A 57,554-nucleotide genomic window follows, 5' to 3' on the forward strand; every position below is an offset into this window, starting at 1 on the left:
TGTGCATCGCGATAGACGCCTACGCCCAGGTCGACCTTCTGTGGATTGGGGTCCTGGTTGAAGGCTTCGATCAACCCGAGAATGGCATCCCCGGGCACCCGCGCAATCTGCTCGAACATGTTACTTCGCTACCTCGTCGGTTCTGGCGGCCATGATGAAATCGTTCTTGTGCAGGCCCTTGAGCTTATGGGTCCACCAGGTCACGGTGACCTTGCCCCATTCGGTGAGCAGTGCCGGATGATGGCCTTCATCCTCGGCAATTTCACCCACCCGGTTGGTAAACGCCAGAGCCTGCCGGAAACTGCGGAACGCATAGACACGTTCCAGTTGCATGATGCCATCGCGCTCGACGAACTGCCAATCGGGAAGCTGGGCTTTCAGCTCGCCGAGTTCTTCTTCGCCAAGGGGAGGCGCATCGGTCCGGCAAGGTGTGCAGGCGAGTAAGCGAAGCGTGTTCATGGGTATCTCCTGCGTGGCAGCTTGCGTCATGATGTGTCCGTTCGAATCATGGCACGCCTGTTGGACTAGACTGAAGGTACGAGGCCTGAAGCACGCACGCTAGCCGGTCGATAGGAGAATCGATCGTAGCGGTCCACTTATAGTGGCCAGACGGGCGACGAGTGTCATGACCGGCAGGTGATCTCCAGGCCATCCGCTGTCCGGAGGCGTTATTGATCAGCCTAGCCGTTTGACCGCACAGTCTGTAGCCCACTTGATGCATTTAAGGAGCACATCATGATCAAGGAGTTGTTCGTTTCAGCGGCGGTGACGACCGTGCTTGTCGCTGCCCCCGCCATTGCCCAACAGGACGACAGGAATGCCGAGCCTCAAGATCCCCATCAGGAAAACTATCATCAGGACGAACCGCATCGGGACTACGTGACCGTCAACGATCAGAATGACAATGAGTACCAACATGGTTATGGCAATCAGCAAGTCATAAAACAGCCGGATGAGGAGGGGCAGGGCGGTCAGAGTGAAGGCAACGCTGGTGGCAACGAACCACAGGGCAGCCAGGGCGGAGAAGGGGAAAGTTCCGGCGGGCAAGGCGCTGAAGAAAGCAATCAGGGCGGTTCCGGTGGCCCTTACAACAGCCAAGGCAGCTAAAATATCATTGATGCCTTGCCAGTTGATGGCATTCAGCTAGTCATGTAATCAGGTCTCGTGCAGCCGGTCCTGCCGACTGCACGCGGCTACAAGCGATACGCCGTAAGCATTGGCCTGTCTTTCTCGGTTGTCGATTAACCTCTAGGTTGTGCGAATTTATACCGACGTTGCGTAACATTATTGTTTGTCGATACATGCTGTTGTTGCTTGATCCGGAGGACAGTAAAGCCTTGGGTAATTTGTCACCATCCATTTGGTATATTTTCTTGAAGAAAATTTAAATTTTCTTGTGCTTGAGTCTCGGCTTGTTTGGCGTGGAACGGTAACTTTCTGATATTTCGAAATGAATGTTTATTGGCTTGATCTTTAATGACAAGGCGATACAGGAAAGGCTTTATCTTGCATCGTCAGCTTCTAAGTTGATTGTACGTGGCTAGTTTACGGTGAACAGCTAGCCTACGACAATGCGAGATTTCATTGGCTAAAGGAGAGAGCCATGTTCAAGCAACTACTCATCACGGCTGCAGTCTCATCCGCACTTGCCACTTCCGGCGCCGCCATGGCGCAGCAGAGCGGGAGTAACCGAGGCTACGATAGCCAAGATTATGGTAACCAGAGCGGCTATCAGCAGGGCAGCCAGAACAGTTCTGGAAGTCAATGGAGCAATAATAACGGCGGCGGCCGAAACTACGGTAACCAGGATAGTTATGGGGGCTATAACAATCAGGGCAGCCAGAACTACGGCAATCAGAGCGGTTATGGCAACCAAGGCTACAATAACCAAGGTAGCCAGGGCTACGGCAATCAGAGCGGTTATGGCAATCAGGGTTACAATAATCAGGATCGTCAGAACTACGGCAACCAGAGCGGTTACGGCAACCAAGGCTACAACCAGGATCGCCAGAACTACGGCAACCAGGGCTACAACCAGGATCGCCGGAACTACGGCAACCAGAGCGGTTACGACAACCAGGGCTACAACCAGGATCGCCGGAACTACGGCAACCAGAGCGGTTACGACAACCAGGGCTACAATCAGGATCGCCGGAACTACGGCAACCAGAGCGGTTACGGCAACCAGGGCTACAATCAGGACCGCCAGAACTACGGCAACCAGAGCGGTTACGGCAACCAGGGCTACAATCAGGATCGCCAGAACTACGGCAACCAGGGCTACAACCAGGGCAGCCAGAACGATAGTGGCAACCGCGGTGGTGGCTCCGACAGTTTCAACCGGGGCGGTTCAGGGGGCTCCAATAACAGTCAGGGTAGTTAAATAGGACGAGCACTACGTGAAAGCACACGAATGACCAGGGCAGCCGGGAGACTGGCTGCCTTTTGTCATGTCTCTTCGATAGCCTCCTCGCGTTTCGATGATCATGTGATCCGATGATCCGCATGACCCGCCCCCACCGGACTTGGCATAATGCGTCTTTTGCCCTTCTTCTTCTAGGGATGACGCATGACCGCCTGGAGCAAGCTTCTCGTCGCCACCACGCGGCTGATCGATCTTCACGACAGTGCCCATGAGCCGGGTTCTTCCTTCGTGCAGGTCAGCCAGGAGCAGCGTCGCGGTCTGCGCGACGGTTACTGGCTGGACCTCGGCTGTCTGTTGCTCGACTTCCTGCTCGACGTCGACTTCGCCACCAATAGTGCCTTTGTCTCGCAAACGCGCTGTCTGGCGCACCTGCGCGAGCACTATCCCGACCTGCCTCTGGACGACCTGAGTTTCGTGATCAATCTGTTGGCCACGCCCAGCGAGATTCATTTTCGCGCTATGCCGGCGGCCCGAGGACTCGGCGAGACGCGGGGTATGGTCAGCACCAAGCGCACCGCGTTGATTGAGAAACAGGGCCAGACAGGCCAGGTCCGCCTGACGCCCAGCGGTCGGCAGGCAGTGACCCTGGCCAGTCAGGTCGAGGATCTTCTGTACTCCGAGTACGATGCCGCCAAGATACTGGCCGCACTGGCCAGAGGCGACTTCGCACGCATTCCCGATATCACCAACCAGATATTGATGGCGATTCGCGCCCTGACGCAGGAGTTGCGCCGGGTACGCGAGAATCCGACGCGCGAGGGCAAGCTCCGCGCCTTTCTCGATAATGAACGCCACTACCATAACGCGCTGTCGACGATTCAGAGCACCTTGCTCAGTGCACGCGCGCAGCTGGCCACGCCCGACGTCATGCAGCGTTTTGAAGCCTGGGATGAGGCCGTGGAGGAGGAGTGGGATCTGCGTATGCTCTCGGGGGCCATCGGACGAGTACTGACCGCTATCGAGAACCTGTCGCGCCGGCTCTCCGAGTTGCTTGCGGATATTGCCGAGGGGCGTATCCAGTCGATGGGCGTGGTCGACTTCGCCGACCTGGCGCGACGAGCACTTCATGCATCGCTGCCGGCCGCGCTACGCGATGTCCTGGTCATGCGCATGATGCCGTTCGGGCTCAGGGTGGCCATGCCTCGTGTCGAGCCGCTGATTCCTCTGCTCGAGAGCCGACGGGCCGAGAGGAGCGAAACCGCCCTGGTCTTTGACGAACACGCCGATGCTCGCCCCGAGGCTCCATTGCTGGCACGTTTTCTCGAAGCGCGCGGCCCGGCTCTGCGCCAGCGCCTGGATAAGGCCCCGCTATCGCTGCCCGAGGCGCTGGAGGAGGGGTGGCATCGTTTCGAGGGTCAGGACTGCCTGGCCCAGTTGCTCAATACCTTCGTGGACACGCAGCTCTTGGACAGCCACCTGGCGGTGGGCGTCGAGGCCCGGCCCTTCGCGATCACCCTGCCGGATGGCCGGCGCATCGAGGGGCCGGTCACACCGTCGCTCGGGTTTTTTCAGACAGCCGACGCCGAGCCATCCTCCCGCAACGAACCATCAACGGCGCCGCCGCGCGTCGTCGAGCAGGACGAACCCCTATGAACATGACCGAGATGGGCGAAGTCGTCGCCTACCTGTTGCGCTATCGCACCGCCGAGCGCCAGCCCGGCAACGGGCGCAAGCGCCGTGCGGCGCGTGAAGGGCAGTTGGCCGAGCGCGACGTCTGCGCGCTGATCGACGATGCGCTGGAGTCCGAGCGCGAGGCGTTGCGTGATTTCCTGGCCGGGCAAGGGCTGCGCCTCAAGGTGTTCGAGTCCGGCGACTACCCCGGCATCGCCCCCGGTTCGCGACTCTACGCGCTGCTGCCCGACCCGGAGCTGGAGCAGCCGCCGCTGTATACCCGTGAGCCGATCTTCGATGCTCTGCGCTTACGTCAGGAGAGCCGCGCCGAACTCGCCCAGTGGTATCTGCAGCTATGGCTGCTGATGCAGGCACTGCTCTATACCCGGATCAACCGCGCCCTGTCGGACGTCAGCCGTTATCAGGAAGCGACTTTCGCCACGTCCGAACTGGTCGAGCTGATGCGCGAACAGCTCGAGACTCTGCGTGCCCAGGGCGACAATGCCCCCGAGACCAGTCGCGTACTGCTCGAGGAGCGTGGCGAGGATATTGCCCGGCGGGTCAAGGCCTTCATCGATCTGCATATCCAGGCCGGCCATCTCGAAGCCATTCGCGACAGCCGGCATGACGCCGAGGGTGACGACATCTGGCAGCAAACTCTGCTGGGGGCTCTGGAAGCCGAGCAGGTCGGGGTGCATCACCTGTCGCATCTGGTCGACCTGCTATCGGGTGAACGATGCCTCGATACGCAAGCCGAGAAGAATGGCGACGAATCGACAGGCAGTGAGGAAAACGGCCGGGATGAGGCCGGCCTCGTGACCGAGGCTCAGGGCGACATGCTCGACATGGCCGAGGATGGCGGCAGAAAAGACGTGCCGGTGCAGGATACGGCCACCGCAGGCCAGGAACCGGAGGAGCGGGCATGAGTGTCATCAATCGCATCGAGGTCGCCAATCTGCTCAACAAGCACGGCGACATCGCCTCTCCCTGGGACGCCAAGATGCGTCACCTGCTGCTCGACCTGCGCGGCCAGTCCAGCGCCATCAGCATGGAGAACGGTTTCGGCAAGACCACCCTCGCCGAGGCGCTGATCGGTCTGCTATCGCGCGATCGGACCCTGCTCGCACGTACCCGACGCAAATGTTCGCCATCCACCGTGACGGGCCATGGGCGCAGCTGGTCGCATCTACGTGTCGAATTTCGTGCGGGAGAGCGCGGCGGGCAGGGCGACATGCTCTCCGCTGCCGGCGAGGAAGTCGCCGGCGAGACGTTCGTGTTCGGCATGTACGGCTACAGCGACGGCAGCGGGCTCGCCTTCTACCACTATGGCGGGCGACTCGAGGACGTGCCGGTCCACCACATCACCCGTGATGTCAAGCTGGCGCTATATGCCAACACCGATGTACAAGCCGCCATGCGTCGCCATGGCGTGACGCGCAGCGCCAACCGCGAAGAGTGGCTGGACGCCGTCGGCGCGCATATTTCGCGGCGCGAACTGGCCCAGCTCGCTGCCTTCCAGAAGGAGGGCGGCGCCGACAAGAGCCAGATCTTCAACGCCATCAAGCCTCGCGCCGGTGAAAAGGCTGACCAGGCGTTCTTCTTCGAGGTGCTGGCACCGCAGATCCTCTCCGGCGCGACCCGCGGTGAGACCGACGAAGGTGAAGAGCTGATCGAGGACGTGATCCTCAATTCGGGCACCAAGGTCACCGAGCTTCGTCATCGCCTGAACGAGGCCGAGAAGGACCAGCGTCGTACCGAAGACAAGGTCACGCGGCTGGCCGAGCTCAACGCGCAGGGCGAAACCCTGCTTGATGCACGCCGCCAATTAGGCGCACTCGATGAGGAGCTCGCGGCCAGCGAACGTATGGTGGGTGGCCAGGCCCTGCTGGCCCTGCCGGGACTGCCGCGGCAGCCCGATGCCGATGCCGATGAACTGATCGCGGGCTTTGCCTGGGCGGCTGGCGATACCGAACGGCCCAGGGTTTCCACCTGGCTGCTCGCCCGGCTGACCGGCCAGGCCGAGCGTGCCGTGCGCCAGGCGTTGTCCGAGCGCGGCGTGCGCGTCGACGCACACCGCCGGCTGGTGCATCTGCCCGAGGCGGCATGGCCGCAGGCACGCGAGGTGCATCACGTCACTTTCGCTGCCGCGCGTGCGTGGCTCGCAGAGAGTCTTGCCTTCAGGGACGACTCCGCACGTTCCCGAGCTCTGGGCCGGCTGGATGAAGCGGCAGAAATCTTCGAGAGCCTCGATGGCAACCGCTTCCGCGAGGAGGTGATCGCCGACCGTCGATATCTCAAGGAGCTCAAGGCCGACATCGAAGCCGACGATACGCAATGGGAGCGGCTCGATCACGAACGCGAACAGCTCGAGTCGCGTCAGCGCGAGTTCACCGACAACCAGAGCTTCTATACTCAGGCCTTGTCGCAAGGGCTGTTCGGCGAAGAAGAACTGGAGGCGCCGGAAGCCACCCGGGATGCTGCCATGGCCAGAGCCGACGAGGCACGTCAGGCATTGAATAGCCATCTCGGTCGGATCGGCGAGCTGCGCCAGCCTGCCCAGTGGCATGCGGAGTTCAAGGCCGCCCACCCACAAGCTTCGCCGAGTGAGCTGCTGGCACTGAAGAGCGAGCAGCAGGAGACATTGCGCGAAGAACTGGAGCAGGTCGACAGCGAGCGGGGCGAAGCGACTGCCCGGCATGCTGCCATGCGTGAAGAGCGCCATCGACTGGACGGCGAGCGCCAGCGCCTGGAGGGCGAGCAGGGGCCGCTGCAGCAAGGGCGCGAGGCCTGGCAAGCCTTCATCGAGGGCTGGCCGGAAGCCGACGTTCACGAATTCTGGTCGCGGCGCAAGGCCGAACTCTCCGAGTGGCATCAGGTTCTGCGCGAGCAGCGCCGACGCCAGGACGAGGCCAGATCCCTGCAGGCCCGGTTGACGCCGCTGGCCGAGGCGGCGCGGCGCTATGCGCAGATTCATGGCACCGACGAGCCGGTTCATCTGCGCGACCGCCTCTATCGCCGATTCCGCGAGATCGAGGACGAGGGCCATCGCCTGGCTCGGGAAGAGCAACGCCTGCGTGAACTGCATCAGGCCCGGCTACGCTTTGGCGAGTTCAGCGAGTCGACACCGGCACAGTGGCTCAAGGATGCGAAGGGCCGCTATCCGCGTCTGCTGCGAGAGGCGGAAGGGCTGGACGCGCATATCGTATCCCGCGAGCGTTATCTGGAAAGCCTGGCCGGCGACCCCCTGGCCCGTCAGGTTGCCGAGAGTGAGGCGCACCGAATCCTCGACGATGCCGGAATTGCCTTCGTGGCGCTGCATGAAGCGCTGACGGCCAGCGGTGCCGACGAGACGCAGCAGCGTGGCTGGCTGTCCCAGGCGGCCGGGCAGCTGTTCGCTCCGGTGGTCGCGGGTGAGGCAGCGGCCAGTGAGGCGGCGGCTCTCATGATCGAACACGGGCTGGGCGTGCCCGTATTCGAAACCGGCAGGCTGGCCGATTGTCTGGCTCAGGGCTGGCCGCCATTGGGCGCCGTGCAGGGCACGGAGACGCTGGCGGTCAAGGCCGCTCTCGATCCACAGCATCTCACGGCGCTGCGCGATGAGATTCAGAGTCGGTTATCGATCGATCGGGAGCGTCGTATCGCTCTCGGCGATGAGATTGGACGCCTCGACCCGCATGGTGAGCGTTTTGCACTGGCTCTGCAGGCACAAGCGGCCGATGGCGAGAACGTCGAGGCGGCCCTCGAGGCCATCACGGCAGAGCAGGCGGCGCTCTCCATGCATCGTGAGCAACTGGCGCCGCGTCTGAGCGATGCCGCGCTGGCGGTGATCGACGATTACCAGCGCTATCTGCTCGAGGGAGGCGACAGGACCCTGGAAGCGGCCGCTGAAGATCTGCTCGATACCGAAACCCGGCTGGCCGAGCTGACATCGAAGATCCGCGAGGCCGAGAGTGCACTGGAAACTCACGGCGCGACCTGGCTGGCGGCGGAGAAGTTCGCCGATGCCGGTGGGGTCGAACGCTTGGCGGGGATCGAGTCGCGCCTGGAGGAGATTCGTGAACAGGGCGAAATCGTCGGCGAGCGCGAGAATGACGCGGCCGAGCGGGTGGCGTCGCTGCATCAGCGTGGCGATGATCTGGCGGCCCGGCTGCGCAACCTGTTCACCGACGGTGAACGCGATCGGCTGCGCGCGCTGGCGGCATTCGAGGATGCGGGGGGTGAGGCCTTCATGGCCGCTGCCGAGACGGTAAAGGTCGAGTTGGAACAGGCCGCGACTACCGCCGGCCGGCGCGCCGACTTCGATTTCGCGCGTATTCGCTCCTATCTCGACATGCGTGACGAGAGGGGAGGCAGCCAGAAACTCGAACGCGAAGTGGCTCGGCTCAAGCGTGAGCTCGGTATGGCTCGTGAGTCGCGCAAGGCCAAGGCCGGCGAGCTGCAGGCGGTCGAACGACGTCTCGATGCCAACCAGCAAGCAATGACGCTGAGCGACCAACTGGGCATTGCCTGGCTGGCAGTGGTGCGTGAGCTGCCCGCCGATTGGGCTCGCCGTCTGGCAACGCTCGACAACCTTCCCCAGGCCAGCCGCTGGCCCTTCGATCATCCGCAGGCCGAGGCACTGGACAGGGCGCTCGCCGACTGGTGCCATCTGGCAGGCAGCGACGCAGGCGATGACGAACGTATCGATCTTGCTGCGCTGGAAGTCTGTCAACAGACCCTGATCGATGCGCTGGATGGGCTCAATCTCGGCGAACGTTCACGCAACCGCGAGCGTCTGGCGCGCGATGTCGAGCTGCGGGCTCAGGCGCTGGACGAGTCGCTTCGGGACGTCCGGGACAGCCGCCTGTTCAACGATACGGAGCGGGCGCGGCTGACCACACTGGGAGGGGTGAGCCCGGCAGCGCTTCTTGAGCTGCAGGCGCTCTATACCCAGCTCGAGGGTCAACTCGCCGAGCACCATGACCGGGTGGCCAAGCTGCACGCGTCGCGCGAGCACATCGAGGGGACGCTGGTCGAACGCCTTGGCTCGATCATCGTCGACGCCGCTGGCAATCTGGATATCCTGAAACGCGTGGCGCGCCGCAGCGGGGACGGTGGCGCCTATTTCGAGGTCAAGGCATCGCTGATCGAGGATGAGGCCGTGCGCGAGTTGATCCAGCAGCTACTGGCCGACATCGATGAGCATCAGGTGGCCATGCGCCGCCGCCAGCAGCAGGAGAGTGGCGAGGCCGGCACCGATCGGCGTCGCCTCCCGTACGATAAACAGCAGGAGGAGCTTGGACGGCAGATCCGGCGTCGCATCTATCGTGGCCTGTTCCGCGACGTGTCGATCCGTATCAAGCATGAGGCCATCCGACCTCACGGGCGGCTGTTCTCGCTCAATGAGGACATGTCCGAGGGCCAGCGCGAGGCGGTGTCGCTCATGTGGCTGGTCAAGCTGTCGGAATTCGCCATCGAGCGCGAGCTGCGCGATCTGCCGGGTCATCACAAACGTCGTGCCCGTGCCGGTCGCGAGAGTGTGATTCTGCTCGACGGGCTGTTCTCCAAGCTCTCGCATCGCCGTCTGATTCAGGATTCTCTGGAGTCGCTGCGCAATACGCGCGGCCGCTTCCAGATGATCGGCCTGATTCACAATCCGAACTATGAGAACGACGCGACGATCTTCCCCACCTACCTGATCGGCAGCGTGATCGGCGGTACTCAGGGGCAGGGCGGTCATGTCATCGTGCGTGATGGCCGCATCGTCGATTCTCACAGCCAGGCCCGCAGCGTGGGCGAGGCCAGCCTGTTCGGAATCCATGTCACGGAACCGACATCATGAGTCATTTAAGCGAGCGTGCCGAAGCGGTGCAAGCTTGGTTGGAAGGCGACTGGACACTGCACCGGCGGCAACCCACCGAAAAAGGACGCCGGCAGGAAGACAAGCGCTGGCGCAGCCAAGCCTTGGTGGCGCAGCTCTGGCGCGAGGGTATTTGCCCCACCGGGCCGGATGGCTGGGAAGCGCTGCACGAACTGGCCGGGGCCGGGGTGATCGAGACCGAAGCCTTGACTTCCCTCCGGCAGCGCCCTGATGTGTTGGTGTGTCTTTCCGAGGCGCTGCGTCATCGTCTGGAATCGGAATTCGCCGAACCGGACGGTTCGCTGGGACTGGATGTCGCCCAGGCTGCGGTCTGGCGTCATGTCCTGGATGGCGTGCTGCAGGACTGGTCCCTGCAGGACCAGCAGCGTCTCGCCGATGGGCTGCGTGCGCTGGCGGCTAATCTGCCTGCTGCGTACGCCCTCAGTACGTTCGGGGCCAGCGCACGGTATCTGCTGGGCAGCAGCAGGCTGCTCACGGCGCTGCCCCGTGAACTGGTGCGCAGCTTCGGTATCGACACGATGGTCTTTCGCGGGCCGATGGCCTGGGTATTGACGGCGATGCCCGCCAAGCCCGAGGGAGTGTTGTGGATCGAGCATCCGCAAAGTTTCGATCGGGCCTGCCGAGTGGGACTCGACAAGCGCCTGGCGCTGGTGTGCAGCTTCGATCATGGTGCGTCGTTGGACGAGGCACTGCAGGCACCGGAGCGGGTGAGGCTGATGGGCGGCGGTGCCTCGTGGCAGACGCTTGACGAACTGCTCGCCTTGCCTAATGTCACGTTCTGGGGCGATCTCGATTCCGAGCGTTTGGGCTTCTTCCAGCGCCTGCGCCAAACCGTGCCGGGGATTCGCCTGTCCGCACTCTACGCGCCGATGATCGAACGTCTGGAAGCTGGAGGTGGGTATCCGCTGCATGCGCTGACCGGCAAGACCAACCGGCGCCATGTCGGCGCGCGTTCTCCAGGCCACGTGTCGCGGGGGTTGGATCAGGAGGTGCTTGACGATGCCAGCCTGATCGAACTGGCCGGCCAGCCCCTCGACGAAACGTTGGCACAGAGATGGCTATCGACTCTGTCCGAATACGATGAGGTGAATGACTGATGCCTGTCTACGGTGTCGGTGACAGTACCCTGCGCGCCCTGGGTGGCGAAGCGGCGGTGCGTGAGCTGGTCGATCGCTTCTATGATGCCATGCAGCGTCTGCCCGAGGCGCGGGGAATCCTGGCGCTGCATCCCCGGGACCTGAGCCAGTCACGGGACAAGCTGACCACCTTCCTGATCGGCTGGATGGGGGGCCCCAGCCGTTACCGCGAGCGTTTCGGGCCCATCGCCATTCCCGCCGCACATCGTCACCTGCCCATCGGCCCCGAGGAGCGCGACGCCTGGTTGTCGTGCATGCGTACGGCGCTCGACGAGATGGGGGTCGACAGCGAGCTCGAGAACTACTTGCTTTCGCAGTTACGTCATCCCGCCGAGATGTGCCGCAACCGCTGATCATTCTTGCCGCCGCGTCGCATTGCTTCTGCCACTTCGCGGAGGGGGTTGGCGTGTCGGTATAGATACTTGCTTAGCTAAGTAATTCTTTGCTATTCTGATTAGCATGCTAAAAGAATATCCCTCCTCCCTGGATAGCCTCGGGCTGCGCCTGGGTCATGTCCACCGTTTATGGCGCATGGTGGTGGATCACACCGTGGCGCCTCTTGGCCTGACGCAACCGCGCTGGACGGCATTGATCGTGCTGCGTCATCTGGGAGAGGGTGCGACCCAGAAGCGACTGGCCGACTCGCTAGGCATCGAGCTGTCATCCCTGTCGCGTACGCTGGAACAACTCGAACGACAGGGTCTGGTGCATCGCTGCACCAGCGCCGGGGACCGGCGGGCGCGCGAAGTGTGGTTCACACCAGAAGGCCGGCACGTACTGGCGGAGCTCGATGCCCGTGCCAACGAGGCTCGTGCGCGCCTGCTCGAGGGCATCCCGGAGCAGGAGCGTGACGCGTTGCTGCGGGTATTGTCGCGTATCGAAAGCAATGCCGATGAAGTGCTGGGCTTTTCCTGAGCCTGTCGCTGGATTTCCGTAACGAGAGAGAACTATGACCCCGGACCAACGTTTTGCCCGCTGGGTGCGTTTGGCGATTGCGCTGTTTGCCGTGCTGTTTGCGTACTTCGTCGTGGCGGATCTGTTCATGCCGCTGACACCTCAGGCTCGGGCGATGCGCCAAGTGACCCAGGTGGCTCCCGAACTGAGCGGCCGCGTGGTGGAAGTGGATGTCAGCAGCAATGCCCATGTCGAGGCGGGTGACGTGCTATTCCGGCTGGATCCCGAACCTTACCGGATCGCGGTCGAGAAGGCCGACCTGGCGCTTGAAGAAGCGGCGCAGCAGAACGCGCGGCTCGATGCCTCTCTGGCGGCGGCGCGGGCAGACCTGACAGCGGCGCGTGCCGATGCCGAGGAGCTGGCGCAGGAGCAGCGCCGTGTGAAGCGTCTGTTGCAGAACAACAGCATCTCGCGCCAGAAGTACGATCAGGTGGTTGCCGATTACCGTGCCGCCGAAGCTGCGGTGGAGGCGGCCGAGGCCAGCATTCATGAACTGGAAGTCCAGCGCGGCGAGAGCGGCGAGGATAATCTGCTGGTGCGCCAGGCGCGCAATGCCCTGGCCAATGCCCAGCTCAACCTGCGCCGGACCACGGTACGTGCCGAGCATGCCGGCAAGGTCGGCAACCTGCAACTTGAGGAGGGGGCCTATGCTCAGGCGGGCGTGCCGGTGATGGCGCTGGTTGGCGAGGCACTGGACATCGTCGCCGATTTTCGCGAGAAGAGCCTGCGTCATGTGGATGCCGGCGACTCGGTACGCGTCTCCTTCGATGCTCTGCCGGGAGCGGTGTTCGAGGCCCGGGTCGTCTCGATAGATGCCGGGGTACGCGAAGGCCAGCAGTTGGCCAATGGTCAACTCACCGATATCCCCACTTCGGATCGCTGGGTGCGTGACGCCCAACGTCTGCGCCTGCATGCCGCACTGGAGGAGACGCTGCCCACCTCGCCGGCCTCTGGGGCGCGCGCCACGGTGCAACTGCTTCCGGAGGACCATCCGCTGATTGGATGGTTTGCCCGCCTGCAGATTCGTCTGGTGAGTCTGATGCACTACATCTACTGAAAACATGTCTATTGATAAAAACACGACTGCTGATACGAACTCGGCGTCTACTGAGCCGTCACCCGAGTCTGCAGGGGAAGAGATGAGCGATCGGCGCCCCGCCGAATCGTTCCCGGCTGCCGGACCGCGAGGCGCGAGACCGCGTGGATTCCGGCGCTCACGCCGCGTCCCGGACCATCTGCGCAGCGCGCTGGGGTGGCTGTTGCAACCACTGAGCGGTCGCTCGCAGGGGGGAGCGGAACTCGATACCAACGGGCTGAGGCAATGCCTGCGTGTTGCCGGAGGGGGAGCGCTGGGGTTCTTGATCAGCCATCTGATGAACTGGAATTACGGTGTCTTTTTCACCATCTTTCCGATGTTCCTGCTGGCTATCCTGCCGACCATCAATGCGCATATCATTCGCCAGTTTCTCGGTGGGGCGGCTATCAACTGTGTCGAGGTGAGTCTGGTCGTCGGACTGTTGAGCCACATGCCGGCCATCATGACGGGTGTGGTCTTCGTGCTGTTCTATACGCGCTTTGCCCTGATGGCGCGGGGGCCGATGTTCCTGTTCGGCGCCAACGGCGTGCTGAGCCTGAGCATCATGTTCCACTTCGCCAGCTATCCCAGCGTGGATCTGTACGACCTGCTGACCAGCAACTTCGTCGCGTCGCTGCTGGCGGTGGCGATTGCCCTGCTGATGTATCAGCTGTTTCCCGATGTGACGCCGCGCCAGCCGCCGGCGCGCCCGCCCAAGTCGTCACGGCAGATACGCCATGAAACGCTGCTCGGCGCGATCATGGCGACGCTGTCCTTCGTGGTGTTTCAGGTCTTCGATCTGCGCGACTCGCTGTCGGCCCAGATGGCGACGATCCTGATCCTGTTCGCGCTGAACTATCCGGGCATGCGCATCTCGGCCCGCAAGCGCATCATCGGCACGCTGCTGGGGTGCAACATGGGGCTGATCATGCAATCGCTGCTGTTCACCTACGCCGACAATCTGTTGCTGGTGCTGATCATGTACTGGATCGGACTGATGCTGTTTGCGCGGGCGCATGTGCTGGAAGGCGGCGCCTCGGGCATCGGTTTTGGCGGGATCTCCACCCTGGGTATCCTGTTCGGCCAGTATCTGGCGCCCAATCAGGATCTCGTCTACAGCGCGCTGTATCGCTTCTCGTCGATGGTCGTCGCCATGGCGGTCGGCCTGGTGGTAATGGCCGGCGTCCATGCGCTGCTCAATCGCTTCGAAGCGACGCGCAGCGATCTCGTCACGAATTGAGGCGATAGATGAGGCGGCGCCTAGCCCAGCTGGGCTGGCGTGTCTGTCGCTCCCATGGCAGTTGCCAGCTCCTGGGCCGTCATGCCGCGGGCGTCGCGGACCTGCTTGTCGGCGCCCTGGGCGAGCAGATGGTCGACGATCTCGGTGCGATTGAACATGGCGGCGAACATCAGCGCCGTCTTGCCGTCGGGCGAGGTACCCTCGATATTCGCACCGTGCTCCAGCAGCAACTGGATCATGGGCAGATTGCCCTTGAAGGCCGCCCCCTCGAGAGGGCTCTGCCCATTGTCGTTGCGCAGTTCGGGATCGGCACCATGCTCAAGAAGGACGCGTGAGGTCTCGAGATGGCCGTGATAGCTGGCCAGCATCAGCAGGCTGTCGCCCTTGTGGTTGCGCAGGTTGGCGGGCAGGCCCTGCTCCAGCAGTTCGCCGATCTGCGGAGTTTCACCGCGGCGGACACTATCGAACACCGCATTGGCAAAGCTGATCATGTCCTCATCGAGTTCCGGCTTTGCCGTTGCAGTTTCGGTATGCGATTGATCCGTCATTGAGTGACTCCTTTGAATGGGGCGGCAGAGGACTTCATGGCTTGCCGGGCGAATCCGGGGCAGCCTCGAACCAGACCGACCTCAAGCCAGACAGCTTTTCAAGCCGGGCAGATTCTCACGCCGGACAGATTCTCAAGATAGACGAGAAGCCGCCTGCCTACCTGCGGCAGTCAGATGGCTGGAGGCTGCCGATATGGCATTGTCTCGGCACGTTTCGATGTCTTCACCTTGGCGGCTGACAGGTACCGGGTCAATTAGGCATTGCCTATAGGCGCGATAAGCCGTTCGACAGGGGCCGAGATGCTACGCTTAGCCATGAGCAAAGGACGCCACGCTGAAGGTGTCATCAGCAGAGCAAAGCAACCGGGAGAATTGGCCATGCATGTCATCATCGATCTGTGCGTCGTTCCGCTGGGCGTCGGCGCCTCCGTTTCACCCTACGTCGCCGAATGCGCAAGGATCATCGACGCTTCGGGGCTCGAACACCGACTGCATGCTTTCGGTACCAATATCGAAGGCCCCTGGGACGAGGTCATGTCGGTCGTCAGACAATGCCATGAGGCGGTACATGCCATGGGGGCACCGCGGATCACTACCACATTGCATGTCGGCACCCGTACGGACGCCGAGTCTTCCATTGCGGGACGTATCGACCGCGTGGAATCGCTGCTCGGCAAGGGCTGACCCGGCCTGCGGGGTCGTCAACCCGCAGGCCAGGCTCGACGGCCGTTAGGCGTAAGGTCGCAGCCGGGGTGAGACTTGCCTGTTAATGTTTCAACGACACTGAATGGTCCAGACGGCCTTGTAGGCTTCACCCTCTTGGGAAAGAGTGCTGAGTTCCGTGTCTTCGTCGATCGTGGCCCCCTCCAATTGCTGTTCGGCGTCTTGTGCGTTGGACGAATCGGGGCGGTACAGATGTTGCTCAGTGATTTCGAACGTGTCCTGATCCTGTTCCTCGCATTGCTCAAGCGCGCGCTCTTTGGCGGCGGCAAGCGCTTCATCACGATCGTCGCCGAGACCGGTGACGACATAGTCCGTCGGGCGTTTTTCCATTGAGCTACTGTCGCTGGCACAACCGGCCAGGGTCAGCGAAGCGATGGCGGCCAGGCCGAAAACCAGTGGCCGACAGCTACGGTGGGGTGACATCATTGCAAGACTCCTTTCCGGGGGTAAGTGGGCGTCCGCAGGGGGACGTCATCTCAATGGCGGTATCGTCCTGATAGCGCAAGATGCATGCTACCGAGCTGAAATGCAGTTATTCGATCAGCCGGAGCGTAGTATGCACTCCTTCTTATAGTCCTCTCTGTTTGGCTCCGCAAGTGCGTTGGCCGGGTGACAATGCTGTCCATTATTGGAGTTATTGGAGCAAGGCTGGAGCATGGCCGATGCCATCCACTTCAGGTGGCGTTCAGGTATCGTGGCCGGGCTGGTGTCGGCAGGCAAAGCTGCGCATACTCGCGAAAAACCCTAGGCAGAGGTGCCCATGGCAACATTGACGAGACATCAGCAGCGGGACGCTCGCGCCTGGCTGGAAACACTGGTGGCGATGCCGACCGTCTCGCAGGATTCCAACCTGACGATGATCGACGAGATGCAAGGCTGGCTGGAAGCTCAGGGCGTGCGCTGCTGGCGGATTTCCGACGACGGCGGGACCAAGGCCAACCTGATGGCGGCGATCGGACCGGAGGTGCCGGGCGGCGTGGTGCTGTCGGGACATACCGATGTGGTTCCGGTGACAGGGCAGCCCTGGACGAGCGATCCGTTTCGGTTGGTCGAGCGCGACGGACGGCTCTATGGCCGCGGCAGTGCCGACATGAAGGGGTTCATCGCCTGCGCGCTGGCGGCGGTGCCGGACATGCTGGCGGCCAGGCTCTCGCGCCCGATCATGCTGGCCTTCTCCTATGACGAGGAGATCGGCTGCCTCGGTGCGCCACGGCTGATCGAAAGGCTGCGTACCACCTTGCCGACACCCAGCGCCGTGATCGTCGGCGAGCCAACCATGATGCAGGTGGTGAATGCCCACAAGGGGATCACCGACATGCGGACCACGGTCACCGGGCGCGCGGCTCATTCCAGCCAGGTCGACCAGGGGGTCAGCGCCATTCATGTCGCCGCGCGGCTGATCACCTTCATCGAGAGCCGCATGCAGGAGCGGATTCGTCATGCAATGCTTGACCACCGCTTCGACGTGCCGCATGCCAGCTACCATGTCGGCAGCGTACACGGCGGTATCGCCACCAACGTCACGGCGCGGGAGTGCCATTTCGAGTGGGAGATACGCCATCTTCCCGGCGAGGATGTCGAGGCCATGCTCGCCGAAGTCGATGCCTTCGCAGAGGAGCTGATCGCGCCGTATCGTCAACGGGCGCCCGAGGCGTGCATCGTCACCGAGCGCCTGATGAACACCGTGCCGGCGCTGGGCGACGGGGAGCGCGAGCCGGCGCTGGCGCTGTGTCGTGAGCTGCTGGGCGAACAGGTGCCCCAGGCCGTGGCCTATACCACCGAGGCGGGACAGTTCCAGGCCGAAGGCTGGCCAACCGTGGTATGCGGCCCGGGCTCGATCCGCGTGGCCCACCAGCCCGACGAATATCTCGAGCTCGAGCAACTGGCAGCCTGCGAGGCCTTCATGCAGCGTCTGGTGGTGCATCTTGCGCACTAGATCATCGTGTCTGGCGTCATCCAGGTCCGGCTGGCCACCAGCAGATGAGCGGTCAACGCCTCGAGGGTGTCGCCACCGTGACGCCAGTGGTGCCAGTAGAGCGGAACGTCGATGTAACTGCTCGAGTCCAGGTCGACCAGGCGCCCCTCGGCGAGTTCGCGGGTAACCTGACGCTCGGGAATCAGGCCGTAGCCCATGCCCGCCAGTGCGAGATGCACGAAGCCCTCCGATGACGGACACAAGTGATGCGGGAAGGGCTCGCGAAAGCCGCGCATCTCCAGATAGCGGTGCTGCAGCCGATCATCCGGGCCGAAGACGATGGCCGGCGCCTGGCGCAGGGCCTGATGATTCAGACCGTCGGGGAAATGCCGCGCCACATAGGCGGGGCTGGCCAGCGCGCGATAGCGCATGCTGCCCAGGGCGTGGGCGCGAGCGCCCTGTACCGGGCGCGAGGTGGCGCAGATGCAGCCGGCCACTTCTCCGTCGCGCATGCGCTTGAGCGCGACGTCCTGATCCTCTACCACCAGATCCAGCAGCACGCCATGGCGCTGGCAGAATTCTCCCGTCGTCTGGGACCACCAGGTCGCCAGGCTGTCGGCATTCAGTGCCAGGCGCAGACGCTGCTCGCGCGTTCCCAGCGCGGGGATCTGATCCAGCAGGTCGTATTCCAGCAGCTTGACCTGCTGGGCGTGGTTGAGTAGGCGTCGGCCCAGCGGCGTCGGGGCGAGCTTGGGGGTGCGAACGAGTACCGGCTGGCCAAGTCGGGCTTCGAGCAGCTTGATGCGCTGGGAGACGGCGGACTGGGTGAGGCCGATATGTTTCGCGCCCCGCTCGAATCCTCCCTGATCGATTACCGCGGCGAGCGCCTCGAGGAGTTTGTAGTCAAGCATCAGTTTCGGTAATTACCCATCTCTTCAATTAATTTCCTTTATACCTTAGGCGAGCTTACGCTGCTTCTCCTTGCCACTCTGGCACCACGGAACGGGGGAAAGTATGTGGAGTTCGGCCATTCAGGGCGTAGTGACCGGGGCAGGGCTGATTATCGCCATCGGTGCGCAGAACGCCTTCGTGCTGGGGCAGGGGCTACGCCGGGAATATCCCTGGACGGTGGCGGCACTCTGCGCGCTCTGCGACTGGCTGCTGATCGGCCTGGGCGTGCTGGGGCTGGGACGGCTGATCGCCAGCCACGAGGGGTTGATGCTGTTGGCCCGACTGGGGGGAGCGGCGTTTCTGCTGTGGCAGGCAGGCCAGGCGCTGCGCCGACTGACTCGTCGCGGCGGTCTGGCCGCCAGCCAGGTGCGCTCGGGGTCGCGTTACCGAGTCGTGCTGGCCACGCTGGGGGTGACGCTGCTCAACCCGCAGGTCTACCTCGACACGCTGATCATGCTGGGCGCGATCGGGGCGGCCCAGGCCAGTCCGCTGGGTTTCTATCTTGGTGCGGCCAGTGCCTCTTTCGGCTGGTTCTTCGGGCTCGTCGCGGCCGCCGGCTGGCTGGCATCGCGCCTGGCCAATCCTTGGGTATGGCGAATCATCGATGCCTGCATCGCAACGCTGCTGATTCTGGTCGCCTGGCGTCTGCTGGCGGGGGATATCACCGCCTCCCCGGCATGATCAGCCGATATGCACCTGGCCTTCGGCATAGCGAATGCCGCGCTGACGTCGCGTGGCGATGAAATAGCCCAGCGTGATCGGGCCGGCGCGGCCCAGTAGCATGGTGACGATCAGCACCAGTTGGCCGGGCAGGGACATCTCTCCGGTAATGCCGCGTGACAGCCCCACTGTACCGAAGGCGGAGACCGTCTCGAAGGCGAGATCGAGAAACGCCTTGTCGGGTTCGGTAAGGGTCAGGGCGAACAGACTGGTGAAAATCAGCAGCATGCCGGCCAGCGCCACGGCCACCGCCTTGAGGACCGTTTCCTCGGGTATTGCACGGCCTAGTGCGGCGGGCTGGGCACTGCCGCGCAGAAAGGCGCGGGCCACCAGAAACAGGATCACGAAGGTGGTGACCTTGATACCGCTGGCCGTCGAACCTGGGCCGGCACCGATGAACATCAACAACATGGTCAGTAGTGTCGAGGGTGCCGTCAATGCGCCGGTATCCACGGTATTGAAGCCGGCAGAACGTGGCGTCACCGCTTGGAACCAGGCAGCCTGTAGCCGCGCACCGATGCCGTCCAGCCCGCCTAGGGTGGCGGGATTACGCCATTCGAGCAGCAACAGGGCGATCATTGACACCCCGATCAGAGCCAGCGTCGTGAGCAGCACGAGGCGGGCATGCAGCGAGAGGCCTGCTTGCCTGCGCCGCCCGATGAGTTCGGCGATCACCACGAATCCCAGGCCGCCGGTGATGAACAGTACACTGATCACGCCATTGACCAATGGATTGGCGACGTCGGATGCCAGGCTGTCGGGCCAGGTCGAGAACCCGGCATTGTTGAACGCCGAAATGGCATGGAACACGCTGAACCAGGCTCCTTTCAGTGGCCCGTATTCGGGTACCCAACTGATGGCCAGTAGCAGTGCGCCGCATGTCTCGGCGATCAGAGCGAAAAGAATGATCAGGCGCACCAGATGGACCAGATCCTTGAAGGAAGTGTGGCTCAGGCTTTCGCGCAGTAGTTTCTGCTGCTGAAGTGGCAGGCGCATGCCCAGCAGCAGCAAAGTCAGGGCGGTGAAGGTCATGAAGCCGAGGCCGCCAAGCTGGATGAGGCTCAGCACCACGATTTGCCCGAACAGGGTGAGCCCCGAGGTGTCGACGATGGTCAGGCCGGTGACGGTCACGGCGGAGGTGGCCGTAAAAAGCGCCTCGTTCCAGGCCAAGGGGGTGTAGGCGGCAATAGGCAGATGCAGCAGCAAAGTACCGACAGCGCTAAGCAGAGCAAAGCCGAGCAGCAGCAGTTCGGGGGGCGAAAAGCGAATCACGCCTCCATGGGGAAAGTGCCGGAAGGGGCGGGCAAGACGTTGGCGGAGCCTCATGGTGACGGGAGATCTCTCTTGGCTGGGCTTGAGTGACTGGACTTAAAGTTTCTTTCCCAACGAGCGTAGGTCGTCCAGGTCGCCGATCAGGATCAGGTTGTCCTGTTCCTGTAGCCGGGTATCCGCATCGGGGGATGACAGCAGCTCATGGCCGCGCTTGATGGCGATCAGCGACATGTGGTTGTCGTCCAGATCGAGGTCGCCTACCGTCGTGCACTGCTCGCAGAGGCGGTGGCTGACCTGCAGGTCCACGACGAACTGGCGATCGCCCAGATCGATGAAATCCACCAGCGCGTGGTAGTGCAGGCTTTCCGCCACGCGGATGCCCGCGTCGTGCTCGGGATAGATGACACGATCGGCGCCCAGATGATCGAGCAGACGATAATGCGTATCCGAATGGGCCTTGACCCAGATTTCGCGGGCCCCTTGCTCACGCGCCAGCAGGGTGCAGGTCAGGCTGGCCTCGAGATTGTCGTCCACGGCAATGATGACGGCGTCGTATTCTCCCAGGGAAAGTTCGGCAAGCGCCTGCTCATTGGTAATATCGGCGACCAGCGCATGGCTGAGCTGGTCGGCCAGCGTGTTGACCCGTTCTTCGTCGTGATCGACACCCAGTACCTGATTGCCGCGACGCCGGAGTTCCTGGGCGACGGTCACCCCGAAGTAGCCTAGCCCCAGAATGGCGAACTGACGTGACATCTGCGTTCCTCCTGTCCGTGTCCTTGCGCCCGCATCCCGCCGTTTGGGAGCGGCTCGGCGAGCCGTGGTCCTGTTACCATACGGTTCGGCTGCGCTGCTGTCACGCTGGGTGTATCGAGCCTGCACCACGCGACGCAGCGCGCGCCATACCGGAGCGTCCGGCACGCATTCGCGAACCATTGCCGGAAACGGGTAGAATCGCCGCGTGGGCAATGCTGCGTATTGCGTTGCATGAACCACCCTCATCCTTCGTTAGGTGCACCATGACAGCAAGACAGCAACCCAAGAATCTGTGGATCGGCCGCTGGGGGTTCATCCTCGCCGCCACCGGCTCGGCCGTGGGGCTGGGCAACATCTGGAAGTTTCCCTACATGACCGGCGAGTATGGTGGCGGCGCCTTCGTGCTGGTCTATCTGGCCTGTATTCTCGCCATCGGTATCCCGATCATGATGACCGAGATCGCCTTCGGCCGGCGCGGTCGGGGCAGCCCGATCGACGCCGTGCGGCGGGTGGCCCTGGAGTCCGGCAGTAGCCGCGTCTGGTCGCTGATCGGCTGGATGTCGATGCTGGCGGGTTTCATGATCCTGTCGTTCTACGTGGTCGTGGCCGGTTGGGCGGTTTCCTATCTATGGAAGGCGATCAGTGGCGGGCTCGACGGCAGCAGCGTCGAGGAGATGGCGGCGATCTTTGGCGCCAACAACGCCAACCCGTGGAACCTGGGCTTCTGGAGCACGCTGGTGACCATCGTGACCATGGTTATCGTCGGTAAAGGTGTGCAGGAGGGCATCGAGAAGAATGTACGCTGGATGATGCCGGGGATGGTCATCATGCTGGCGATCATGATCGTTTACGCCATGTTCTCGGGCGGCTTCGGCGCGGCGGTCGATTTCCTGTTCTCCTTCGAGATCGGCAAGCTCTCCAGTGAAGGGCTGCTCGCTGCCATGGGACACGCCTTTTTCACCCTGTCGCTAGCGGCGGGGGCGATCATGGCGTATGGCGCCTATCTGCCCGACGACAAGTCCATCGCGCGAACCACCTTTACCGTGGCGATCTGCGATACGCTCATCGCGCTGATGGCCGGGCTGGCAATCTTCCCGATCATCTTCGCCAACGGCATGGACCCCGCCAGCGGGCCGGGGCTGATCTTCATGAGTCTACCGCTGGCCTTTCAGCAGATGCCGATGGGCACGCTGCTCGAAGCGATCTTCTTCATCATGCTCACCGTGGCGGCGCTGACCTCGGCGATCTCCATGATCGAGGCCACCGTGGCCTGGCTGACAGAAAGCAAGGGCATGACGCGCACAAGCGCCTCCTGGGCGACCGGTATCGTGCTATGGCTGGTCAGTACCCTGGCGATGCTCTCCTTCAACCTCGGTGCCGACTGGACGCTGGCCGGCAAGACCTTCTTCGACTGGCTGGATTACCTGACGTCGCGCTGGATGATGCCGCTGGGTGGGCTGGGCATGGCGATCATGGCCGGTTTCGTGCTCAACAACGAGATCTTCCGCTCGGAGCTGGGACTATCTCACAAGTCGTATGCGCTGTGGCTGTTCATGGTGCGCTACGTGAGCCCGCTGGGTATCGTGCTGATCTTCATCGACGCGCTGGGCCTGATGACGCTCGACATGGCGACACAATGGCCCTGGTTCGTGGCCTTGCTCATCGTCATTACCCTGCTTGGCGAGTGGTTCAGTCCGCGCCTGCGGCGTTCGCCGGCGAGCTGATCGGCTGACTCCGGTCCTGGCCGGGCCGCTTGCCGAAGTGCTACAACAAGAAGTGCCACAAGAAGCCCCGCATCGTCGATGCGGGGCTTTCGCCGTTTAAGCCTGCGGTTGTGCCATAGACAGTTAAGGCGGCGTCCTCGCTACTCGATTTCCCAGCTCACGTTGACTCCGGCATCGATGCTGATCTCGCCGGGACGATATTCCGGTACGGACCGGGAGTCCGCGGCTTCGCTGCGCATCGACATCATCTTGGGCATGAAGATGGGCGCATTGGTTTCCTGGATGCTGCTGACCTGACCGAGCTTCACGTTCATGGTGCGGGCCATCAGTCGGGCCTTGTGTGTAGCGCGTTCGAGCGCCCGGGTCAGGGCCTGATCGGTCGCGGCGTCGCGGTCCTGAAGGTCGTACTCTACGCCGTCCAGCGCATTGACCCCGGCCTCGGTCAGCGCATCGAGAATGGTGGGCAGCTGGGTGAGGTCGCGGATCGTCAGCGTCAGAGGACGCTCGATCTGGGTGCGCACCCAAGGCTCCGAGTTCTGGGTCTGCTGCCCCGGACGCTGCACATATTCGGGACGAATAGTGAGCGAGCCGGCACGAATCGCGTCCGCTTCCAGACCATTGCTTTCGAGGGTGCGGATCAGCTCTCCGGTACGCTGTTCGAGGCGCTCACGAGCCTCACGCAGCGCCTGCGGATCAGTCGTCTCTTCTTCGCGCTGGGCAATGGCCGGCGTCCGTTCCCAGAGGCGGGCGCTGAGGGTCGCCATGTCCGGTACCACGTCGAGGGTCGCCTGTGCCTGGACCGTCAGGCGTGGCGGCTCCGCAGTGGACGACTGCTGGGCCATGAGCGGCGAGCCATACAGGCCGGCGCTCAGGCACAGCAGTGCCAGCAAGGATCGCGAACGCGGCAGGGCGCGAGAGGGCATGTTCGGCATAACGGTCTCCTTGTGATTCGGCGGGCGCGGGGCAATGTCCAGCGCCCTGAAACGCCATGCTATCCTGTCGGCTTTCTCCGCGGCGAGGCGATTTCGCGTGTGGCACATTGTTTCCTCATTCCGCAGGGTCGCAATCCGTCTGACATGGACCATGCTGCTGATTCAATTGCCGGGCCTGACCATGGCAATGACGGTAGTCGACGACAGCGGACGCACGGTTCATCTCGAAACTCCGGCGCAGCGCGTGGTGGCGCTGGCACCGCATGTCGCGGAGATGCTGTTTGCGGTGGGGGCCGGTGACACGCTGGTCGGGGTCATCGAGGGCAGCGATTTCCCCCAGGCCGCAGAAGCCCTGCCCCGAGTGGGCAGCTACCGGGGGATACCCTTGGAAGCGATAGTGATTCGCGAGCCGGATCTCGTCATCACCTGGGCCAGCGGTACGCCACGGGAGCTGGTCGAGCGTCTCAGGGCGCTGGGGATCGCCGTCTATGAAAGCGAGCCCCGCCAGCTTGTCCAGGTTGCCGAAGACATGCGTGAACTGGGCCGGCTGACCGGCCATGCCGTCGAAGGGAAAGCCGCCGCCGAGACGTTTCGCCAACGCCTCGAGGCGCTACGACAGGTACTGAGCCCCGCACCGCGGGTATTTTTCCAACTGGGGCACGATCCGCTCACGACGCTGGCTGGCGGCCATATCGTCACCGAGGTGATCCGCCATTGCGGGGGTGAGCCGCTGTTTGCCGACAGTCCGGTGCTGGTACCGCAGATCGGGCGCGAAGCGCTGATCGAGGCCCGCCCCGAGGTGATTCTCGCCGTTGCCGATAACGACGCCTGGAAACGGCAGTGGCAGGCACTCGACGTATTGCCGGCAGTCCGCCATCATCGACTGTACACGCTCGATCCCGATGCCATCAGCCGCCCCGGGCCGCGCATTCTTCAGGCGGTGGAGGCGGTCTGCCGGGACCTGGCGCAGCCATGAGTCGCGGCGGTTGTCGATACATTTCGCCAGCCTGTCGGTCCCGGGCATATCGATGTCGAATGGGGGAAGCTCGTGATCTTTCCCCCGGTGTCCAATGGCGGATCTAGGATTTATACGAAAAGTGCCTGCGCTCGCCGACTTTTCGGACAACCCTAAGTCATTGCCTGCTCGGTGAGGTATGCCATGTCCATCAGTGTGTTCGATCTGTTCAAGATCGGTGTCGGTCCATCCAGTTCTCATACGGTCGGGCCCATGCGCGCCGCCTACGACTTCGTCACGGCACTGCGCGAGCAGGACCTGCTCGAAGGGGTGACACGCGTCGAAGTGCAATTATTCGGTTCCCTGGCGGCAACGGGTGTCGGTCACGGTACCGATCGGGCGGTGGTCATGGGGCTGATGGGCGAGCGCCCCGACCGGATCGATCCGGCAGTCATCTCGCCGTGCCTCGAGGAGCTCCACGAGGCGCAGGTGTTGCGGTTGGCCGGTCATCTGTCGATCTCCTTCGTCTGGAAGCGCGACATGCAGTGGCACGAGGAGAGTCTGCCGCATCATCCCAACGCCCTGCGCCTGACCGCCTACGCCCAAGGCGATGAACTTTACCAAAACACCTATTACTCGGTGGGGGGCGGTTTCGTCGTCGACGAGGCGCAGGCGCGGGAGGGTTCCGTGGATACCGATACCACGCCGCTGCCCTATGATTTCTCCAGCGCCGTCGAACTGCTGGCGCTGTGCCGCCGGCACCGATTGCGCATCAGCCAGCTCATGATGGAAAACGAAAAGGCGTGGCGCGACGAGACCACTATCCGCGACGAGCTCTGGCGCATCTGGCAGGCCATGCGCGAGTGTGTCGCGAACGGTCTGGAGCACGAGGGCATATTGCCCGGCGGCCTCAACGTCCGCCGCCGTGCCAGGCGCTGGCATCAACGGCTGCTGGCCGCCGAGGGAAATCCGGGGCTGATCGCCTCGACGTTCTCGGCGATGGACTGGGTCAATCTCTTTGCGCTGGCGGTCAACGAGGAGAATGCCGCCGGTGGGCGTATGGTCACGGCACCCACCAACGGGGCGGCGGGCATCATTCCCGCCGTGCTGCACTACTACATGAAATTCCAGCCCGGCGCTTGCGAGCGCGACGTGGTCGACTTCCTGTTGACCGCAGGGGCGGTGGGGATACTCTGCAAGAAGAACGCCTCGATCTCCGGCGCCGAGGTCGGTTGCCAGGGAGAGGTCGGTTCGGCCTGCGCGATGGCTGCGGCGGGACTTGCCGAGGTGATGGGGGGCACGCCCGATCAGGTCGAGAATGCGGCGGAAATCGGCCTGGAACACAATCTCGGCCTGACCTGCGATCCCATCGGGGGACTGGTCCAGATTCCCTGCATCGAGCGCAACGCGATGGCCGCGATGAAGGCGATCAATGCGGCCCAGATGGCGCTATGCGGCGACGGCGAGCACTTCGTGTCGCTGGACAAGGCCATCCGCACCATGCGGGAGACGGGGCGTGACATGCAGGACAAGTACAAGGAAACCTCGCGCGGCGGCCTGGCGGTCAACGCCATCGAGTGCTGAGGATGACCCGAGCGAGACGGTACCGAATGCGACATCCGGGTAGCCGTGAGCGACACGGGTGGGGTCTGAACCCGCTTTCTGGCGGTCGATGAACAAATTATTACTGTCTTGCTTCGACATGGAGATTACATTGGCGGTGGACATGGTTGCCGTTCTTCCTGTTTATCAGCGATCAGGTGACATGCCATAACAAAGATAAAACCGAAAACCCGTGAGGGCGCCTGGAAGCGTTCCAGGAAGGAGATGACCTGAATGGCCTCGTCCCATAACATGACGAATGTCCCCTCGGCGGCTTCCTCGGCTGCCTCCCCTCAGACCCTCGGCTTTCTGCTGCTGGACAACTTCACCCTGATTTCGCTTGCCTCGGCCATAGAGCCGTTGCGGATGGCGAACCAGTTGGCGGGCCGTGAACTCTATCGCTGGTATACCCTGTCACTGGATGGCGCACCGGTACGAGCCAGCGACGGACTTCAGGTCACGCCCGATGCCGCCACCACCATTCCACTATCGCTGGACTGGGTGGTCGTGTGCGGTGGCGTCGGCCCGCAGCATAGCGTCACGCGTGAACACGTCCACTGGCTTCAGGCGCAGTCGCGTCAGTTGCGGCGGCTGGGTGCGGTGTGCACCGGAAGCTGGGCCCTGGCCAAGGCAGGGCTCCTCGACCACTACGAGACCAGTATCCATTGGGAGTGTCTGGCATCCATGCAGGAAGCCTTCCCCAAGGTCGCCCTGACCATGCGGCTATTCTCCATCGACCGGGACCGCTTCACGGCGTCTGGCGGAACGGCACCGCTCGACATGATGCTGAACCTGATCGGGCGCGACCACGGCCGCGAGCTTGCGGCGGGTATCTCCGAAATGTTCATCTACGAGCGTGTACGCAACGAGCAGGATCAGCAGCGTGTACCGCTCAAGCATGTACTGGGGACGACCCAGCCCAAGCTGCTGGAAATCGTCGCGCTGATGGAATCCAATCTCGAAGAGCCGATCGAGCTCGACGAACTGGCCAGTTACGTCGATGTCTCGCGTCGTCAATTGGAGCGCTTGTTCCAGAAGTATCTGCGCTGCTCGCCTTCGCGTTATTACCTCAAGTTGCGCCTGGTACGGGCACGCCAGTTGCTGAAACAGACCTCCCTGTCGATCATCGAGGTCGCGTCCGTGTGCGGCTTCGTCTCGACGCCGCATTTCTCGAAGTGCTATCGCGAGTATTTCGGGGTGCCGCCGCGGGATGAGCGCTCGGGTGTCCAGAGCCGACAAGGCCGCGGTAGCGGTTCCCCATGCGTGGCCCAGGCATGGGCGGCCGAGCCATCTGCCAACGAACCTGTCTCCAGAGCTCTGCTGGCGCTGGCAAATGCAAAGGGCGAGCCGACCTTCGCCAGCGTGCCGCTGCTGAACTGACCCTACCAAGCCTGCATCATTGAGGTGATACGAGCTGCCCGTGCCAAGGGCAGCTCGGCTTTCTGCTGCGAATAATCCTCCTCCCTGGCGTTCTGTCGACCTACGGTTTCGTGCGCGGGCGTCGTATTCAAGAAGCCATGACGTTTTTGGAATTTTCATCGTCGCTTCCAAGCGTCGAGCGACGTCGAGGCAAGGCTATGCTCCTCGCATAAGTCACCGCTTGGAGCCTCGCCATGACCCCTGCCGAACTGCACGACGACGCCATCGTCATCGATGGTCTGATCATTGCCAAATGGAACCGTGAATTGCTCGAGGACATGCGCCGGGGCGGCCTGACCGCGGCCAATTGCACCGTGTCGGTATGGGAAGGCTTCCAGGCCACGGTCAACAACATCGTGGCCTCCAACAGGCTGATGGCCGAGTGCAGCGATCTGGTGCGCCCGGTGCGCACCACGGCGGATATCACCCGGGCCAAGGAAGAGGGCAAGACCGGCATCATCTACGGTTTCCAGAACGCTCATGCCTTCGAGGACCAGATCGGCTACGTCGAGGTCTTCAAGCAGCTCGGCGTGGGCATCGTGCAGATGTGCTACAACACCCAGAATCTGGTCGGCACCGGTTGCTACGAGCGCGACGGCGGGTTGTCCGGCTTCGGTCGCGAGATCGTCGCCGAGATGAATCGCGTCGGCATCATGTGTGACCTGTCGCATGTCGGCGCCACGACCTCCGAGGAGGTCATTCTCGAGTCGCAGAAGCCGGTCTGCTACTCGCACTGCCTGCCCTCCGGCCTCAAGGAACACCCGCGCAACAAGTCCGACGAGGAACTCAAGTTCATTGCCGATCACGGCGGTTTCGTCGGCGTGACCATGTTCGCGCCATTTCTCAAGAAAGGCATCGATTCGACCATCGACGACTACTGCGAGGCCATCGAGTACGTGATGAACCTCGTCGGTGAGGATGCCATCGGTATCGGTACCGACTTCACGCAAGGGCATGGCCATGACTTCTTCGAGTGGCTGACCCACGACAAGGGTTACGCCCGCCGTCTCACCAATTTCGGCAAAATCGTCAACCCGGAAGGCATCCGCACCATCGGCGAGTTTCCCAACCTGACCGAGGCGCTGCTGCGTCGCGGCATGAGCGAAGCTCAGGTACGCAAGATCATGGGCGAGAACTGGGTAAGGGTGCTCAGGGACGTCTGGGGAAGCTAGAGCGAAGAAGGAAGAGAAAAGAGGGAAGAAGGCGGTCGCCGTGCCCTCTGTCTCCCCTCTCTTCGCTCTTCTCCCTTACCTCTTCTTTCTTCTATATAACGACAATTCGAGGAACCCGACGTGACCAAGCTGGCCCCTGAACTGCCTATCGAAGTGGACTCGGAAAGCGGCGTATGGACCACCGATGCGCTGCCGATGCTCTATGTGCCGCGCCACTTCTTCATCAACAATCACGTCGCCGTGGAAGAGGCGCTGGGTGCCGAGAAGTACGCCGAAATTCTCTACGACGCTGGCTACAAGAGCGCCTGGCACTGGTGCGAGAAGGAGGCCGAGCTGCACGGCCTGAGCGGCGTGGCGGTGTTCGAGCACTACATGACGCGCCTGTCGCAGCGTGGCTGGGGTCGATTCATCACCGAAGAGATCGATCTCGACGCGGGCACTGCGCGGGTGCGCCTGGAGCACAGCGCCTTCGTCTACCAGCTCGGCAAGGTGAATCGCAAGGTCGAGTACATGTTCACCGGCTGGTTCGCCGGGGCCATGGACCAGATCCTCAGCGCCCGGGGCAGCGAGTTGCGCACCGTCGCCGAGCAGGTCCAGAGCGCCGCCGAAGAAGGCCACGATCATGGCCTGTTTGTTGTCACGCCCGCGAACTGAGGACTGTCGAGATGGCTTTCGAGGCATTGTTTCAGCCGATCCAGATCGGCAACCAGACCATTCGCAACCGCGTGGTCAGCACCGCACACGCCGAGGTCTATGCCACCGACGGCGGCATGACCACCGAGCGTTACGTCAAGTATTACGAAGAGAAGGCCAAGGGCGGCTGCGGTCTGTGCATCTGCGGCGGCTCGTCGATCGTTTCCATCGACAGCCCGCAGGCCTGGTGGAGTTCGGTCAACCTGTCGACCGACCGGATCATTCCGCATTTCCAGAATCTTGCGGGAGCGGTGCACAAGCACGGCGGCAAGATCATGATTCAGATCACCCACATGGGGCGTCGTTCGCGCTGGGACGGCTTCAACTGGTCGACCCTGGTGTCGCCGTCGGGCATCCGCGAGCCGGTCCACCGCTCGACCTGCAAGACCATCGAGGAAGAGGAGATCTGGCGCATCATCCAGGATTTTGCCCAGGCAGCACGCCGCGCCAAGGAGGGCGGACTGGATGGCGTCGAGCTGTCCGCCGTGCACCAGCACCTGATCGACCAGTTCTGGAGCCCGCGCGTCAACAAGCGTACCGACGAGTGGGGCGGCAGCTTCGAAAACCGTATGCGTTTCGGCATGGAAGTGCTCAAGGCGGTACGTGCCGAGGTCGGCGACGACTTCGTGGTCGGCATGCGCATCACCGGTGACGAGTTCCATCCCGACGGCCTGACCCACGACGACATGAAGCAGATTGCCGCCTACTTTGACGCGACCGGGATGGTCGATTTCTTCGGCGTGGTCGGCTCGGGCTGCGACACCCACAACACCCTGGCCAACGTGATTCCCAACATGGCCTATCCGCCGGAGCCCTTCCTGCATCTGGCGGCCGGCATCAAGGAAGTGGTCAGCGTACCGGTGATCCATGCCCAGAACATCAAGGATCCCAACCAGGCAAGCCGCATTCTCGAGGGCGGCTACGTCGATCTGGTGGGCATGACTCGCGCCCATATTGCCGATCCGCACTTCATCGCCAAGATCAAGATGGATCAGGTCGACCAGATCAAGCAGTGCGTGGGGGCTAACTACTGCATCGATCGCCAGTATCAGGGGCTCGACGTGCTGTGCATCCAGAACGCCGCGACCTCGCGCGAATACATGGGCGTGCCGCACATCGTCGAGAAGAGCGAAGGGTCCAGGCGCAAGGTGGTGGTGGTCGGCGGTGGCCCCGGTGGCATGGAGGCGGCGCGCGTCAGTGCCGAACGCGGCCACGACGTCACCCTGTTCGAAGCGGCCGAGCAGCTCGGCGGCCAGATCACTCTGGCCTCGAAGGCACCGCAGCGTGACCAGATCGCCGGGATCACCCGCTGGTATCAGTTGGAGCTGGCGCGCCTTGGCGTCGATCAGCGCCTGGGTACCCGGGCCGACGAGGCGACGATCGCCGACCTGCGTCCGGATATCGTGATCCTGGCGACCGGCGGGCAGCCGTTCCTGTCGCAGGTGCCCGAGTGGGGGTACGCCGAGTCGCGTGACGAAAGCCTGGTGGTCAGCACCTGGGACATCCTCAGCGGCGCCGTGGCGCCGGGCAAGAACGTGCTGATCTACGACACCATCTGCGAGTTCGCCGGTGTGTCGGCAGCCGACTACCTGGCCGACAAGGGCGCCAAGGTCGAGATCGTGACCGACGACATCAAACCCGGTGCAGCGGTGGGTGGCACCACGTTCCCGACCTACTACCGCAGCCTCTATGAGAAGGAGGTGATCATGACCTCCGACCTGGCGCTGCACAAGGTGTATCGCGAGGGCGACTCGCTGGTGGCGGTATTGGAGAACGAATACACCGGTGCCCAGGAAGAGCGCGTCGTCGACCAGATCGTCGTCGAGAATGGCGTGCGTCCCGACGAGTCGCTGTATTACGCCCTCAAGGGACAGTCGCGCAACAAGGGGCAGATCGACATCGAGGCGCTGTACGCGATCCAGCCGCAGCCGTGTCTGTCCGAGAGTGGCGAAGGTTTCCTGCTGTTCCGGCTGGGCGACTGCACGGCGCCGCGCAATACGCACGCTGCAATCTACGATGCCCTGCGGTTATGCAAAGACTTTTGAAGAAGAGGGAAGAGGGAAGAGGGAAGAGGGAAGAGGGAAGAACCATGACTTTCTTCCTTCTTCTAGCCGCGAAGCGGCGCTGACTTCTTCCTTCTTTTGTGAGCCATGAAGCGACACTATCAACTTACGATTGTAGGGGGCGCACGGAATGCTTAACACGCTTCTACCGATCCTGATCTTTTCCGCCCTGGCGCTGGCGGCGATCGGTGCCGTACGCCGCGTTCGCCTGTGGCGCCAGGGGCGGCCTTCACCGGTGCCCATCATGCAGGGTCTGGCCGCGATGCCGCGGCGCTATCTGGTCGATCTGCACCATGTCGTCGCGCGCGACAAGGCGATGTCCAACACTCACGTCGCCACGGCCGGTGGTTTCGTGCTGGCAGCCTTGCTGGCCATCGTCGTGCATGGCTTCGGGTTGGACAGCACGATTCTGGCCTGGGCGCTGCTGGCCGCCACGACCTGCATGTTCGTTGGCAGCCTGTTCGTCGCCAAGCGCCGCCGCAACCCGCCGCCACGCCTGTCGAAGGGCCCCTGGATGCGACTGCCCAAGAGCCTGATCGCCTTTTCGCTGGGCGTGTTCCTGGTCACTCTGCCGACGGCCGGCGTACTGCCGGAAGACCTCGGGAGCTGGGTGCTAGCTGTAGTGCTGGCCGGCGTAGTGACCTGGGGGCTGGGCGAGCTGTTCTTCGGCATGACCTGGGGCGGGCCGATGAAGCATGCCTTCGCCGGCGCCCTGCATCTGGCCTTTCACCGTCGTCCCGAGCGCTTTTCGGACAAGCAGGGCGGCGAAGGGCGCTCCACGGGGCTCAAGGCACTGCGCCTGGAGGACACCTCGGCAAAGCTGGGCGTCGAGAAACCTGCCGACTTCACCTGGAACCAGTTGCTGGGCTTCGATGCCTGCGTGCAGTGCGGGCGCTGCGAGGCGATGTGTCCGGCCTTCGCCGCCGGGCAGCCGCTCAACCCCAAGAAGCTGATCCAGGACATGGTCGTCGGCATGGTCGGCGGCAGCGATGCCCACTACGCCGGCTCCCCCTACCCAGGGAAGCCGGTGGGCGAGCACGCCGGCGAGCCGCACGGGCCGATCGTCAGCCGACAGGGCAAGGCGCTGGTCGATGCCGAGACGCTGTGGTCGTGCACGACGTGCCGCGCCTGCGTCGAAGAGTGCCCGATGATGATCGAGCATGTCGATGCCATCGTCGACATGCGCCGGTTCCTGACGCTCGAGCATGGCAATACCCCCAACAAGGGCGCCGAGGTGCTCGACAACCTGATCGCGACCGACAACCCCGGCGGCTTCGACCCCGGCTCTCGCATGAACTGGGCGGCGGATCTCAACCTGCCGCTGATGGCCGACAAGCAAGAAGCCGAGGTACTGCTGTGGTTGGGCGACGGCGTCTTCGACATGCGCAACCAGAGAACGCTGCGCGCGCTGGTATCGGTACTGCGTGCCGCCCAGCTCGACTTCGCCGTGCTCGGCGTTGATGAGCGCGACAGTGGCGACGTGGCGCGTCGCCTGGGCGACGAGGCGACCTTCCAGTCGCTGGCCAGACGCAACATCGCGACCCTCGAGCAGTATCGCTTTGCGCACATCGTCACTTGCGACCCGCACAGTTTCCATGTGCTCAAGAACGAGTACGGTGAGTTGGGAGGAAATTACGAGGTGTTCCATCACAGTACCTATCTCAATCGCCTGCTCGAGAATGGCAAGCTGAACCTTAAGTCCTGGAAGGGCGGTACCGTGACCTATCACGATCCCTGTTATCTCGGCCGCTACAACGGCGAATACGAAGCGCCGCGCGCGGTGCTCAGGGCGCTGGGTATCGAGGTCAAGGAAATGGCCCGCTCGGGCTACCGTTCGCGTTGCTGTGGCGGCGGCGGTGGCGCACCCATTACCGATATTCCCGGCAAGCAGCGCATTCCCGACATGCGCATGAACGACGTGCACGAGACCGGCGCCGAGCTGGTCGCCGTGGGCTGTCCGCAATGCACAATGATGCTCGAAGGCGTAGTGGCGCCCAGCAGCGCGTCGTCGGGTGCGCCAGCGAAAGCCGAGATCAAGGACATCGCCGAGCTGGTCGCCGATGCATTGATTGTCGAGGTGCCGACGGAGAAGGCTTCGCGAGATGACGCGGCGGAACAGACACGTCGCATTGCGGAGGAGGTGACGCCATGAGCGATATCATTCGCCGCGATCCGCGCAAGGAATGGATCGCTCGTAACCGCCTGCATCCCGCGCATCTCGAGGTGCTCGCGGAATTGGGCGGCGGCGCTTCGCCCAGCGAATGGATGGGGCCCAACGGACTGACACGCCGTAATCCGCATGCCGTGGGTTTTATCGGCCCCAACGGTATCAAGCGTATCGATCGCAGTGGCGCGCAGCAGGCGGCAATGCAGCCCGGCGGCCGCCAGGCGCAGCCCAAGGACACGCGCCGCCGCGTCGAGATCGAGACACCGGCATTTCTGGTCGCCGTGGTGCCCGATCTCTCGGGGGGACGGTTGTCGTCGCATGACCGTGACCTGCTGGGGCTGGCACGCCAGCTGGCCGATGCCGATCCCGAACGGCCAGGGGCGGTGCTGGCGATTATTTTCGGCACGCACAAGGAGAGCGAGGGCAGCGGCGAGCTTAAAGCGTCGGCCTTCGGCGAGGCCGGTATCGATCGCTTGCTGCATGTGGACGGGGAGGCATTCTCAGGCTACCTGCCGGAAGTGCGAATTGCCGCGCTGCAGAGTGTCGAACGTGAGCTGGCGCCGCACTACTGGCTGCTGCCCGACTCCCCGCTCGGCGGGGCTGAGCTGGGCCGACGGTTGGCCGTGCGGCTGGGTGAGCGTCCGGCGACCCAGGTCTGGCAGGTCGAGACGGATACCGGTAGCGACACCGGATGGCGCTGTACGGCCCGTGGCGCCGCAGGCATGAGCGATATTACGCGCGCTCTGCCGCGCGTGGTGCTGGCACTGGCGGAGTGTGCCGAACCGGTCAGCGAGACACGTCATGCCGCCCAGCCGATCGAGCTGACCCAGGCGCTGCCCGAGGTGCTTGGCCGCATCGAGGACATGGGCGAGGTCGCCGTCGATCCGGCCAGTGTGGCGCTGGCCGAGGCGGAATTCATCCTGTCAGCCGGCAATGGCGTCAAGGATTGGGAGGGCTATCATCACGCCGCCCAGGTACTCGGTGCGACCGAGGGCGCTTCGCGGGTGGCGGTCGATGACGGCTTCATGCCGCGGGATCGTCAGGTCGGTGCCACCGGCACCTGGGTTTCCGCACGCGTCTACGTGGCGGTGGGCATCTCGGGTGCCATACAGCATCTTCAAGGCATCCAGAGCTGTGACAAGGTCGTGGCCATCAACCTCAATGAGGGCTGCGACATGGTCAAGCGCGCCGATCTCGCCGTCATCGGCGATGCCGGTGAAATTCTTGCCGCCCTGGTGGCACGCATCGAGCGTTATCGAGAACAACCGCAGGAGAATCGCGATGCCGCATGACGCCAAGTCGTCGGGCCATGCCGGGCTCAACATTGCCGTCCTGGTGACGGTGGGTCGCCATCCGCTAACCACGCGTGCGCGGCGTGCCGATCAGGATGCCCGCGCAGTGGAAATGGCGCTGTCCCTGAACGATGCCGCCGTCCGTCTGGTTCATGCCGGAGGTCATGGCGTCGACAGCGAAGAGGCCCTGCGCGGTTATCTCGGCATGGGAGTCGGCGAGATCAATCTTGTCAAACAAGCGTCGAACGCCGATGTCGTCCCGGCATTGGTCGATGCACTGCGAGGCATGGCGCCCCAAATAGTACTCACGGGGACGCGCGCCGAGACGGGCGAAGGTTCGGGACTGGTGCCGTATCTGCTGGCCGAGGCACTGGGCTGGCCGGTGATCAGTGGCCTGGCGCAAGTGGAACGCATCGAGCAGGGCGTGGCCACAGTGCTGCAGGCGTTGCCGCGCGGCAAGCGTCGTCGCCTGCGGGTGCGCCTGCCGGCCATCGCCACGGTGGATAGCAGCGCGCCGCCCGCGCGGCAGAGTGCCTTCGGTCCGGCACGACGCGGTGAGTTCGATACGTATCCCTGTGCCAGCATAATGGATGAGTTACAGGCCGAGTGGCAGGTACAGCCGGCACGCAAGCGGCCCAAGCGACTCAAGATCGTCAAGTCGGCCTCGGCCCGTGACCGCTTCAAGGCGGCTGCGGCCAAGGCGGAAAGCGGTGGCGGACAGCTGCTAAGCGATGTGTCGCCGGAGCAGGGCGCCGAAGCGATCTTTGCACTGCTCAAGGAGGAAGGCGTGCTGCGTTGACGGCGTCAGCCTGGCCAAGCCGTGACGGTGTACCCCACCTGGTGACAGGTGGGGCTTTTCATTGAGCACTGCCTTCATAATGCAGCGCGTTCCTGCTTTCCCTGCGCAATCCAAGCCACGCATGAATCAGCAGTGCCATGATGATCACGCTACCGCCGAGCAGGCTCGCTGTCGTGGGCGACTCCCCCAGCAGCCACCAGACCCAGAGCGTGCCGAGGACGGTCTCGACGAGATAGAACAGCGCCACTTCGGCCGAGGGCAGATAGCGAGTCGCATTGTTGATGAGTACGGTCGCCAGCGGCATCTGCACTAGCCCCATGAGGGCCAGCACACCATAGCTGTGCCCGCCGGGTGCCATGGGGCTGGCCATGGGCAATGCCACCGCCGCTGACAGGATGCCCCCTCCGGCAATGAGCGGTATGCGATCGATCGCGGGGTAACGGCGCAGCAGGGTCAGGTTGCCGCCCACGGCGGCAGCGGCTGCCAGGGCATAGAGATTGCCTTCGAACATGCCGCCGGTCTCCGATGAGCCCACGAATACCAGCAGCATGCCGACCATGCAGGCAGCGATCGCCAGCACGGTGCGATACGGCACCCGCTCACGCAGGAACAGGCGGGAGAACAGGGCGGCGAACAACGGCGCCGAGCTCAGGATGACGACGACGTTGGCTACGCTGGCGTGCATGACGGCAAGCACGAAAAGGCTGGAAATCATCCCGAGAAGCACGGCGGATGCCAGCGAGGCTGCAGGATGGCGGCGTAACGTGACCAGCCGGTTTCCAATACAGCTCACCAGCCCGAGCGCGCAGAACATGAATATGCCGCGCCAGAATACGATGGTCCAGCCCTCCGTGCCGGCAAGCCGTACCAGCAGGCCATCGAAGCTGAGGAAGACGATGCCTGTGAAAACCATGGCGAGACCACGTTGGTAGGGACTCAGTTGCATTGTCTTGACTCCCGATCGATCAAAAGCCGACCGCCAGCAACGGGCTGGCGGTCGGCTTTCGCTTTGAGGTTACTTGGCTTCCCGCAGCGAAGTGGCCTCAGGCACTGTCGCCATCTGCCGCCACTCCTTGTGCAGGCCTATATAGAGGCTGAAGCACATCGCCAGCAGCACCAGGGTGAAGGGCAATCCCGTTGCCACGGCACCGGCCTGGAGTGCGCCCAGGGCGGTGCTGCCGCCGCCATACAGCAGCACGCCGGCGATCACTCCTTCCAGAGTGGCCCAGAAGACGCGTTGACTCTTGGGCGCATCCATCTTGCCACCGGCAGTGATGTTGTCGATGACCAGCGAGCCTGAATCCGACGAGGTGATGAAGAACACCAGGACCAGCACGATGGCCAGCGTCGAGGTCAGACCGGTCAATGGCAGCTGTTCGAGCATATGGAACATCGCCAGCGAGACGTCGCCGATGCCGTTGGCCAGTTCGCCGACACCATTGGCCGCCTGGTACAGCGCAGTGCCGCCAAATGCACTCATCCACACCAGCGTGACCAGCGTCGGAACCAGCAGCACGGCGATCAGGAATTCACGTACCGTACGGCCGCGCGACACCCGGGCGATAAACATGCCGACGAAAGGCGACCAGGAGATCCACCAGGCCCAGTAGAAGATCGTCCAGCCGTGGTACCACGTGCCGTCATCGCGACCGATCCAGTTCGACAGCGGCAGGATATGGCCGAGATAATCCATGGTGGTCGTGCCAATCCCCGCTATGATCGCCAAGGTGGGGCCGGCTACGATCACGAAGAGCAGTAACGCTGCGGCGATCACCATGTTGATGTTCGAGAACAGCTTGACCCCGCCATCGATGCCACGCCACACCGAGATCAGGGCGATGACGGTCACGACGACGATGATAGCCAGTTGCGTGCCGATGGTATTGGGTACGTCAAACAGGTAAGCCAGGCCGCCGGCCGCCTGGGTGGCACCGAATCCGAGCGAGGTGGCCAGGCCGAAGATCGTCGCCAGGACGGCAAGGATATCGACGATATGGCCTGCCCAGCCGCGTGTACGTTCGCCCAGCAGGGGGTAGAAGGCCGAGCGCAGCGTCAGCGGCAATCCCCGGTTGTAGGCGAAGAATGCCAGTGACAGCCCCACCACCGCGTAGATGGCCCAGGGGTGCAGTCCCCAGTGGAACATCGTCGCCCCCATGGCTGCGCTGGCGCCTTCCGGCGTACCGGCGGGAACGTTCAAGGGAGTACCGTACCAGTCGGTGTAGTAGGCGACCGGCTCGGCAACGCTCCAGAACATCAATCCGATGCCCATGCCCGCCGCGAACAGCATGGCGAACCAGGACATGCGGGAATATTCCGGTCTGGCATCGTGGCCGCCCAGGCGGATGCGCCCTACCGGTAGGCAGATCAGAGCGATGCAGAACACCACGAAGATATTGCCGGCGATCATGAACAGCCAGTCGAAGTGTTCGATCGACCAGCTCTTGGCCACTCCCAGTTGGGTGCTGGCGGCATCCGGATAGACCAGCGCATAGATGATGAACAGCAGGATGGCGACAGCAGACAGGGGGAACACAGGATTGTGAAAATCCAGCCCCATGACCTGCTTGTTGTCCTGGCCAGGGGTCAGGACCGGGTCCTCAAGGTCCATAAGTTATCCTCTTTGTTGTTGTGTTGGCCATACGCCGTTGCGGCAAGTACGGCTACGTCGCATTCTTGGCCGAGAGGGCACGGCGCAGTTGCTTGAAACCGACACCGACATAGCTGCCGCCGCGTTGCGAGGCGCGCCGTTTTGCGATTGCCTTTACACTCCCGTGGATGGCAGCCAAACGGCGGCGACGACAGGAGGACCCGACCATGATGATTGTCGAGTTGATCGATGGAGACGATTTCCGGGCGCGACTGGTGGCGCTCGATATCCGTATTCCTGAAGGTGCCTGTCCCGACACCTGCGCACGGATGGCACTGCGCAAGCACGTCGAGGATGGTGTACCGGGGCTGGAGGCACTGGTCCGTGACATGATGGAGCATACCGACGTCATGCTGCCGTCGGTGCGTCAGGCCATAGAGGGCATCCTGCTGCCCCAACTGCGTCGAGACTAAGTTCTAGAGGCCCGAAAAAGACTGGCCCGCTTGGGCGGGCCAGGCGATGGCATGTACGAAGGCATCAGCCTTGCGCCAGTTGCAGCGTGGGCGTGTCATGGTCCAGGTTGCTCAGCATGCGCTCGGCATACCAGTCGATGAAGTCGATGACGCCGAATTCGTAGGTCTCGGAATAAGGGCCGGGCTGGTAGGCCTTCGAATTGATGCCGCGCTGGTTCTCCTCGGCCAGGCGCCGATCCTGATCGTTGGTGGCGTCCCACACCCGGCGGAGCTGCTCGGGATCGTAGTCGACGCCTTCGACGGCATCCTTGTGTACCAGCCACTTGGTGGTGACCATCGTCCGCTGCGGGCCCAGCGGCAGCACGCGAAACACGATGGCATGATCGCCCATGAAATGGTTCCAGGAATTGGGCAAGTGCAGGATGCGCAGCGATCCCATGTCCGGGCTCGTCAAGCGCCCCATCAGCTTCTTGCAGCCCGGCTGGCCGTCCATGGTCATCGACACGATGCCGTCCAGCAGCGGGGTGCGCGTCAGACGGTTGCGCTTGCCGAAGCGCTTCAACTGCCAGGGCACCTGCTCGTTGTCCCAGTCCGCCTGCTTGCGGGCGACCAGCGTCTTGTAAGCCGGCGTGGCGCGCGGGTCTTCGGTGTCGTCGAATTCCTGCAGCGAATTGAGCAGCTCAGGATGGGCGCCGTTGCAGTGGTAGCACTCGCGGTTGTTCTCGATCACGAGCTTCCAGTTGGCCTGCTCGATAATGCTCGATTCCACGGCGACCTTGACGTTGTCCATCTGATACGGCTCGAGATAATGCTCCAGCGTCACCAGGAAATCGTCGATGGCCGGCGGGTTCTCGCTCAGGTTGATGAACATGAAGCCACCGGCTGTGCGTACGTTGACCGGCTTCAGGCCATAGGCGGCGAGATCGAAGCTGTCGCCCATGTCGCTGCCGGCGAACAGCAGCCGGCCATCGAGTTCGTAGGTCCATTGATGGTAGGGGCAGACCAGCTTGGCCACCTTGCCCTTGTCCTTCACGCACAGCCTCGAACCCCGATGACGGCAGACGTTATGAAATGCATGCACCTGTCCTTCGCTACCGCGCACGATGATGATCGGATTGTCGCCGATCTCGAGGGTCATGAAATTGCCCTTGGTGGGGATTTCGCAGGTCATGCCGGCGAACAGCCATTCCTTCTCGAAGATCTCCTGCATGTCGAGCGCGAACAGCCTGGCATCGTTATAGAACGGCTGGGGCAGCGAAAAGGTGCGAGCCCGCGTCTGCAGCATGTCGGCAGTCGTCTCGCGTACCTTGGCCAAGGAGTCGTCCAGTCCTTGAGAAGCAATCAGGTCCATACCAAATATCCTTTGAAAACGCCGCCTCCCCGCAAGCGGGCGATACGGTCACCGGTTGATGTTGTTGTCGTGTGAAGTCTGGCATTGATGCATGGAGCCATTCGTCGGAAGCAACGATTGTGGGTTGTTCGCGTAGTGTGGGGCACGTCTGTCAGGGTGGGTTGTCTGCCTGCGACATCAGGTGGCGTAACGGCGACTTGGCGGGCGGCTCTCTGCCGGAAAGTGGAGGCGGGAGGCATGCGTGTGTCGCTGACAGGCAAGCCGACCGTTCAGCGCGTACCCAGAATACGAGCATGAAAGGGCGCTGGACCGTGCGAACGATACGGGCCGGTGAAAGGCTGAGTGACGGCACCGCCAGGTAGAGACGACGATGACAATGAACTTCTTCAATCCGGTCACGACCCAGACCTGGACCAACGGCCGCCACTCGGTACGCTGCGTCAAGGTGATTCAGGAAACCTGGGATGTACGCACGTTCTGCTTCATGGCGGAGCAACCTGTGCTGTTTTTCTTCAAGCCGGGCCAGTTCGTGACCCTGGAACTGGAGATCGATAACGCGCCGATCATGCGCTCGTACACCATCTCCAGTTCACCGTCCATTCCCTACAGTTTCTCGATCACCGTCAAGCGGATCCCAGGGGGGCAGGTCTCCAACTGGTTGCATGAGACTCTCAAGGTCGGTGATGAACTGGTGGTGCATGGGCCGGTCGGCAACTTCAACTCGATCGACTTTCCTGCCGATAAAGTCCTGTTTCTATCCGGTGGGGTAGGTATCACACCCCTGATGTCGATGACGCGTTGGTTCTTCGATACCAACGCCAATGTCGATGTCGAGTTCATCCATAGTGCCAGAGCGCCACGCGATGTGATCTATCATCGCGAGCTCGTGCACATGTTCTCACGAATACCCGAGTTCAAGTTGCACATCGTTTGCGAAAACAAGGAGGACATCGGCGAGGCGTGGGCGGGTTACCGTGGCTACCTGACACAGCCAATGCTGGAGCTGATGGCCCCTGATTACCTTGAAAGGGAAATTTTCTGTTGTGGTCCTACGCCATACATGAATGCGATCAAGCATGTCTTGCGTAGCAACGGCTTTGACATGAGCCATTATCATGAAGAGTCGTTCGGGGCTACACCGCTGGATGTTCGTGAAGATGTGCAGGAGCTGGCCGAACAGGCCGAGGCGGCAGCCGAAGAGATCGATTATGACGAACTGCTGTGCGTCGAGTTTGCCGGCTCGGGAAAAAGCGTACGTATCCAGCCGGGCGAGACGGTACACGCGGCTGCGTCGAAGCTCGGCCTGCATATCCCCAAGGCGTGTGGCATGGGAATCTGCGGTACCTGTCGCGTCGGGCTCAAGTCCGGCGAAGTGGAAATGGATCACAACGGCGGGATTACCGATGAGGATATCGAAGAGGGCTATATCCTGTCCTGTTGCAGTCGGCCCAAGGGAAATCTGGTCATCGACTTCTAAGCTCTGTCTTAAAAATCGCCTGCGCTCGCGACTCTTCAGACGCAGGGTGCAGCAGGGTGCAATGAGAGAGTCGTAAAGAAGCCAGCCCTCATGACAAACGGTCATGAGGGCTGGTCTGCATTGCGTCCCGGTTTCTCACTCAGGGCGATACGTTTTCGCTGTTACGCCGCGCCCAGCAACCCATGCGGATCGAGCACGAATTTGCTAGCCACACCGGAGTCGAACTGCTGGTAACCCTGCGGCGCGTCTTCCAGGGAGATCACCTGGGCATTGACGATCTCGGCGATGTTGAGCCTGCCATGTAGGATTGCCTGCATTAGCTGACGATTGTACTGCACCACCGGCGTCTGTCCGGTGTGGAAGGAGTGGGCCTTGGCCCAGCCCAGCCCGAAGCGCAGGCTCAGATTGCCGCTCTGGGCCGCCGCTTCGGTGGCCCCGGGATCCTCGGTGACGTACAGCCCGGGGATACCGATGGAGCCGGCTTCGCGGGTCACCTCCATCATCTGGTTCAAGACCACGGCGGGTTGTTCCTTGCCGCCATGGCCCACCGCCTCGAAGCCGACCGCGTCGATGGCGCTGTCCACCTGGGGCTCACCGACGATCGCCGCGATCATCTCGCCGAGTCGATCATGCCGGCTGAGATCCACCGGCTCGAAGCCCATCTTGCGGGCATGTTCCAGGCGCTGCGGGTTGAAATCGCCGATCATGACCACGGCGGCGCCCAGCAGGCGGGCCGAAGCCGCAGCGGCCAGGCCTACCGGGCCGGCACCCGCCACATACACCGTCGATCCCACGCCGACCTTGGCATTCAGGGCGCCATGAAAGCCGGTCGGCAGGATGTCGCTCAACATGGTCAGGTCGCGAATCTGGGACATGGCCTGGTCGCGATCGGGAAACTTGAGCAGGTTGAAGTCGGCATACGGGACCATGACATAGCGTGCCTGGCCACCGACCCAGCCGCCCATGTCGACATAGCCGTAGGCACCGCCGGCCCGGTCGTCGTTGACGTGCAGACACACGCCGGTATGGCCTTCCTTGCAGGTGCGACAGCGGCCGCAGGCCACGTTGAAGGGCACCGAGACGAGATCGCCGATATCGAGAAACTCGACGTCCTTGCCCTTTTCGATCACTTCACCGGTGATTTCATGTCCCAGCACCATGCCGGACGGCGCCGTGGTACGGCCACGCACCATGTGCTGATCGGAGCCACAGATGTTGGTGGAAACGACTTTCAGAATGACCCCATGCTCAATGGCACGGCCGTTAGGCGCTTCCATCCTGGGGTAAGCAATGTCCTGCACCTCGACCTTGCCCGGACCGATATAAACGACACCACGATTGTCTGGCATGCTGATTCCTCTCGTTCGTTTCGTCATGGCCACATTCGCAGAGAAAGACCATGCGGATTGGTTGGTGCTCTGACACCTTGTGTTCGGCCGTGCCAAGCGTGCGCTTGGACTTCAAGCGTGGCTCAAGCGCAAGAGGGGGAGTTATCCATGGGCGACACTGGATAATAAATTGACGACGTAGCGATTTGTCGTCCTGGCGTTACGTCGTCTTATCGACCTGCATGTCGCAAATACACCGAGCGGTGACGTCGTTAAGCATCTTGGACTGCGGGGCCAGCGATACCATCGCGGCAGGATAGCGTTCGTAGATGGCCAGATTCGATTCTCCGACGCTACACATGGCCAATACCGGACAACAAATGAGTGACGAGGAGGCGACATGCTTCACTACGGTTTTTCCCCCCAGGCCCGCTTAGCCAGCTACGATGCCGCGTTAGCCACGGCAATCGCTGAAGAAACGGCGCGCCAGGAATCGCATATCGAACTGATCGCCTCCGAAAACTATGCCAGTCGGCTCGTCATGGAAGCGCAGGGCACCCAACTGACCAACAAGTATGCCGAAGGCTATCCCGGTCGCCGCTACTACGGCGGCTGCGAGTTCGTCGACAAGGTCGAGGCCCTGGCTATCAAGCGTGCCTGCGACCTGTTCGGCGCCGACTACGCCAATGTCCAGCCACACTCCGGTGCTCAGGCCAACGCGGCCGTGTTCATGGCCCTGATCAAGCCGGGCGATACCGTGCTGGGCATGAGCCTGGCCCACGGCGGGCACCTGACCCATGGGGCCGCGCCGAACTTCTCCGGCAAGCACTACCATGCCGTGCAATACGGCCTGAATCCCGATACCGGCGAGATCGACTACGAAGAAGTCGCGCGCCTGGCTCGGGAACACCGGCCGAAAATGATCATCGCGGGCTTTTCGGCCTATTCGCGCGTGGTCGACTGGCGCCGCTTCCGCACCATCGCCGACGAGGTCGGGGCGTACCTGATGGTCGACATGGCGCATGTCGCCGGGCTGGTCGCCGCCGGGCTCTACCCCAGCCCGTTGCCGCACGCCCATGTGGTGACCACCACCACTCACAAGACGCTGCGTGGCCCGCGCGGCGGCCTGATCCTGTCGGCGAATGCCGATGAGGCGATGGTCAAGAAGCTCAACGGCGCGGTGTTCCCGGGCCAGCAGGGCGGCCCGCTGATGCACGTGATCGCGGCCAAGGCCGTGGCCTTCAAGGAGGCCATGAGCCAGGAGTTCGTCAACTACCAGCGTCAGGTCATCGCCAATGCGCGTGCCATGGCGCAGGTCTTCATCGAGCGCGGCTTCGATGTCGTCTCAGGCGGCACCGACGACCACCTGTTCCTGGTCTCGCTGATCAAGCAGGGCGTGACCGGCAAGGATGCGGATGCCGCACTGGGCCGGGCGCACATCACCGTCAACAAGAACGCCGTGCCCAACGATCCGCAGAGCCCGTTCGTCACCTCGGGGTTGCGCATCGGCACGCCGGCGGTCGCTACCCGCGGCTTCGTCGAGGCCGATTGCGAGCAGCTGGCCGGCTGGATCTGCGACATCCTCGACGTGCTCGCCGAGCAGGGCAGCACCGACGCGGTGGAAGCCGAAGTACGCGACAAGGTGGCCTCGCTGTGCACGCGCTATCCGGTCTATGGCGCCGCCCAGAGCAGCGAGCCGGCCGAGAGCGCAACCTCAGTAGCCTGAGCCTGTCCGTCAGCGGCTCCCAGCGGGCCGATCGAGGAGAAAGTCTATGCAACGCTATTCCGGCTTCGGGTTGGTCAGGCACGCGCTCAGTCATCATGAAAACTGGCAGCGCCAGTGGCGCAACCCCACGCCCAAGAAAGAGTACGACGTGATCATCGTCGGTGGTGGCGGACACGGCCTGGCCACGGCCTATTACCTGGCCAAGGAGCACGGCATCACCAACGTCGCGGTGATCGAGAAAGGCTGGCTGGGCGGCGGCAATACTGCGCGCAATACCACCATCGTGCGCTCCAACTACCTGTGGGACGAGGCGGCGGCCCTCTACGAACACTCCATGAAGCTGTGGGAGGGGTTGTCGCAGGACCTCAACTACAACGTGATGTTCTCGCAGCGCGGAGTGCTTAACCTCGGCCACACCCTGCAGGACATGCGCGATATCCAGCGCCGCGTCAATGCCAACCGCCTGAACGGTATCGACAGCGAAGTCGTCACGCCGCAGCAGATCAAGGAGATCGAGCCGGAACTGGACACCTCCAAGCGCGCGCGCTATCCGATCATGGGGGCTTCCTGGCAGCCACGCGGCGGGGTGGCGCGCCACGACGCGGTCGCGTGGGGCTTCGCGCGCGGTGCCGATGCGCGGGGCGTCGACATTCTTCAGCAGACCGAGGTGACCGGGTTCAAGATCCTCGACGGGCGCGTGGTGGGCGTGCACACCAACCGCGGCGATATCGGGGCCAGGACCGTGGGCTGCGTGGCCGCCGGCAATTCCGGCGTGCTGGCCAGGATGGCCGGCTTCAAGCTGCCGCTGGAGTCGCACCCCCTGCAGGCGCTGGTATCCGAGCCGCTCAAGCCGGTCCTCAATACCGTCACCATGTCCAACCATGTGCATGGCTACGTCAGCCAGTCGGACAAGGGCGATCTGGTCATCGGAGCCGGTATCGATGGCTATCTGGGTTACGGTCAGCGCGGCAGCTACACCACGGTAGAGCACACCCTGCAGGCCATCATCGAGATGTTCCCGATCTTCTCGCGGGTGCGCATGAACCGCCAGTGGGGCGGCATCGTCGATACCTGCCCCGATGCCTGTCCCATTCTCTCGGCTACCCCCGTCAAGGGGCTGTTCTTCAACTGCGGCTGGGGTACGGGGGGATTCAAGGCCACGCCGGGTTCGGGAAATGTCTTCGCCGCCAGCCTGGCCAAGGGCGAGATGCATCCTATCGCTGCGCCGTTTTCCATCGATCGCTTCTATACCGGTGCGCTCGTCGATGAGCATGGCGCCGCAGGTGTCGCGCACTAGTTTCTGCGAGCTGCGCCGCGCGATGGCGGCGTTGTTCGACACGTCGGAATCCTTATGTACAAACACGTACATTCCGGTTCCTTCTTTGCCGAACGCCTTGCCATCACACCGCTCGCTGGCGCAGAAAAACGATGGCTCTCATCCACGGTGTTGGAGGGAAAATGTTTCATATCTACTGTCCGTACTGCGAAGAGCACCGCGAGGAAGAGGAATTCCATCCCAAGGGGCAGGCGCACATTCAGCGCCCCGAGGATCCCGAGGCGTGCTCCGATGAAACCTGGGGGGACTATCTGTTCTTCCGCGACAATCCCCGCGGCGTGCACCATGAACTGTGGGTGCATGCGATCGGCTGCCGCAAGTTCTTCAACATCACCCGTCATACGGTGAGCTACGAGATTCTCGAGACGTACAAGATGGGCGAGCAGCCTGCAGTGACGGCGGCAAGCCTTACTGAAAAAGACAAGCAGGCCGGTGTGCAGGCGGCCTCGGGCGGCTGGCAAACGGTGGGTGCCCGGCCTGAAAGCGAAGCATTGAACGACGCAGCGAACCAGGGAGCGCGGGTATGAGCCAGGTCAACCGACTGCCGCAAGGGGGCCGGATCGATCGCTCCCATACAGTGAACTTTACCTTCAATGGCAAGCCGTACGTGGGTCATGTCGGCGATACCCTGGCCTCCGCCTTGCTGGCCAATGGCATCGATGTCGTCAACCGCAGCTTCAAGTATTCGCGTCCGCGCGGCATCGTCGCTGCCGGGGCGGAAGAGCCCAATGCAGTGGTCCAACTGGGAGCCAGCGAAGCGGCCCAGGTGCCCAACGTGCGCGCCACCCAGCAGGCGCTCTATGAAGGGTTGACGGCACGCAGTACCAACGGCTGGCCCAACGTGCAGCGCGATCTGATGGGCATGGTCGGTAAGCTGAGCGGCACGTTCATGCCGCCGGGCTTCTACTACAAGACCTTCATGGCGCCGGCCTCGCTGTGGATGACCTACGAGAAGTACATCCGCAAGAGCGCCGGCCTGGGACGCAGTCCCACCGAGCCCGATCCGGACCGTTACGATCACGTCAACCAGCACTGCGATGTGCTGGTCGTCGGTGCCGGCCCGGCAGGCCTGGCCGCCGCGATTGTTGCGGCACGTAGCGGGGCGCGAGTCATTCTCTGCGACGAGCAGGAGGAGATGGGCGGCTCGTTGCTGGACAGCCGCGAACTGATCGACGATGCGCCTGCCGCGCAATGGGTCGATCGTGTGCTCGACGAACTCGGCAGTCTGGAGAATGTCACCCTGCTGCCGCGTACCACCGCCAACGGCTACCACGATCATAACTTCGTGACGCTGCACGAGCGGCGTACCGAGCACCTGGCCGATAGCGCCCCCACCTCCGACGGTCGCCGGCAGGCGCGTTCACGCCTGTACCGCGTGCGAGCCGGTCAGGTCGTGCTGGCTACCGGCGCCCATGAGCGTCCGCTGGTCTACGCCAACAACGACGTGCCCGGCAACCTGATCGCGGGCGCCGTGTCTGCTTATATCCGTCGTTATGGGGTGGTCCCCGGCCGCAAGCTGGTGCTGTCCGCGACCAATGATCATGCCTATCGCGCCGCGCTGGACTGGCACGAGGCGGGCCGCGAAGTCGTGGCGATCGTCGATGCGCGCACCAACCCCAAGGGCGATCTGATCGACAAGGTGCAGGCGCTGGGGATCCGTATCATCGCCCAAAGTGCCGTGATCGAGGCCAAGGGCGCCGAGCGCGTCAGTGGCGCTCGGGTCGCCCGAATCGATGCCAAGCTGTTCAGCGTCATCGGCAAGGTCGAGGAACTGGCCTGCGATACCATCGCCAGCTCCGGCGGCTACAGCCCGGTCATTCACCTGGCATCGCACACCGGTACGCGGCCGACATGGCGGGACGATATCCTGGGTTTCGTGCCAGGCGAGGTGAAAGGCCTCACTCCGGTCGGCGGCGCGCATGGTGTCTACCCGCTCGACGACGTGATTCGCGATGGCGCCGAGACCGGCACGCGTGTAACACAGGCCGTGGGCATCGACACTGCCGCTGACGCCTCGGCACTGCCTCAGGTCGCCGCCCGGCAGGACGGCCAGGCTAGTGCGCTGTATCAGGTGCCGCACGAGAAACACACCATGCGCGCGCCCAAGCAGTTCGTCGACCTGCAGAACGACGTCACCGCAGCGGGTATCGAGCTGGCGACCCGCGAAGGCTTCGAGTCCATCGAACACGTCAAACGCTACACCGCGATGGGCTTTGGCACCGATCAGGGCAAGCTGGGCAACATCAACGGCATGGCGATTGCGGCACGTTGCCTGAAACGCTCGATTCCCGAGGTGGGGACCACCGTGTTCCGGCCCAACTACACGCCGGTGACCTTCGGGGCCATCGTGGGGCGTCACTGCCGCGAGCTGTTCGATCCCGAACGCTACACTGCGCTGCATCAGTGGCATGTCGAACACGGTGCCGAATTCGAGGATGTCGGTCAGTGGAAACGTCCGTGGTATTTTCCGCGCACCGTCAATGGCAAGCAGGAGACCATGCACGAGGCCGTGGCCCGCGAGTGCCTCGCGGTGCGCGAACGCGTCGGTATCCTCGACGCCTCGACCCTGGGCAAGATCGACATCCAGGGTCCCGATGCCCGCGAGTTCCTGGGCCGCGTCTACACCAACAAGTGGGCCAAGCTGGAGCCGGGTCGCGTGCGCTACGGCCTGATGTGCAAGGACGACGGCATGCTCATGGACGACGGCACGACCAGCTGCCTGGGCGAGAACCACTTCCTGATGACCACCACTACCGGCGGTGCCGCTGGCGTCCTGGAGTGGCTGGAACTCTGGCACCAGACGGAGTGGCCGGAGCTGCAGGTCTACTTCAACTCGGTGACCGACCACTGGGCGACCATGACCGTGACCGGGCCCGATGCCCGCAAGCTGCTGGCCGAGGTCACCGACATCGACCTCGACAAGGAACGGTTCAAGTTCATGGACTGGCGCGAGGGTACGGTCGCCGGCGTGCCGGCGCGCGTCTTCCGCATCTCGTTCACGGGCGAGCTGGCCTTCGAGATCAACGTGCAGGCCAATTACGCCATGCACGTCTGGAAGACCCTGTTCGAACACGGCGAGAAGTACGACCTGACGCCTTATGGCACCGAGACCATGCACGTGCTGCGTGCCGAAAAGGGCCTGATCATCGTCGGCCAGGACACCGACGGTTCGGTCACGCCCGAGGATCTGGGCATGCAGTGGGCCATCGGCTACGACAAGCCGTTCCCCTGGATCGGCAAGCGCGCCCTGTCACGCCCCGACACCCGGCGCACGGATCGCAAGCAGTTCGTCGGCCTGAAGCCCAAGGACCCCAAGGTGGTGCTGGAGGAGGGCGCACAGATCGTCTTCGATCCCGAGCAGACCATCCCCGTGATCATGGTGGGGCATGTGACGTCCAGCTACTACAGTCCCTCGCTGGGTCATGGCTTCGCCCTGGCCGTGGTGAAGGGTGGGCATGAGCGCATGGGCGATACCGTTTACCTGCCGATGGCCGACGGCACGGTCCACGAGGCCGAAATCGTCAGCCCCGTCTTCGTCGATCCCAAAGGAGAGCGCCAGCATGTCTGAGGTCAGAGAATTCGATACCCGGCCTGCCGGACACCCGAGCGCCGAGTCGCCGCTGGCATGGTCCTTTCATCGGCAAGTGCCGCCTCGTGAAGCCAGCGCGGGCGTGACGCTGCGCGAGCACGCCTTCCTCGGCCACCTGATTCTGCGCGGCGGGGCCATCGTCCTGGACGAGGCCGTACGCGAGGTGCTGGGCATCGCCTTGCCGGCCCGGCCCAACACGCTGACGCTGGATGAGGGCGGCGAGCGTTCGATCCAGTGGCTGGCCCCCGACGAATGGCTGGTCATCGTGCCCGGCGGCGAGGAGTTCACGCTGGAACGCCGACTGCGCGAGGCGCTGGGCCAGGCGCACTTCAGCATCGTCAATGTCAGCGGTGGCCAGAGCGTGCTGACGCTGCGCGGCGAGAACGCACGCGAGGTGCTGATGAGGTCCACGCCCTATGATGTGCACCCGCAGGCCTTTCCGGTGGGCAAGGGTGTCACCACGGTGTTCGCCAAGGCCTCGGTCGTGCTGCGCCGACCGAGCGAAACGCATTGGGAGCTGGTGATACGTCGAAGCTTCGCCGATTACTGTTACCGCTGGCTGCTGGACGCCGCCACGGAGTATGGCGTCACCGTGGAACGCTGAATGTCAGGCCGGCCTAGTGCCGGCCTTCTTTCCTCTCCCTGACAAGCCAATAACACATGGGGACATCATGAGCCGAACGGCCGATACCTGGATTCTTGCCGCCCAATGCCCGAGCCGCCTGGGGACGGTGGATGTAGTGACGCGCTTTCTGAAGGAACAGCACTGCTACATCACCGAACTCAACTCGTTCGACGACCGGCTGGGGGGGCGCTTCTTCATCCGCGCCGAGTTTCGTCCCGAAGTGGAAGGCTTCGGTGGCGAGGCATTTCACGACGCCTTCGCCCCGCGTGCTGCCGAGTTCGACATGGAGTTCGAGCTGACCCCACCGGGCAAGCGCATGGGGACCGTGATTCTCGTCTCCAAGGCCGATCACTGCCTGAACGATCTGCTGTACCGCTACCGCATCGGTCAGCTGCCGCTCGACATTCGCGCCGTCATTTCCAACCATCCCGATCTCGAGCCGCTGGCGGCATGGCATGGCCTGCCGTACTACCATTGCCCGATCACGTCCGAGACCAAGCCGCAGCAGGAAGCGCAGGTTCAGGAAATCATCGAGGAGACCGGGGCGGAACTGGTGGTGCTGGCCCGCTACATGCAGGTGCTGTCACCGGCCATGTGCAAGCGGCTGGCAGGGCGCGCCATCAATATTCATCACTCGCTGCTGCCGGGATTCAAGGGCGCCAGGCCCTATCATCAGGCCTACGAGAAGGGCGTCAAGCTGGTCGGGGCGACGGCGCACTACATCAACAACGATCTCGACGAAGGGCCGATCATCGCGCAGGGCGTCGAGCCGGTCGATCATGTCCATTACCCCGAAGACCTGGTGGCCAAGGGGCGTGACATCGAGTGTCTGACCCTGGCGCGGGCGGTGGGCTACCACATCGAGCGACGCGTGTTTCTGCATGCCAATCGTACCGTGGTATTTGCGAGCTGAAGCGCGCCCTGTCTGAGCCGGGTCAGTAATCGATGCCCCGACGCGCCTGCACGCCGGCATTGAAGGCATGTTTCACTTCCTGCATCTCGGTGACGGTATCGGCCATGGCGATCAGGTCGCGATGGGCGTTGCGCCCGGTGACGATCACCGTCTGTTCGGGCGGTCGGTTGGCGAGGGCGTGTCTGACGGTTTCGATGTCCAGATAGCCGAACTTGAGCATGTAGGTGATTTCGTCGAGCACCACCAGGTAGACGGCGGCGTCGGCCAGCAGCCGTGCCGCCTCTTGCCACACGCGCTGACACGCAGCGGTGTCGGCCTCGCGGTCCTGCGTGTCCCAGGTGAAACCGGTGGCCATGATCTGCACCTCGAGGTTGGGATCGTCGATCAGACGCTCGCGCTCGCCGCATTCCCAGAGTCCCTTGATGAACTGCACCACGCCGACCTGGTAGCCGTAGCCCAGGGCGCGGGTCACGGTACCCCAGGCGGCGGTGGTCTTGCCCTTGCCGTTGCCGGTGAAGACCAGCAGCAGGCCGCGCTGTTCCTGGGCGGCGGCGACCTTTTCGTCGACATGGGCCTTGAGTTTCTGCATCGATTGCTGGTGACGGCGGTCGCGGTCGGTCATCGGTCGCTCCTGAGGATGAAAGAACATGGGCGGTCCAAGCCTATGACAGGGCGAGGCCGACGTCATCTACACGAACAGGTCCCCCTGGCGGTGCGGAGGCCGAAAGGCGCTGCAGTCCAGCGCCATGTCGGCCCGCCGATGCAGTTCCAGGCGCCGCACCGCCTTGGCGAAACGTTGCGCGAGGAGTTCGGCGAACACCCCTTCGCCACGCATGCGCTGGCCAAAGCGGGGATCGTTGTCGTGCCCGTCCCGGCATTGGCGCATCAGGCTCATGACCTTGGCGGCCCGCTCGGGGTAATGCGCCTGCAGCCAATCCTCGAACAGCGGGGCGACCTCGTGGGGCAGGCGCAGCAGCACCCAGCCGGCCGTCTGGGCGCCATGGTCGCGGGCGGCGCCGAGCAGACCTTCCAGTTCGTGATCGTTCAGGCCGGGAATGAGCGGTGCCATCAGCGTGCCGACCGGGATACCGGCCGCGGCGAGTTCGCGCATCGTCTTCAGGCGGGCGCCGGCGGAGGCCGCACGCGGCTCCAATGTGCGCTTGAGCGTGTCGTCGAGACTGGTCAGGCTGATGAAGACCCGCACCAGGCGATGCCGGGCCATCTCGGCGAGCAGGTCGCGATCGCGCAGGATCAGAGCGCTCTTGGTGACGATGGTCACCGGATGACGACACTCAAGCAGGCACTCGAGAATCGCGCGGGTCGTCCGCCGCTCGGCTTCCAGGGGCTGATAGCAATCGGTGTTGCCGGACAGGTTGATCGGGCGACAGACGTAACCCGGCTTGCAGAACTCCTCGCGCAGGCGCTCGACCAGGCCGGTCCGGGCGATCAGGCGGGTCTCGAAGTCGAGCCCTGGCGACAGATCCCAGTAGGCGTGGCTGGGACGGGCATAGCAGTAGATGCAGCCATGCTCGCAGCCGCGGTAAGGGTTCACCGAACGGTCGAAGCCCAGATCCGGCGAGGTGTTCCAGGACAGGGCGCTGCGGGCGACTTCCTCGGTCACCTGCGTGGCCAGGCGGTCCGGCAGGGCTTCCTGCCACCAGCCGTCGTCGACGGCATCGCTGGCCGTCGGCGCGAAACGGTTGTGGGGGTCGAAGGTCGCGCCCCGGCCCTTGCGCGGCGTGGAGGGGTGACGAACGCTCATGAACCGGTTTCCTCGATACTGTATTTTTGAACAGTATAGAGGCGGTGTTTAGGCGATCGCAATGCAACAGGGCGCCCCGACGCGGGCGCCCTTTGGTGCAGGCCTGCCGGCCGAGGCTCAGAGACGCAGGGTAATGCCACCCTCGACGTAGCGATCCCGGGTGTTGTAGCCATTGACCAGCTGATAGTCCCGGTCGAAGAGGTTCTCGACCTCGGCGGAAAGCTCGATCTTCGGCGTGACCTGCCAGGCCGCACGCAGATCGACCACGCCGTAGCCGCCGACCGTGGTGTCACCGTACGGATACGCGATCTCGATGTCGCTGCGGTCGGAGGCGCTGCGCAGCGTGGCGCCGAAGCGCCAGTCGGCGAGATGGTAGTCGGCGGCCAGACGGCCGAAGGTGCGTGCCCGACGTGCCAGGCGCTCGCCGGTATCGCGATCTTCCGGATCCTGGTGGGTCAACGAAGCGGAGAGGAGCCAATGCGCCGAACGCCATCCTCCCGTCAGCTCGACGCCGCGAATGCGGGCTTCGCCAGTGTTGTAGGGAATGTAGGTGAGCGGGTCGTAGTCGATCAGCTCGTCGACGTGGGTATCGAATGCCGCCACTTCCAGATGCCAGCGATCCCGGCGCAGACGCCAGAACAGTTCGGCGGTGCGGGACTCCTCGGCGTCCAGGTCGGGATTGGCGCCATAAGGGCCGTACAGATCGAGGAAGCTCGGGGCATTGAAGGCGGTGCCGTAGCTGGCGCCGATCTCCTGACTGGCAGTGAGCGTATAGGCGTACGCCAGGCTGCCGGTGGTGTAGTCACCGAAGAATTCGTCGTCGTCATAGCGCAGGCCGGCGGATAGCGCGTGCCGGCCGTACTGGGCTTGCCAGTTGCCGAACATGCCCCAGTTGTCGCGGCTGTCCCGGGCGTAATCGTCAGGAGAGGTCAGCGACTCGTCGCGGTAGTCCACGCCCAGCGCCGCGCTGCCTGCCTCGGTACGGAACTGGTGAGTCACGCTGAACGCATTGCGGCGCGTCGAGGTTTCTCCGCTGGCCGCGCCCTCGACGAACTGCTCGCGCGATTCCCGTGACTGGGCGGCGGTCAGCACCATGTCCCAGTCACGCGAGAGATGCGTGTCGAGGGAGGCCGATGCCACCTGCTGCGTGCCTTCGCCGCGACAGTCGGCGCTGTAGGGATAGCCGCAATCGTCATAGTCGTAATCGGTCTTCGAGCGCATCAACGAGACGCGCAGGTCGGCGCGGTCGGCAAAGGCGTGTTCGACGGCGATCTTGCCGGTGGTCTGGTCGAAGCCGTCGTCGTCGCTGCCGTTGGCGCGAGCCGAAAAGCCGTTGGTGCTTTCATTGTCGATCAGTGCCGACAGGCGCGTGCCGCGCTCCACGGAGGAGAACCAGGCGCTCTGGCGGGAGCTGCCCTGCTGACCGGTGCGCAGGTCGAGCGTGGCCTGTTGGCCATCCTGTTCGGCGCGGCGGGTGAGAACATTGATGACCCCGCCGATGGCGTCGGCGCCGTAGGCGGCGGCTCGCGGGCCACGGACGATCTCGATGCGCTCGATGGCCGTGACCGGCAGGAACTCCCAGTTGATCGAGCCGTCGGTGGCCGAAGCGATCCTGACGCCGTCGACCAGCACCAGGGCATGATCGGAATTGGTGCCGCGCATGAACAGGCTGGTCTGGTTGCCGCGCGTGCCGCTACGGGCCAGCTCGATGCCTGCGCGTCCCTGCAGCAGCTCAACCACGGAGTCGGCCTGCAAGCGCTCGATCTCGTCGCGGTCGATGACGGTGGTGCTGGCGAGAACGTCGGCCTGAGATTGGGACAGGCGGTTGGCGGTGACCTGAAGATCGCTCAGGCGCTGGTCGGCGTGAACCGGCGTGGTGGTCGCCATGGCCATGGCCAGCCATAGCGTCGATTTTCGGTAGTGCATGAACATCAAGGTATCCTCAAGCGCGTAGACTTCGGTACGCGATGAGGAGGACAGGGGTGACGACGGGTGCAGTTTCGCCTGGAGCAAAACGGATGGGATACCGACGCCACTGGCGAAGCCCTCCGCATCAGCCAGAGCAGAGACGCAGGCCGGTCTCCGGACTGACGCGCCGGGAGCCTGCGCGGCTCCCTCGACAACGCCTTCCCGTCCCGATGGGACAGTGGCTGGCGGGACGCTTGTCCCGGCCCGTTGCCGACATGCGCGATTACCGTTGCGGGGGCAGTACGGGATTTTCACCCGTTTCCCGAGCACCTGGGTCTCGACGGGCCGGGATTCTGCGTGGCGAAGCGAGGCAAGTCAATTGACGCGGCTCAACGCAAGCCGCGACAGAGAAGACTTACAGCGACAGAAACAGCCCGGCCAGGGTGGCGCTCATCAGATTGGAGAGGGTGCCCGCTGCCACGGCCTTGAGACCCAGGCGAGCGATTTCGCTGCGTCGGCCAGGTGCCATCAACCCCAGGCCGCCCATCAGGATGGCGATCGACGACAAGTTGGCGAAGCCGCACAGGGCGAAGACCACGATGGCATGGGCGTGGGGGCTCAGGGTGTCGGGCGTCGCTGCGAGGTCGGCGAAGGCGACGAATTCGTTGAGGACCAGTTTCTCGCCGAGGAAGCTGCCGGCCTGGATCGCTTCGTGCCAGGGCACGCCGATGAGAAAGGCCAGTGGCGAGAAGACGTAGCCGAGGATCAGCTCGAGAGTCAGGTTCTCGAAACCGAACAGGCCGCCGGCCCAGCCGAGCATGTTGTTGACCAGGGCGATCAGCGCGATGAAGGCCAGCAGCATGCCGCCGACGTTGATCGCCAGTTGGACGCCGGAAGAGGCGCCGCTGGCGGCGGCTTCGATGACGTTGGTGGGGCGTTCCTCGATGGGCGTCTCGACGGCTTCCTTGGTGCGCTCGGCATGCGGCTGCGTTTCCGGCACGATGATCTTGGCCATCAGCAACCCGCCGGGTGCCGCCATGAACGAGGCGGCGAGCAGGTACTGCAGCGGGATGCCCATCGCCGCGTAGCCGCCCAGCACGCTGCCGGCGACAGAGGCCAGGCCGCCGACCATGACGGCGAACAGCTCGGAGCGGGTCATGTTGGCGATGAACGGGCGCACGACCAGCGGTGCTTCGGTCTGGCCGACGAAGATGTTGGCGGCGGCGGACAGCGACTCGGTACGGCTGGTGCCCAGCAGTTTCTGCAGACCGCCGCCGATCAGGTTGATGACCCAGCGCATGATGCCGAGGTAATAGAGTACGGCAATCAACGACGAGAAGAACACGATAATGGGCAGCACGCGCAGGGCAAAGACGAAACCGCCGCCGCCGAAGACCTCGAACATGGTATCGCTGACCAACCCGCCGAAGACGAAGCTCATGCCGGCATTGGCGCTGTCGATCACGGCCTGGACAGCCTCGCTCATGCTCAGGAGGGTGGCCTGGCCGAAGGGAATGTAAAGCACGAAAAGGGCCAGACCGGCCTGGATGAGCAGGGCGCCGAGCACGGTTCGCAAGCGGATGGCGCGGCGATTTTCCGACAGGAGCACGGCCAGGAATAGCACGACGGCAATGCCGACCAGTCCCATGAGTGTTTGCTGCATAGGGAAGCCTAAAGGGTTGTAGATTCATGATGGCGACCCAGCGCCATCGGAGGTCAGCGGCAGCGCCGAGGTGGGTCCGTGCCGCCGGGTGGGCATGATAACGCAGGATACGGGGGCCAGCGCCAGTCGAATGCGGAAGACACAGGATGCGGCGGTAGATGTCGCACAGTCGCTGATGGACTGCGCGACGGACCTTCATGGCAGGGCGGCGTTTTCCTGCAGTACCAGCTCGACGCGACGATTAGCGGCTCGGCCGTCGGCCGTCTCGTCACTCGCCAGGGGGCGGGTATCGGCATAGCCGATCGCGCGCAGACGCTGCACCGGGATGCCCTGATCGTGCACGTAGCGCAGCACGGCGCTGGCGCGTGCACTGGACAGTTCCCAGTTGGAAGGAAAGCGCAGGGTGCTGATCGGCACGCTGTCGGAGTGCCCCTCCACCGAGATCAGCCCGGGATAGCGCTGCAGAAAGGGAATCACGCCCTTCAGCACTGTGCGGCCGGAGTCGGTCAGGGTCGCCTGACCACTATCGAACAGTAGATGGTCCTGAATGCGCAGATTCAGCCCTTGGGCGCTGCGCGAGACCGTAACGCCGTCGAGCCTGGGCAGTACGCCATCATGGCGAGGCTGCAGACCGCTGGCCTGCGTGCCGGCCGGTGCACTGCCTGCGGCGGACTGTACCTGGGTGGCATCGGCTGCGGCGGTGGCGTCATGGGTACCGTTGCCCGACATGGCCAGCAGCAGCACGAACAGCGTGATCAAAAGCGTCAGGACGTCGAGGTAGCTCACCAGCCAGCTTTCGCCATCCTCGCCATCGG

48 protein-coding genes and 1 riboswitch (2 of these 49 only partly in view) are annotated in these 57,554 nt (G+C 63.3%); of the genes, 31 read left to right on the plus strand and 17 right to left on the minus strand.

The genetic code is table 11. The features are described from left to right. Nucleotides 1-119, minus strand: the 5' end (the start) of a protein-coding gene (locus tag ACYQ12_RS07575) for an amino acid aminotransferase (RefSeq protein ID WP_459869717.1). It extends 1,072 nt beyond the left edge of the window; the window shows 119 of its 1,191 coding nt (coding positions 1-119); it begins with the start codon at nt 117-119; the stop codon falls past the left edge of the window. 1 nt (nt 120) lies between these two features. Further along, nucleotides 121-459, minus strand: a complete 339-nt coding sequence (locus ACYQ12_RS07580) for a 4a-hydroxytetrahydrobiopterin dehydratase (protein WP_459869719.1) — start codon at nt 457-459, stop codon at nt 121-123. Nucleotides 460-735: 276 nt separating this feature from the next. Between ACYQ12_RS07580 and ACYQ12_RS07585 the strand changes: the two genes are divergently transcribed. The 10 genes from ACYQ12_RS07585 (at nt 736) to ACYQ12_RS07630 (ending at nt 14,301) form a co-directional block, all read left to right on the plus strand. After that, nucleotides 736-1,107 (plus strand): hypothetical protein, encoded by a 372-nt coding sequence (locus ACYQ12_RS07585; protein WP_459869721.1) that lies wholly within the window; start codon nt 736-738, stop codon nt 1,105-1,107. Between the two features lie 496 nt (nt 1,108-1,603). Next, on the plus strand, nt 1,604-2,383 hold the full coding sequence (locus ACYQ12_RS07590) for a hypothetical protein (protein WP_459869724.1): 780 nt from the start codon (nt 1,604-1,606) through the stop codon (nt 2,381-2,383). 186 nt (nt 2,384-2,569) lie between these two features. Beyond that, nucleotides 2,570-4,018, plus strand: coding sequence for a hypothetical protein (locus tag ACYQ12_RS07595; protein ID WP_459869727.1), 1,449 nt, complete (start codon nt 2,570-2,572; stop codon nt 4,016-4,018). Then, the gene (locus ACYQ12_RS07600) at nt 4,015-4,962 is read left to right on the plus strand and encodes a hypothetical protein (protein ID WP_459869730.1); all 948 of its coding nucleotides are present in this window, start codon (nt 4,015-4,017) and stop codon (nt 4,960-4,962) included. Before ACYQ12_RS07595 ends, ACYQ12_RS07600 begins: the two co-directional genes overlap by 4 nt. Next, nucleotides 4,959-9,857 (plus strand): hypothetical protein, encoded by a 4,899-nt coding sequence (locus tag ACYQ12_RS07605; RefSeq protein ID WP_459869733.1) that lies wholly within the window; start codon nt 4,959-4,961, stop codon nt 9,855-9,857. Before ACYQ12_RS07600 ends, ACYQ12_RS07605 begins: the two co-directional genes overlap by 4 nt. Beyond that, nucleotides 9,854-10,993 (plus strand): hypothetical protein, encoded by a 1,140-nt coding sequence (locus tag ACYQ12_RS07610; protein WP_459869735.1) that lies wholly within the window; start codon nt 9,854-9,856, stop codon nt 10,991-10,993. Before ACYQ12_RS07605 ends, ACYQ12_RS07610 begins: the two co-directional genes overlap by 4 nt. Next, nucleotides 10,993-11,385 (plus strand): group II truncated hemoglobin, encoded by a 393-nt coding sequence (locus ACYQ12_RS07615; RefSeq protein ID WP_459869738.1) that lies wholly within the window; start codon nt 10,993-10,995, stop codon nt 11,383-11,385. Before ACYQ12_RS07610 ends, ACYQ12_RS07615 begins: the two co-directional genes overlap by 1 nt. Before the next feature lie 106 nt (nt 11,386-11,491). Further along, entirely contained in the window at nt 11,492-11,947 is a 456-nt protein-coding gene (locus ACYQ12_RS07620) for a MarR family transcriptional regulator (RefSeq protein ID WP_459869741.1), read from the plus strand. A 34-nt stretch (nt 11,948-11,981) separates the two neighbouring features. Next, the gene (locus tag ACYQ12_RS07625; protein WP_459869744.1) at nt 11,982-13,043 is read left to right on the plus strand and encodes an HlyD family secretion protein; all 1,062 of its coding nucleotides are present in this window, start codon (nt 11,982-11,984) and stop codon (nt 13,041-13,043) included. An 82-nt stretch (nt 13,044-13,125) separates the two neighbouring features. Further along, nucleotides 13,126-14,301 carry a DUF2955 domain-containing protein gene (locus ACYQ12_RS07630; protein ID WP_459869746.1) on the plus strand — a complete coding sequence of 392 codons (1,176 nt, stop codon included), beginning with the start codon at nt 13,126-13,128 and terminating at the stop codon, nt 14,299-14,301. A 20-nt stretch (nt 14,302-14,321) separates the two neighbouring features. Here ACYQ12_RS07630 and ACYQ12_RS07635 read toward each other — a convergent pair whose 3' ends face one another. Beyond that, the gene (locus ACYQ12_RS07635) at nt 14,322-14,849 is read right to left on the minus strand and encodes an ankyrin repeat domain-containing protein (RefSeq protein WP_459869749.1); all 528 of its coding nucleotides are present in this window, start codon (nt 14,847-14,849) and stop codon (nt 14,322-14,324) included. 378 nt (nt 14,850-15,227) lie between these two features. Between ACYQ12_RS07635 and ACYQ12_RS07640 the strand changes: the two genes are divergently transcribed. After that, nucleotides 15,228-15,533 (plus strand): MTH1187 family thiamine-binding protein, encoded by a 306-nt coding sequence (locus ACYQ12_RS07640; RefSeq protein WP_459869751.1) that lies wholly within the window; start codon nt 15,228-15,230, stop codon nt 15,531-15,533. A 90-nt stretch (nt 15,534-15,623) separates the two neighbouring features. Here the strand turns inward: ACYQ12_RS07640 and ACYQ12_RS07645 are convergent, their stop codons facing one another. After that, nucleotides 15,624-15,998 carry a hypothetical protein gene (locus ACYQ12_RS07645; protein WP_459869754.1) on the minus strand — a complete coding sequence of 125 codons (375 nt, stop codon included), beginning with the start codon at nt 15,996-15,998 and terminating at the stop codon, nt 15,624-15,626. Between the two features lie 334 nt (nt 15,999-16,332). Between ACYQ12_RS07645 and argE the strand changes: the two genes are divergently transcribed. Next, the gene (gene argE / locus ACYQ12_RS07650; RefSeq protein ID WP_459869757.1) at nt 16,333-17,508 is read left to right on the plus strand and encodes an acetylornithine deacetylase; all 1,176 of its coding nucleotides are present in this window, start codon (nt 16,333-16,335) and stop codon (nt 17,506-17,508) included. Here the strand turns inward: argE and ACYQ12_RS07655 are convergent. Then, nucleotides 17,505-18,398 carry a LysR family transcriptional regulator ArgP gene (locus ACYQ12_RS07655; protein WP_459869760.1) on the minus strand — a complete coding sequence of 298 codons (894 nt, stop codon included), beginning with the start codon at nt 18,396-18,398 and terminating at the stop codon, nt 17,505-17,507. The genes argE and ACYQ12_RS07655 overlap by 4 nt on opposite strands. A gap of 103 nt (nt 18,399-18,501) precedes the next feature. Here ACYQ12_RS07655 and ACYQ12_RS07660 point away from each other — a divergent pair, with 103 nt between their 5' ends. Then, the gene (locus ACYQ12_RS07660; RefSeq protein WP_459869763.1) at nt 18,502-19,119 is read left to right on the plus strand and encodes a LysE/ArgO family amino acid transporter; all 618 of its coding nucleotides are present in this window, start codon (nt 18,502-18,504) and stop codon (nt 19,117-19,119) included. Here the strand turns inward: ACYQ12_RS07660 and ACYQ12_RS07665 are convergent, their stop codons facing one another. Both ACYQ12_RS07665 and ACYQ12_RS07670 read right to left on the minus strand, forming a co-directional pair. Beyond that, nucleotides 19,120-20,484: a TrkH family potassium uptake protein gene (locus tag ACYQ12_RS07665; protein ID WP_459869766.1), complete on the minus strand. Its 1,365-nt coding sequence runs from the start codon at nt 20,482-20,484 to the stop codon at nt 19,120-19,122. 42 nt (nt 20,485-20,526) lie between these two features. Further along, a complete protein-coding gene (locus ACYQ12_RS07670; RefSeq protein WP_459869769.1) occupies nt 20,527-21,183 on the minus strand; it encodes a potassium channel family protein in 657 nt (218 codons plus the stop codon). Between the two features lie 263 nt (nt 21,184-21,446). Here ACYQ12_RS07670 and ACYQ12_RS07675 point away from each other — a divergent pair, with 263 nt between their 5' ends. Next, nucleotides 21,447-22,907: a sodium-dependent transporter gene (locus ACYQ12_RS07675; protein ID WP_459869771.1), complete on the plus strand. Its 1,461-nt coding sequence runs from the start codon at nt 21,447-21,449 to the stop codon at nt 22,905-22,907. Nucleotides 22,908-23,047: 140 nt separating this feature from the next. Here the strand turns inward: ACYQ12_RS07675 and ACYQ12_RS07680 are convergent, their stop codons facing one another. Continuing rightward, on the minus strand, nt 23,048-23,839 hold the full coding sequence (locus ACYQ12_RS07680) for an SIMPL domain-containing protein (protein WP_459869773.1): 792 nt from the start codon (nt 23,837-23,839) through the stop codon (nt 23,048-23,050). 151 nt (nt 23,840-23,990) lie between these two features. Between ACYQ12_RS07680 and ACYQ12_RS07685 the strand changes: the two genes are divergently transcribed. The 9 genes from ACYQ12_RS07685 (at nt 23,991) to etfB (ending at nt 36,001) form a co-directional block, all read left to right on the plus strand. Next, nucleotides 23,991-24,815 (plus strand): cobalamin-binding protein, encoded by an 825-nt coding sequence (locus ACYQ12_RS07685; protein WP_459869776.1) that lies wholly within the window; start codon nt 23,991-23,993, stop codon nt 24,813-24,815. Between the two features lie 183 nt (nt 24,816-24,998). After that, nucleotides 24,999-26,378, plus strand: a complete 1,380-nt coding sequence (locus ACYQ12_RS07690) for an L-serine ammonia-lyase (RefSeq protein WP_459869778.1) — start codon at nt 24,999-25,001, stop codon at nt 26,376-26,378. Nucleotides 26,379-26,630: 252 nt separating this feature from the next. Beyond that, on the plus strand, nt 26,631-27,776 hold the full coding sequence (gbdR, locus tag ACYQ12_RS07695) for a choline metabolism transcriptional regulator GbdR (RefSeq protein WP_459869781.1): 1,146 nt from the start codon (nt 26,631-26,633) through the stop codon (nt 27,774-27,776). Between the two features lie 233 nt (nt 27,777-28,009). Then, nucleotides 28,010-28,987 (plus strand): dipeptidase, encoded by a 978-nt coding sequence (locus ACYQ12_RS07700; protein ID WP_459869784.1) that lies wholly within the window; start codon nt 28,010-28,012, stop codon nt 28,985-28,987. Nucleotides 28,988-29,107: 120 nt separating this feature from the next. Further along, nucleotides 29,108-29,641: a DUF5943 domain-containing protein gene (locus ACYQ12_RS07705; RefSeq protein WP_459869787.1), complete on the plus strand. Its 534-nt coding sequence runs from the start codon at nt 29,108-29,110 to the stop codon at nt 29,639-29,641. 11 nt (nt 29,642-29,652) lie between these two features. Next, nucleotides 29,653-31,725 (plus strand): dimethylglycine demethylation protein DgcA, encoded by a 2,073-nt coding sequence (gene dgcA, locus ACYQ12_RS07710; RefSeq protein WP_459869790.1) that lies wholly within the window; start codon nt 29,653-29,655, stop codon nt 31,723-31,725. A 148-nt stretch (nt 31,726-31,873) separates the two neighbouring features. Further along, nucleotides 31,874-33,895, plus strand: coding sequence for a (Fe-S)-binding protein (locus ACYQ12_RS07715; RefSeq protein ID WP_459869793.1), 2,022 nt, complete (start codon nt 31,874-31,876; stop codon nt 33,893-33,895). Then, entirely contained in the window at nt 33,892-35,202 is a 1,311-nt protein-coding gene (gene etfA / locus ACYQ12_RS07720) for an electron transfer flavoprotein subunit alpha (RefSeq protein WP_459869795.1), read from the plus strand. The genes ACYQ12_RS07715 and etfA overlap by 4 nt, the downstream gene beginning before the upstream one ends. Further along, complete coding sequence (etfB, locus tag ACYQ12_RS07725; RefSeq protein ID WP_459869798.1) at nt 35,192-36,001, plus strand: electron transfer flavoprotein subunit beta; 810 nt, start codon at nt 35,192-35,194, stop codon at nt 35,999-36,001. Before etfA ends, etfB begins: the two co-directional genes overlap by 11 nt. A 58-nt stretch (nt 36,002-36,059) precedes the next feature. On the opposite strand, the gene ACYQ12_RS07730 is transcribed toward etfB, so the two are convergent. Next, nucleotides 36,060-36,947: a DMT family transporter gene (locus ACYQ12_RS07730; protein ID WP_459869800.1), complete on the minus strand. Its 888-nt coding sequence runs from the start codon at nt 36,945-36,947 to the stop codon at nt 36,060-36,062. Nucleotides 36,948-37,016: 69 nt separating this feature from the next. Continuing rightward, nucleotides 37,017-38,609 (minus strand): BCCT family transporter, encoded by a 1,593-nt coding sequence (locus tag ACYQ12_RS07735; protein WP_459869803.1) that lies wholly within the window; start codon nt 38,607-38,609, stop codon nt 37,017-37,019. A 206-nt stretch (nt 38,610-38,815) separates the two neighbouring features. Here ACYQ12_RS07735 and ACYQ12_RS07740 point away from each other — a divergent pair, with 206 nt between their 5' ends. Continuing rightward, nucleotides 38,816-39,061 carry a hypothetical protein gene (locus tag ACYQ12_RS07740; protein ID WP_459869805.1) on the plus strand — a complete coding sequence of 82 codons (246 nt, stop codon included), beginning with the start codon at nt 38,816-38,818 and terminating at the stop codon, nt 39,059-39,061. 64 nt (nt 39,062-39,125) lie between these two features. Here ACYQ12_RS07740 and ACYQ12_RS07745 read toward each other — a convergent pair whose 3' ends face one another. Continuing rightward, on the minus strand, nt 39,126-40,412 hold the full coding sequence (locus tag ACYQ12_RS07745; protein ID WP_459869808.1) for an aromatic ring-hydroxylating oxygenase subunit alpha: 1,287 nt from the start codon (nt 40,410-40,412) through the stop codon (nt 39,126-39,128). 370 nt (nt 40,413-40,782) lie between these two features. Here ACYQ12_RS07745 and ACYQ12_RS07750 point away from each other — a divergent pair, with 370 nt between their 5' ends. Further along, nucleotides 40,783-41,889, plus strand: coding sequence for an FAD-binding oxidoreductase (locus ACYQ12_RS07750; RefSeq protein ID WP_459869810.1), 1,107 nt, complete (start codon nt 40,783-40,785; stop codon nt 41,887-41,889). 161 nt (nt 41,890-42,050) lie between these two features. Here ACYQ12_RS07750 and fdhA read toward each other — a convergent pair whose 3' ends face one another. Further along, nucleotides 42,051-43,238: a formaldehyde dehydrogenase, glutathione-independent gene (gene fdhA / locus ACYQ12_RS07755; RefSeq protein WP_459869813.1), complete on the minus strand. Its 1,188-nt coding sequence runs from the start codon at nt 43,236-43,238 to the stop codon at nt 42,051-42,053. Between the two features lie 379 nt (nt 43,239-43,617). Between fdhA and glyA the strand changes: the two genes are divergently transcribed. The 6 genes from glyA (at nt 43,618) to purU (ending at nt 51,406) form a co-directional block, all read left to right on the plus strand. Then, nucleotides 43,618-44,943: a serine hydroxymethyltransferase gene (gene glyA / locus ACYQ12_RS07760; protein WP_459869815.1), complete on the plus strand. Its 1,326-nt coding sequence runs from the start codon at nt 43,618-43,620 to the stop codon at nt 44,941-44,943. Between the two features lie 46 nt (nt 44,944-44,989). Continuing rightward, complete coding sequence (locus ACYQ12_RS07765) at nt 44,990-46,240, plus strand: sarcosine oxidase subunit beta family protein (RefSeq protein ID WP_459869818.1); 1,251 nt, start codon at nt 44,990-44,992, stop codon at nt 46,238-46,240. Between the two features lie 161 nt (nt 46,241-46,401). Further along, a complete protein-coding gene (locus ACYQ12_RS07770; protein WP_459869821.1) occupies nt 46,402-46,806 on the plus strand; it encodes a sarcosine oxidase subunit delta in 405 nt (134 codons plus the stop codon). Further along, nucleotides 46,803-49,847, plus strand: coding sequence for a sarcosine oxidase subunit alpha family protein (locus ACYQ12_RS07775; RefSeq protein WP_459869823.1), 3,045 nt, complete (start codon nt 46,803-46,805; stop codon nt 49,845-49,847). The genes ACYQ12_RS07770 and ACYQ12_RS07775 overlap by 4 nt, the downstream gene beginning before the upstream one ends. Beyond that, a complete protein-coding gene (locus tag ACYQ12_RS07780) occupies nt 49,840-50,472 on the plus strand; it encodes a sarcosine oxidase subunit gamma (RefSeq protein ID WP_459869825.1) in 633 nt (210 codons plus the stop codon). The genes ACYQ12_RS07775 and ACYQ12_RS07780 overlap by 8 nt, the downstream gene beginning before the upstream one ends. Before the next feature lie 67 nt (nt 50,473-50,539). Then, a complete protein-coding gene (purU, locus tag ACYQ12_RS07785) occupies nt 50,540-51,406 on the plus strand; it encodes a formyltetrahydrofolate deformylase (protein WP_459869828.1) in 867 nt (288 codons plus the stop codon). A gap of 22 nt (nt 51,407-51,428) precedes the next feature. Here purU and cobO read toward each other — a convergent pair whose 3' ends face one another. The 5 genes from cobO to ACYQ12_RS07810 form a co-directional block, all read right to left on the minus strand. Further along, nucleotides 51,429-52,028 (minus strand): cob(I)yrinic acid a,c-diamide adenosyltransferase, encoded by a 600-nt coding sequence (gene cobO / locus ACYQ12_RS07790; protein WP_459869831.1) that lies wholly within the window; start codon nt 52,026-52,028, stop codon nt 51,429-51,431. 66 nt (nt 52,029-52,094) lie between these two features. Continuing rightward, nucleotides 52,095-53,168: a PA0069 family radical SAM protein gene (locus tag ACYQ12_RS07795; RefSeq protein WP_459869833.1), complete on the minus strand. Its 1,074-nt coding sequence runs from the start codon at nt 53,166-53,168 to the stop codon at nt 52,095-52,097. A 117-nt stretch (nt 53,169-53,285) separates the two neighbouring features. Next, complete coding sequence (locus tag ACYQ12_RS07800; protein WP_459869836.1) at nt 53,286-55,100, minus strand: TonB-dependent receptor domain-containing protein; 1,815 nt, start codon at nt 55,098-55,100, stop codon at nt 53,286-53,288. Between the two features lie 124 nt (nt 55,101-55,224). Further along, a riboswitch (cobalamin riboswitch) is annotated at nt 55,225-55,425 on the minus strand. 66 nt (nt 55,426-55,491) lie between these two features. Then, a complete protein-coding gene (locus ACYQ12_RS07805) occupies nt 55,492-56,739 on the minus strand; it encodes a NupC/NupG family nucleoside CNT transporter (protein ID WP_459869839.1) in 1,248 nt (415 codons plus the stop codon). Nucleotides 56,740-56,934: 195 nt separating this feature from the next. Then, nucleotides 56,935-57,554 carry the 3' portion of an OmpA/MotB family protein gene (locus tag ACYQ12_RS07810; protein WP_459869842.1) on the minus strand. Its footprint extends 43 nt past the window's final position, so the window shows 620 of its 663 coding nt (coding positions 44-663); the start codon falls outside the window, past its right edge; the stop codon is at nt 56,935-56,937.

Source organism: Halomonas shantousis (assembly GCF_054654615.1).

Excerpts from the sequence above, each read along its gene's own strand:
- ACYQ12_RS07580 (WP_459869719.1), bottom strand. The coding sequence starts at position 459 with ATGAACACGCTTCGCTTACTCGCCTGCACACCTTGCCGGACCGATGCG.
- ACYQ12_RS07585 (WP_459869721.1), top strand. The coding sequence starts at position 736 with ATGATCAAGGAGTTGTTCGTTTCAGCGGCGGTGACGACCGTGCTTGTC.
- ACYQ12_RS07590 (WP_459869724.1), top strand. The coding sequence starts at position 1,604 with ATGTTCAAGCAACTACTCATCACGGCTGCAGTCTCATCCGCACTTGCC.
- ACYQ12_RS07595 (WP_459869727.1), top strand. The coding sequence starts at position 2,570 with ATGACCGCCTGGAGCAAGCTTCTCGTCGCCACCACGCGGCTGATCGAT.
- ACYQ12_RS07600 (WP_459869730.1), top strand. The coding sequence starts at position 4,015 with ATGAACATGACCGAGATGGGCGAAGTCGTCGCCTACCTGTTGCGCTAT.
- ACYQ12_RS07605 (WP_459869733.1), top strand. The coding sequence starts at position 4,959 with ATGAGTGTCATCAATCGCATCGAGGTCGCCAATCTGCTCAACAAGCAC.
- ACYQ12_RS07610 (WP_459869735.1), top strand. The coding sequence starts at position 9,854 with ATGAGTCATTTAAGCGAGCGTGCCGAAGCGGTGCAAGCTTGGTTGGAA.
- ACYQ12_RS07615 (WP_459869738.1), top strand. The coding sequence starts at position 10,993 with ATGCCTGTCTACGGTGTCGGTGACAGTACCCTGCGCGCCCTGGGTGGC.
- ACYQ12_RS07620 (WP_459869741.1), top strand. The coding sequence starts at position 11,492 with ATGCTAAAAGAATATCCCTCCTCCCTGGATAGCCTCGGGCTGCGCCTG.
- ACYQ12_RS07625 (WP_459869744.1), top strand. The coding sequence starts at position 11,982 with ATGACCCCGGACCAACGTTTTGCCCGCTGGGTGCGTTTGGCGATTGCG.
- ACYQ12_RS07630 (WP_459869746.1), top strand. The coding sequence starts at position 13,126 with ATGAGCGATCGGCGCCCCGCCGAATCGTTCCCGGCTGCCGGACCGCGA.
- ACYQ12_RS07635 (WP_459869749.1), bottom strand. The coding sequence starts at position 14,849 with ATGACGGATCAATCGCATACCGAAACTGCAACGGCAAAGCCGGAACTC.
- ACYQ12_RS07640 (WP_459869751.1), top strand. The coding sequence starts at position 15,228 with ATGCATGTCATCATCGATCTGTGCGTCGTTCCGCTGGGCGTCGGCGCC.
- ACYQ12_RS07645 (WP_459869754.1), bottom strand. The coding sequence starts at position 15,998 with ATGATGTCACCCCACCGTAGCTGTCGGCCACTGGTTTTCGGCCTGGCC.
- argE (WP_459869757.1), top strand. The coding sequence starts at position 16,333 with ATGGCAACATTGACGAGACATCAGCAGCGGGACGCTCGCGCCTGGCTG.
- ACYQ12_RS07655 (WP_459869760.1), bottom strand. The coding sequence starts at position 18,398 with ATGCTTGACTACAAACTCCTCGAGGCGCTCGCCGCGGTAATCGATCAG.
- ACYQ12_RS07660 (WP_459869763.1), top strand. The coding sequence starts at position 18,502 with ATGTGGAGTTCGGCCATTCAGGGCGTAGTGACCGGGGCAGGGCTGATT.
- ACYQ12_RS07665 (WP_459869766.1), bottom strand. The coding sequence starts at position 20,484 with ATGAGGCTCCGCCAACGTCTTGCCCGCCCCTTCCGGCACTTTCCCCAT.
- ACYQ12_RS07670 (WP_459869769.1), bottom strand. The coding sequence starts at position 21,183 with ATGTCACGTCAGTTCGCCATTCTGGGGCTAGGCTACTTCGGGGTGACC.
- ACYQ12_RS07675 (WP_459869771.1), top strand. The coding sequence starts at position 21,447 with ATGACAGCAAGACAGCAACCCAAGAATCTGTGGATCGGCCGCTGGGGG.
- ACYQ12_RS07680 (WP_459869773.1), bottom strand. The coding sequence starts at position 23,839 with ATGCCGAACATGCCCTCTCGCGCCCTGCCGCGTTCGCGATCCTTGCTG.
- ACYQ12_RS07685 (WP_459869776.1), top strand. The coding sequence starts at position 23,991 with ATGCTGCTGATTCAATTGCCGGGCCTGACCATGGCAATGACGGTAGTC.
- ACYQ12_RS07690 (WP_459869778.1), top strand. The coding sequence starts at position 24,999 with ATGTCCATCAGTGTGTTCGATCTGTTCAAGATCGGTGTCGGTCCATCC.
- gbdR (WP_459869781.1), top strand. The coding sequence starts at position 26,631 with ATGGCCTCGTCCCATAACATGACGAATGTCCCCTCGGCGGCTTCCTCG.
- ACYQ12_RS07700 (WP_459869784.1), top strand. The coding sequence starts at position 28,010 with ATGACCCCTGCCGAACTGCACGACGACGCCATCGTCATCGATGGTCTG.
- dgcA (WP_459869790.1), top strand. The coding sequence starts at position 29,653 with ATGGCTTTCGAGGCATTGTTTCAGCCGATCCAGATCGGCAACCAGACC.
- ACYQ12_RS07715 (WP_459869793.1), top strand. The coding sequence starts at position 31,874 with ATGCTTAACACGCTTCTACCGATCCTGATCTTTTCCGCCCTGGCGCTG.
- etfA (WP_459869795.1), top strand. The coding sequence starts at position 33,892 with ATGAGCGATATCATTCGCCGCGATCCGCGCAAGGAATGGATCGCTCGT.
- etfB (WP_459869798.1), top strand. The coding sequence starts at position 35,192 with ATGCCGCATGACGCCAAGTCGTCGGGCCATGCCGGGCTCAACATTGCC.
- ACYQ12_RS07730 (WP_459869800.1), bottom strand. The coding sequence starts at position 36,947 with ATGCAACTGAGTCCCTACCAACGTGGTCTCGCCATGGTTTTCACAGGC.
- ACYQ12_RS07735 (WP_459869803.1), bottom strand. The coding sequence starts at position 38,609 with ATGGACCTTGAGGACCCGGTCCTGACCCCTGGCCAGGACAACAAGCAG.
- ACYQ12_RS07740 (WP_459869805.1), top strand. The coding sequence starts at position 38,816 with ATGATGATTGTCGAGTTGATCGATGGAGACGATTTCCGGGCGCGACTG.
- ACYQ12_RS07745 (WP_459869808.1), bottom strand. The coding sequence starts at position 40,412 with ATGGACCTGATTGCTTCTCAAGGACTGGACGACTCCTTGGCCAAGGTA.
- ACYQ12_RS07750 (WP_459869810.1), top strand. The coding sequence starts at position 40,783 with ATGACAATGAACTTCTTCAATCCGGTCACGACCCAGACCTGGACCAAC.
- fdhA (WP_459869813.1), bottom strand. The coding sequence starts at position 43,238 with ATGCCAGACAATCGTGGTGTCGTTTATATCGGTCCGGGCAAGGTCGAG.
- glyA (WP_459869815.1), top strand. The coding sequence starts at position 43,618 with ATGCTTCACTACGGTTTTTCCCCCCAGGCCCGCTTAGCCAGCTACGAT.
- ACYQ12_RS07765 (WP_459869818.1), top strand. The coding sequence starts at position 44,990 with ATGCAACGCTATTCCGGCTTCGGGTTGGTCAGGCACGCGCTCAGTCAT.
- ACYQ12_RS07770 (WP_459869821.1), top strand. The coding sequence starts at position 46,402 with ATGTTTCATATCTACTGTCCGTACTGCGAAGAGCACCGCGAGGAAGAG.
- ACYQ12_RS07775 (WP_459869823.1), top strand. The coding sequence starts at position 46,803 with ATGAGCCAGGTCAACCGACTGCCGCAAGGGGGCCGGATCGATCGCTCC.
- ACYQ12_RS07780 (WP_459869825.1), top strand. The coding sequence starts at position 49,840 with ATGTCTGAGGTCAGAGAATTCGATACCCGGCCTGCCGGACACCCGAGC.
- purU (WP_459869828.1), top strand. The coding sequence starts at position 50,540 with ATGAGCCGAACGGCCGATACCTGGATTCTTGCCGCCCAATGCCCGAGC.
- cobO (WP_459869831.1), bottom strand. The coding sequence starts at position 52,028 with ATGACCGACCGCGACCGCCGTCACCAGCAATCGATGCAGAAACTCAAG.
- ACYQ12_RS07795 (WP_459869833.1), bottom strand. The coding sequence starts at position 53,168 with ATGAGCGTTCGTCACCCCTCCACGCCGCGCAAGGGCCGGGGCGCGACC.
- ACYQ12_RS07800 (WP_459869836.1), bottom strand. The coding sequence starts at position 55,100 with ATGTTCATGCACTACCGAAAATCGACGCTATGGCTGGCCATGGCCATG.
- ACYQ12_RS07805 (WP_459869839.1), bottom strand. The coding sequence starts at position 56,739 with ATGCAGCAAACACTCATGGGACTGGTCGGCATTGCCGTCGTGCTATTC.